The organism is Cupriavidus sp. GW821-FHT02F09 (assembly GCF_059421605.1).
Map to the genome: position 1 here is coordinate 1 of NZ_JBWKVH010000052.1, position 47,648 is coordinate 47,648.

The window sequence follows — 47,648 nt, forward strand, 5'->3', positions numbered from 1 at the left end:
CCACACCCGAAACGGCGCAGCACTTCGCACCGCGAACGGCAGATGTGGGAACGGGCACCGCACACGAGGTCAGGGGCTGCACGACGTAACCCATGGGTCATGCAAGTGCGATGAACTTCGAGCCGGTAGGATCGGCCAGCCAACACTCTGGGCCGTACGACGCAACCACAGCCCCACATAAGCCTGATTGCTCTGCCCCCGGCAGGGTCGGCTTTCTTCTCGTTAGTCTTCTTTGCCGACGCAAAGAAGAGTGACCGGCAGCCCCCGCAGGGGGATGTCGTATGGCTCTTGGGTCCAAAAACCAACGCCGCTCAAAGAAAACCCAGCCAAGGCAGCAAGAGCCATCGGTTCTGCCTGCCCTTGCGCACCCCCCTTTCACTTCCCCCTATAACTAGGAAAAAACAACTGCTCCCCCTCCACCTTGTAAGCAGCAATGGTGTCCTGCCCATCCTTAGAAGTCATCCACTCCACCAACTTCATCGCATCCACGTAATTGGTACCAGGATGCTTGGCCGGATTCACCGCCATCACGCCATACGGATTGAACATCCTGGGATCGCCCTCCAGCAGGATCGCCAATCCGGTCTTGGCGCGATACGCGCCATAAGTGGCCCGATCAGACAACGTATAGCCCGGCATCTGCGCGGCCATGGTCAGCACCTCGCCCATCCCTAGCCCGGCATTCACGTACCACGGCTGCCCCTTGGGCTCGATCCCCGCCTGCTTCCAGTAGTCCTTCTCCATCACGTCGGTCCCGGAGTTGTCCCCGCGCGAGATGAATTTGGTGCCGCCGGCGGCGATTTTCCTGAAGCCGGCCAGCACGTCCTTGCCACCTTTCAGCCTGGCCGGGTCGCTGACCGGGCCAACCACGATGAAATCGTTGTACATGACGTCCCGGCGGTTGACGCCGTAGCCCGCCGCCATGAATTCGTCTTCCATCTTGCGGGCGTGCACCAGCAGCACATCGACGTCGCCCATCTCGCCCATCTTCATCGCCTTGCCCGAGCCTACGGCGATCACTTTGACGGTGACGCCGCTTTTTTGCTCGAACCTGGGCAGCAGGAATTTCAGCAGGCCGGAGTTCTCCGTGCTGGTGGTCGTGGCCAGCTTGAGTTCGCCGGCGATGGCGCTGGTGGCGGTGGTGGCGCCGGCCACGCCAACCAGGCAAACCAGTCCGATAGCGCACGCGGCGCGGTTCGAAATATGGCGTAAAAGGCCTTGCTTGCTGACCGCTCGCATGGATTCTCCTTGTTTTATGTTTTCAGAAACACAATTGCCACAAACTCATGAGATCGGTGAGAATGCAGAAAAATACGTGGAAATCAGCGTCTTGCATTCTCGGTGAACCACATCTCTAAAGTAAATATGAAAAGCGTTTCATATGACATTTCGCTTTGACCTGTTCCCGGTTGTCGCCGCGGACGACAATCCTCGCTCCAACGGCAAGGTGTTCCAGCTGCTCAAGGCCGTGCGCGAGACGGGCTCCCTGCATCGCGCGGCGCGCGAGATCGGGTTGTCGTACCGGCACGCCTGGGGCGTGATGCGGTCTTGGGAGGAGATGCTTGGGCGCAGCATGCTCGACATGGAGCGCGGCCGGGGGGCGTCACTGACGCTGTTCGGTGAGCGCTTGCTGCGTGCGGAGGGGCGCTTGCGCGATTCGATCGACCCGGTCGTGCAGAAGGCCATGGTCGATTTCCTAGCGGACCTGGACGACGCGGCGCAGCCGCAGACCCGCATCCGCTTCTCCGGCAGCCATGATCCGGCCATGGAGGTCCTGGCGGGGGCGTTGCACGACGCGCCGGGCGGCCTGCAGCTCGATACTGTGTTCTGCGGCAGCGTGGAGGGCCTGATCTGCCTGCAGGAGCGGCAGTCCGAGCTGGCTGGTTTCTACGTCTCGCCGATCCAGAAGGCTGGCTCCGTGGCCCACGTGACGCTGCGCAAATGGCTGCGTCCGGCCTCCGTGCGCTTGATCCGGCTGGCCTGGCGCGAGCAGGGCCTGATCGTCGCGCGCGAGCTCGCGGGCGAGATCCACGACCTGCGCGACCTGGCCCGTACCCGCGCCCGCTTCGTCAACCGCCAGCGCAGTTCTGGCACGCGCATGCTGTTCGACCAGTTGCTGGCCACCGAGGGACTCTTCCCGGACCAGATCGTTGGCTACGAAACCCCCGAGTTCAGCAACGAGAAGGTGGCGCAAGCGGTGCATGACGGCCATGCCGAGGTGGGCTTCGGCCTGCGCATGAATGCCGAGGCCCATGGGCTGGCCTTTGTGCCGCTGACCCGCGAGGCCTACTACCTGGCGCTGCGCAAGAACGACCAGATCACGCCCTGGGCGCATGGCTTGCTTTCGCATTTGGCCGACCCGGCCTTCCGGCGCCGCATCGAAGCGCTTCCCGGCTATGCCATGGCCGAGCCCGATGGCATCCTGACGCCGCAGGAGGCACTCCCCTGGTACGGTCCCGACGGCAAGGAAGGCGGCTGACGCCGTCCACCGGGGAGGGGGGAACCCGGCTGTTTGAGCGCGCGCGTATTACACTGGTTGCATAGGCGGGGCTGCATGCCCGCCAGACAGACCCAGCAAGGAGCGCCATGCTAGAAACGGCCGCGTTGGCCGCGGGCTTGTCCTGGACCAGCGGATTCCGCCTTTACCTCGCCGTGTTCACGGCTGGCGCACTGGGCCGCCTGGGCTGGCTGCACCTGCCGCCCGGCCTGCAGGCGCTGGAATCGTGGTGGGTGATCGCGCTGGCCGCGGTGCTGGCCCTGGCCGAGTTCGTGGCCGACAAGGTGCCGGGCTTCGATTCCTTCTGGGACAGCATCCAGACCTTTATCCGCATTCCCGCCGGGGCGATCCTGGCCGCCGCCGCCTTCGGGCAGCTCGATCCGCAATGGATGGTCGCCGCCGGGCTGGTCGGGGGCACGCTGGCCGGCACCGCCCATGCCGCCAAGGCCGGCACCCGCGCCCTGATCAACGTCTCGCCGGAACCGTTTTCGAATTGGGCTGCCTCACTGAGCGAGGACGTTGCCGCCAGCAGCGGGCTGCTGCTGGCTTTTTTCCTGCCCGTGGTGTTCCTGGTGGTGCTGGCCGTGCTGCTGCTGGTGGCGGCGTGGCTGCTGCCCAAGCTGTGGCGCGGCTTGCGCCATTTGCGCGACGCGTTGGCCAAGCGTGCTCCGGCGGCCTCGCCGGCGGGGCGTCAGCCCCGGCGCTGAGTGGCGGGTTCGACCCTCGCTTTGCCCAATCCGGCCATAATCTGGCCCTGGTCCGGCGGATGCGCGCCGGGATCCTCCCGCTGGTGTCCTGTCGTCGCGCCAATCCTGGCCTGCGGCTGGCCCGGCTGGCCGCCACCATGCATGTGCACGGACAAGAGATTAGAGATTAGAGATAAGAGATCAATGTCTTCAGAACCCGCCTCCCAGCACGTTCCCGCAGCCGCCACCGCAGCCGCAGCCAGCGCGGCAACCACTACCGTCGCGGCATCGTGCGGCGCCCGCCCGACGCGCTTCTCGCCCTGGCGCCAGGCGTTGCGCATGGCGCGGCGCGATTGGCGCGCCGGCGAGCTGAGCCTGTTGCTGTTCGCGCTGGTGCTGGCCGTGGCGGCGCTCAGCAGCGTGGGCTTTCTGGCCGACCGCATGCGCCTGGGGCTAGAGCGCGACGCGCGCCAGATGATCGCCTCCGATGTGCTGATCGTGTCCGACCAGCCGTTCGATGCCGTCTTCGCCAGCCACGCCGCGCAAGCGGGCCTGGCTACCACGCAGACGGTCACCTTTCCGAGCATGGCGAGCGCGCGCGTGCCGGGCAAGGCCGCCACGACGCAAGGGCAAGGGGCGGCTAGCGGGGCTCAGGCCGATGCCCCTTCGCAACTGGCTGCGCTCAAGGCGGTCGCCCCCGGCTATCCGCTGCGCGGGCAGCTCAAGGTGGCGGCCGGGCCCGGGGCGCCGGAAGCCGCCGCCACCGGCATTCCCGCCGAGGGCACCGTCTGGGTGGACGAGGCCTTGCTGGACTCGCTCGGCGTTGCCATGGGCGACACCATCCAGCTGGGCAGCCGCGCCTTTCGCATCGACCGCATCCTCACGCAGGAACTGGATCGCGGCGCTGGTTTCATGAATTTCGCGCCGCGCGTGATGTTGCCGCTGTCTGACCTGGCCGCCACGGGGCTGGTGGGCTGGGGCAGCCGGGTCTCCTACCGCCTGCTGGTGGCCGGCCCCGATGCCGCCGCACAGGCCTACCAGAAGTGGGCCGAGGCCGAGATCGACAAGCGCGCGCTGCGCAACACCCGGGTCGAGTCGCTGGAATCCGGCCAGCCGCAGATGCGCGCCACGCTGGACCGCGCCGAGCGTTTCCTGTCGCTGGTGGCGGTGCTGTCGTCGATGATTGCCGCGGTGGCCATCGCCATGTCGGCGCGCCGCTATATGCAGCGCCACACCGATGCCTGCGCGGTCTACAAGTGCATGGGCCTGTCGCGCCGCGAGATCCTGCTGGCTTTCGGGCTGGAGTTCCTGCTGCTGGGCGTGGGCGGCGCCGTGGCCGGCGTGGCGCTCGGCTACCTGGCGCACTATGGCCTGCTGCTCTCGCTGGGTAACCTGCTGACTGTGACGCTGCCGCAGCCTTCCGTCCTGCCGGCCGTGGTTGGTGTGCTGGCGGGTGTCGTCCTGCTGGCGGGCTTTGCCTTGCCGCCGCTGCTGGCGCTGACCCGGGTGCCGCCGCTGCGCGTGCTGCGGCGTGACGTCGGCGCGCCGCCGGTCTCGACCTGGATCGCCTACGGGCTCGGCCTGGGCGCCTTCGTGGCGCTGCTGCTGGTGGCCGCGCGTGATCTCAAGCTGGGGCTGACCACCGCGGGCGGCTTTGTCGCCGCCGGCGTCGTGTTCGCGCTGCTGGCCCTGGGCCTGCTGAGCCTGCTGTCGCGGCTGATGCGCGGCCGGCGCCTGGCGCGCGGCAGCGTGGGCTGGCGCTTTGCGCTGGCGGTGCTGGAGCGCCGCCGCGGCGTGACGGTGCTGCAGACGGTGGCGCTGGCGGTGGGCCTGATGGCGCTGCTGCTGCTCGGCATGACCCGCAACGACCTGATCGCCTCCTGGCGCAACGCCACGCCGGCGGACGCGCCCAACCGCTTCGTCATCAATATCCAGCCGGACCAGCGCGCGCCGCTGACCGGCATGCTGCAGCACGCCGGCATCGCCGACCTGCTGTACCCGATGGTGCGCGGCCGCCTGACGCATATCGCCGGCCAGCAGGTACGCGCCGAGCGCTTTGCCGATGGCCGCGCCCGCAACCTGGTCGAGCGCGAGTTCAACCTGTCCTATACCGACGCGCTGCCGGCCGGCAACCGCGTGGTGGCGGGCAACTGGTTGGGCGCCGGGAAGGGCGGGGCCGGGGCCTCGGTGGAGGAGGGCATCGCCAAGACGCTGGGGATCCGGCTCGGGGACACCTTGCGCTTCGATGTGGCGGGGCAGTCGGTGGAGGCGCCGGTCACCTCGCTGCGCAAGCTGGACTGGGGCTCGATGCGGGTCAATTTCTTCGTCATCCTGCCGCCCTCTGCCATGCAAGGCTTGCCACAGACCTATATCACCGCCTTCCACCTGCCGCCCGCGCAAGCCGCGCTGGGCAACCGCATGGTGGCGGCCTTCCCGAACATCACGGTGGTCAACACCGACATGATCCTGCGCCAGATCCAGGACGTGCTCGACCAGGTCATAGCCGCCGTCGAGTTCCTGTTCGTGTTCACGCTCGCAGCCGGCGTCACCGTGCTCTATGCGGCGCTGTCCGGCGCGCGCGACGAGCGCAAGCGCGATGCCGGGCTGCTCAAGGCGCTGGGCGCATCCGCCGCGCTGGTGCGGCAGACCCAGTACGCGGAATTCCTGGTGGTGGGCGGGCTGGCGGGCCTGCTGGCCAGCCTGGGCGCGATCGCGGTGGGCTGGGGCTTGTCTCAGTTCGTGTTCGATTTCCCCTACCGCTTCAATGGCTGGATCGTGCCGGCCGGTGTGCTTTCTGGCATGCTGTGCGCTTTCGCGGGCGGCTGGCTGGGTTTGCGCGAGGTGCTGCGGCAGCCCGCGCTGGCTACGCTGCGTGATGCGTGATACCTGAAGCCTGAACCACTGAAGCCCGAACCATCCCTGAGTGTTTATGAGTACCGATTCCAAGCCTGAAAATGCGGCATCCACGGCATCCGATGCCGCCCCCGAAGTCACCGCCTATGAGCTGATCGGCGGCGAGGCGCGCGTGCGCGAACTGGTCGACCGTTTTTACGACCTGATGGATCTGGAGGACGAGTTCAAGGGGCTGCGCGCGCTGCATCCCGCCTCGCTCGACGGCTCGCGCGACAAGCTGTTCTGGTTCCTGTGCGGCTGGCTGGGCGGCCCCAACCACTTCATCGAGCGCTTTGGCCACCCGCGCCTGCGCGCGCGCCACATGCCGTTCGAGATCGGCACCAGCGAGCGCGACCAGTGGATGCGCTGCATGGCGCTGGCCATGCAGGACGTCGGCCTGCCCGAAGACCTGCAGCTGCGCCTGATGCAGGCCTTTTTCGGCACCGCCGACTGGATGCGCAATGTGCCGCGTTGATGGCCAAGGCCACCCGACCTGCCACGGATCCCGACACCATGGCTGACACGCATCCCAACCCCGCCACGGACCTGCCTGCCGACGCCCGGCGCGTGCTCGATTTCTGGTTCGGCGCGCCTGGCTCGCCGGCATGGAACACAACACGCTCGGTATGGTTCACCAAGTCCGCTGACTTCGACGCCACGGTCCATGCTGCCTTCCTGCCACTGTGGGAAGCCACGCACGCGGGCGCGAATGCGGGCTGGGCGCAAAGCCCCGAATCCGCTTGCGCACGCATCGTGCTGCTCGACCAGGTGCCGCGCAACGTCTTTCGCGACGACCCGCGCAGCTTCGCCTCCGATGCGCAGGCGCTGGCAACAGCCCGGCAGATGGTGGCGAGCGGCGCTGATCGTCTGCTGCCCACGGCATTCCACCGCATGTTCTGCTACATGCCGTTCGAGCATTCCGAAGCGCTTGCCGACCAGGACACGGCCGTGCAGTTGATGACGGCGCTGCGCGACCAAAGCCAGGGCAAGGTGGACGTGGTGGACTGGGCGCTCAAGCACCGCGCGGTGATCGAGCGTTTCGGGCGCTTCCCGCATCGCAACGCCATGCTGGGGCGCAGGGATACGGTGCAGGAGAGCGCCTTCCTGCGGGAACCCGGCTCGTCGTTCTGAGCGGGCCCCGCGTAGCGCAGCCGCTATCGCGGGGTGGTGGCGGTGTGGTGGCGGGGCTGGGGCGCAAGCCGATGTGGCTGGCCCTCGGCATCCGGGCCTCGGGCCTCGGGGCGCGTGGAGCACCATCAGGTCTGCTCGCGCTTCTCCTGCCACTTGTCCACCAGCAAGCGCGGCGCGTTGGCGAGCTTGTCGAGGATGCCTTCGGGCGTAGGCGCCACATGCAGCAGGTCGTTGTGGACCTGCTTCAGGAAGCCTTCGTCCACGGCGTGCTGCATGAAGCCCAGCATGCTGTCGTAGAAGCCTTCCACATTGAGCAGTCCCACCGGCTTGGCGTGATAGCCCAGCTGCAGCCAGGTGAAGGTCTCGAACAGTTCCTCGAAGGTGCCGACGCCGCCCGGCATGGCGATGAATGCATCGGCGCGATCGGCCATCATCTGCTTGCGCTCGTGCATGTTGCGCACCACGTGCAGCTCGGTCAGGCCGCGATGGCCGACTTCCTTTTGCATCAGCGCATCGGGAATGATGCCGATGGCGGTGCCGCCGTTGGCCAGCACGGCGTCGGCCACGGTGCCCATCAGCCCGACCTTGCCCCCGCCGTACACCAGCGCAAGGCCGCGCTCGGCCAGGGTCTTGCCCATGGCACGCGCCGCGGCGGCGTACTCGGGGCGATTGCCGGGGCTGGAGCCGCAATAGATGCAAACGGACTTCACTTTTTTTCCTTTTCTGTTTGCGCCGCCTTGGCGGCGGCGTATTCCTGGGCTTGCTTGTCGAACGCCTGGCGGGCCTTGCCGCGCAGGTAAGGGGCCAGGATCGAGAAGATATGGTAGCTGGCGCCGTGCAGGTAGCCGCGGATCAGCTCGGGGTCGTTGTACTGGCGCGGATGCTGCACGAACTGGAACGACAGCCAGTAGGTGGCGATCACCACGATATTGGTGCAGATGGCCTCGACCTGCTCGGGCGTGGCCTCCATCTCGCCGTCTTCCTGGAACTGCCGGCAGATCTCCATCGCAAAGCGCTTCTTCTGCTCGACGATGCGCTTGAAATTGGTCTCAAGCATGCGGTTGCGCGCCAGCAGGTCGTTGATGTCGCGGTACAGGAAGCGGTAGTTCCACAGGAACTCCGCCATGTACTGCAGGTAGCCCCAGCTTTCGTCCAGCGTGGCCTTGTGATCGTCGGGCAACTTCAAGCGGCGCTCCATCTCCTGCTCGAACAGCACGAAGATGGAGCTGATGATGTCGTCCTTGTTGCGGAAATGATAGTAGAGATTGCCGGGGCTGATCTCCATGGCTTCCGCAATGGTGGTGGTGGTGACGTTGGGCTCGCCCACCTCGTTGAACAGGCGGAGCGAGACGTCCAGGATGCGGTCCCGGGTGCGGCGGGGACCGGCTTGCTGTTTGGGTTCCATAGGCGACCGGGCGAGCGGCAATTCGGTAAGTTGAAGGCGATTATAAGCAATCGCCGTTTGCCGCAATGCCGCAAGCGCCTTTGGCCCCGTCCGCGCGCCGCCGTGCCGGGCCTGCGCCGTGCTTGCGCCGCTAGCCTGTCAGGCCGCCAGCGCGCGCAGCCAGTCCATCACGATCGGCCCGGCAATGGCCAGCCAGGTGCCGCCGCATAGCACCAGCGCCAGCATGACCGCTGCGCTGCCGAAGTCCTTGGCGCGCTTGGACAGGCTGTGCCGCTCCAGCGAGATCCGGTCGACCGCGGCTTCCACGCTGGAGTTGAGCAATTCCACGATCAGCACCAGCAGCAGGGTGCCCAGCAGCAGGATGCGCTCGACAATGCCGACCGGCAGCAGCAACGCGCAGGGCGTGAGGATCACCACCAGTGTCAGCTCCTGGCGAAACGCGCTTTCTTCCAGCACCGCGTAGCGCAGGCCGGACACCGAGTTGATGCCGGCATGCCAGGCCCGCGCCAGGCCGCGGTTGCCCTTGTGGGGGTTTTGCTCAATCGTGTAGTCGCTGTTCGGCGAGTCCGGGGGCGGTGCCGGGGCTGACGTGACGGTCTGTGGCGCCGGCGGGCGGTGCGGTTCGGACGGTGGGCGATGCGGAGTCGGCATGTTCGGAGGAGGGGCGGGCAGTGGTGCCGTTCGCGCCGTTGGGGGTCGCGCGTACGGCCGGCAGCGGCTGCAGGTGAGTCAGGAACTGCTCGGAGGCGGCGCGCCACGAGAACCGTTCGGCATGGGCGCGAGCGGTGGCGCGGTCGATGCGCAGCGCTTCCAGGCAAGCTTCACGCAAATCTTCGTGCATCACCCCGGCGTCGCTGTGGCCGAGCACATCGATTGGCCCGGTTACCGGATAGGCCGCCACCGGCAGCCCGCTGGCCAGGGCTTCGAGCAGCACCAGCCCGAACGTATCGGTGCGGCTGGGGAATACGAAGACGTCGGCCGAAGCATACACCTTGGCCAGCTCCGGCTGGGTCAGTACGCCCAGGTAGTTGGCCGCCGGATAGCGTGCGCGCAGCGACGCCAGCGCCGGGCCGTCGCCCACCACCCACTTGGAGCCGGGCAGGTCCAGCGCGAGGAAGGCCTCCACGTTTTTTTCCACGGCGACACGCCCTACGTAGAGAAAGATCGGGTGCGCTGTGTTGAGCACGTTAGCCTGCTGGGTGGTGAAGACATCGAGGTCGACGCCGCGGGTCCACAGCACGCCGTGGGTGATGCCAAAGCGATGCAGGTCTTGCAGCACCACCGGTGTCGGCGCCATCACGGCGCGCGCCGGGCCGTGGAACCAGCGCAGGAAGCGGTAGGTCCAGGCAAGCGGAATGCCGAAGCGCGCCTGCACGTACTCCGGAAAGCGCGTGTGGTAGGCGGTGGTGAATGGCAACTGCTCGCGGATCGCATAGCGGCGCGCAGCCAGCCCGAGCGGGCCTTCCGTGGCGATATGCAGCGCGTCCGGCGCAAAGGCGCGGATGCGCTCGCGGACCTTGGCGCCGGCGAACAGGGACAGCGCGATCTCCGGATAGGTCGGGCAGGGAATGGTGGTGAATTCCTGCGGCGTGATCAGTTCCACCGTGTGCCCCATCGCGATCAGCTCGCGGCGGGTGGACTTGAGCGTGCGCACCACGCCGTTGACCTGCGGCTCCCAGGCATCGGTGACGATCAGGATCTTCATAGCTGCTCCTTGCGGCCAGGCCGCGTGGGTGGCCGGCCTCGGCGAGGCCACGGCCATACCGTTGTACGGATGGCGGCGTGTGGGACGGGTGCCGCGCTCAAGTCTCGTCAGGCCGTGGCGACGGCGCGGCGCCCGGCCGTGGCCGGCGCGTCGAGCAGGGTGGTCCAGTAGACGATCTGCAATTCGCCGTCCTGCGTCTCCACCAGGGCGGAGAGGCTCTCTACCCAGTCGCCGTCGTTGCAGTAGAGCTGGCCGTCGACCTCGCGGATCTCCGCCTTGTGGATATGGCCGCAGATCACGCCATCGCAGCCGCGCCGGCGCGCCTCATCCACCATCGCCTGCTCGAACGAATTGATGTAGTTGACCGCGTTCTTGACCTGGTGCTTCAGGTATTGCGACAGCGACCAGTAGGGAAAGCCCAGGCGCGCGCGGATGCGGTTGAAGTGCCGGTTGATGGCCAGGATCAGGGTGTAGAGCGAGTCGCCCAGGTAAGCCAGCCAGCGCGCGTGCTGCACCACGCCGTCGAACAGGTCGCCGTGCACCACCCACAGGCGCTTGCCCGCGGCGGTGACGTGGACGGCATCTTCGCGCACCGTGATATCGCCGAAGGCCAGGCCGTCGAACTGGCGCGCCACCTCATCGTGGTTGCCCGGCACGTAGATTACCTCGGTGCCCTTGCGCGCCTTGCGCAGCAGCTTCTGCACCACATCGTTGTGGCTCTGCGGCCAGTACCAGCCGCGGCGCAACTGCCAGCCATCGATGATGTCGCCAACCAGGTAGAGCTGGTCCGATTCATTGTGCTTGAGGAAGTCGAGCAGGTAGTCGGCCTGGCAGCCGGCCGTGCCGAGGTGGATGTCGGACAGCCAGATGGCGCGGTAGTGGCGGGTGGGATGGGACGGATGCGGGGGCTGGGTGGTGGCTTCAGGGGGCGGGACGCTGGCCGGAGAGGTGGCGCAACGCCCGGGAGGCCGTTGCTGCAAGTCGCTGGCCGGTGGCATGAAGGCGGCCAGCGCGGCAGGCAATGACATGGGCCGCGGCAGGGATTGCGACTCGGCGGTGCGGCTGCGCAGCAGTTGCGTGGCCTTGGCCAGATGTCCGCGGGCAGAACGAAGAGCTTGAACCATGGCGGCCTCGGTAGCGACGATGGCTGCATTGGGCCAGTGGCGCGTGACGAAGCTGTTAAGGAAACATGAACGTCATATGACTGTCGTGGGGGAGGTGGTTATTGCGTGGCTATTGCGTGGCTTGCGTGGCTTGCGCGGCTGGCGGGGGCTTCCAGTTGCTGCCGCCGTCGTCTCATCAGGCCGCTGGCGCCACCGCTGACAACTGCGCCAGCGCCCGCAATACAGCCTGCGTGGCCACCGGATGTCGCAGCAGGCTGACATGCCCGACGCCGCTGAGCGCCACATGATGCGCGCCCTCCATCCAGGAGGTCCCCAGCGGCCCGGCAATCGAATCATGCCAACTGAAGATCGACACCAGGGCAGCGCGCTGGCGTGACGTTTCGCGCGCTGCCAGCGCGCGCAGCCAGGCGCTGGCGCAGCGCATCTGGCGGGAATTGAAGCCCCTGCCGTAGCGGGCCAGCACGCAGCCGTGATGCGGTGTGCCCAGCGTGACGATGCCGCGGCAGGGAGGCGGCTTGCCGCGGCCCGCCAGCGCGGCGCGCGCGGCCAGGCCGCCCATGCTATGGCAGAGCAGCAGCGGCGGCTGGCCGGTGGTGGCGGCGATACGCGCGATGGCGGCGCGCACTTCGAGGGCGTATTGGTCGATGTCGCCAAACACCGGGTCCAGATCGATCGCCTCGCAGTGGTAGCCGGCCGCCGCCAGGGCGGGCTGCATGTCGAGCCAGACGGCGTGGTTGCAGCCATAGCCGTGCACCAGCAGCAGCGGCGGGCACGAGCCCGGGGCTTTGGCCGGGCGCAAGCGGCGGTGCGAGCAGAAGGGCTGCAGCCAGTTGAACATCCGGAACACGGCGGCGTATTCGCGCAGGTAGCAGCCCAGCGCCTGCCATGGCGTCAACCGGGCTGGCCGCAAGGCCTGCAGGGCGGGTGGGATGGGGGGGCGCGTCGCCTCGGGCTCGCCCAGGCCGAACAGGGTAAAGACAAAGGCGCTGGCAACAGACAGCCCAAAGATCGCCAGCACCACGCCAATGCCGGCTAGCAGGCCGATGGCGAGGGGCCACCCATGCAGGGCGTTGAGTTCGGCAGCGCAGCCTAGTGCCACGGCGGCCTGCAATGCCACCGCGATGCGGCGCAAGGCGGCAGCCGACAGGTTCATGGCTTGGGCGGGCGCAGGTCGGCCAGGCGGGTGCGGGCCAGGCGGTCATGCAGGAACTGCCGCCTGGGGTCGAGCAGGGCCAGCATGACCCAAGCCAGCAGGCCAGCGCACAGCACGCCGACGAACGGGCCCTTGACCAGGCCGAGCACGTGCCCGAGCGCCGCTGAAGGCGGCAGCCAGAGCCATGCCAGCAGGTAGCGCAGCGCGGCCTGCGGCCAGCGCGGGGGCACGCCCGCGGCCGTCTCAACCCGCATGCGCCAGGTCTGCATGGCGAGCGTCTGTCCGTTGCGCTGCCAGAACCAGACGAAGTAGCAGCCCAGCACCAGGAAGCTCCAGCACTGCATCGTGAACGGGCCGTCCAGCCCGAGCTGCTGCAGCGCCGGGCGCGCCAGCAGATAGACCCCCGTCGAGGCGCTTAGCACGCCGAACAGCAATACGCCTTCGTACAGCATGCAGGCGATGCGGCGGCGGATCGTCGGTGCATCGGCCGGGCGCGAGGGACTGGCCGGCGCGCCCGATGCGGCCGGCTTGGCGTTGGGTTTGGGCGTGGTCACGGCGGGCATGGCGGGTATGGCGATAGGGCGGTAGGGCCGTCAGGCCGGAGGAGGGCAAGGCCGGGCAGCGAGGGCCGGGCAGCGAGGCTGCAAGCGAGCACGGCCGGGCCGGCGCAAGCGGCATTATGCCAAAGCGCGGGTGGGGCGGGTAGCTTGCGTGGGAGGGCGCGGGTGCGAGCCGGCCGCACAACCGCGTAGCGGTTCAGCGGCGCACCGGCTCGTCGGGCGTGGCGGTAGCGCTGGTGCTGCTGGCCGTGGCCTCGGTGGCCGCTTCGCGCGGCGTGTCCACGGTCGGCACCGGTGCGCCGGCAGCGGTGCCTGGCAGGGCAGCTTGGGACTCCGCCGCCGGCGTGCCGGCAGCGGGCGGGCGGGCGCGCGCGGCGGCCGATGTGGCGCCGGCGGGTGCCTTCTTTTCCAGGTGCAGCTGCCGCGTGGTCTCGGCTGGCAGGCGCTTGCCGGAGGGCAGGGCGCTGACCGCGCCGGGGCGGCGCGGCACTTTCTCGGCAGCCGCCAGGTTCTTTTTTTGCTCTTCCGGCAGTTGCTGGTACTTGTTCCAGGCCTCGGCCTTCTTCTGGGCGGGCAGCGAACGCGTGATCTGGTAGTTTTCGCGCGCCAGGCGACGCTGCTGAGGCGTCATCTTGACCCATTCGGTCATGCGGGTCTGAAGCCGCGCCTGTTCCGCGGGCGAGAATTTCTCGTATCGTTCCGCGATCTGCAGCCATTTGCGCCGGTTGAGCTCGGGGAAATTGTTCCACTCGCCTGCCAGCGGCGCGAGCACGCGCTGCTGGACGGCATTGAGCTCGTTCCAGTTCGGGTGCGCATTGGCGATGCTGGCCGCGGGTGCACCACCGGGGTGGCCGCCCTGAGCCTGGCAAGTGGCCGGAACCAGGGACCAGATCGTGACGGCGGCGGCCAGGCCGGCCAGCAGCAAGGCCGCCAGCCGCCGGCGCGGTGCGTCGGGGATGATGTCAGCGCCGGCCATGCCTACTGACCGCGCTTGAGGAACACGTGGAAGCCCTGATCCGCGTATGCCGTCGGTGGGAGGTCGTCGAGCAGCATCGCTGCGTCCACATCCGCCAGCTCATCGACGCGCTTTTGCTGCTGCCAGTGGTAGATGCCCGCCAGCCCGGCGGCCAGCGCCACCAGCGTCCATACCAGCCCAAGGCGGCGCAGCCAGGAACCTGCGCGGTGGAGTGCCGAGTCGTCCTCGTCGAAAGAGAGCGTGGGCATCCCAGCCGAGGCCAGCTGCGGCACGGCGACGGCGGCATGCGCTTTCTTGCGAGACAGCGCAATCCGCCGCGCGGCGGCAAGCCGATCGGTCACATTGTCCGGCAACGCATTCGCAGAGGCATCGAGTGCCGTGCGGATATCGTGTGCCAGGCGGCGTTCGTTGATTTCTTTTTCGTTTCTGGTGCTCATAGTCGGACCCCCCGCGCTCGCAATGCCTGCGCCAGTGTGTGCGTGGCACGGGAACAGTGCGTCTTGACGCTGCCTTCGGAGCATCCCATGACGGCAGCCGTTTCCGCGACGTCCATATCCTCCCAGTAACGCATCAGGAAGGCTTCGCGTTGACGTGTCGGCAGGCGCTGGATCTCCTGTTCGATGATGTGCATGGTCTGGGCGCGTTCCACCTTGTCGGCGCTGCTTTCCGCAGATTCGGAGCCGATTTCGGCCTCGAAAGTGTCGAGCAGGTCATTATCCTCGCCTTCGCGATCGTCGCGCAGGTTGGAAAACAGGGTGACCCAGGTATTGCGTACTTTCTGGCGGCGGAACCAGTCGTGAATTGTGTTCTGCAGTATGCGCTGGAACAGCGGTGCGAGCTCTGCGGCGCTCTTGTCGCCGTATTTTTCGGCGAGCTTGATCATCGCGTCCTGGACGATGTCCAGGGCGGCTTCGTCGTCGCGCACCGCAAACACGGCCTGTTTGAAGGCGCGCCGCTCGACGCTGGCGAGAAAGTCGGATAGTTCCTGATCGGTTGCCATGCAGGCGGGGTACAGACGGTGGGGCCTTGGCCGGTGGAAGTGCAGGGTAGGGCTTCTTGCACGTCCAAAATGGTGGGATGCTAGCAAATAACCCCCCCGGTGACCATCCTTGTTCTCTTTTGTGGTCATTCAGGCTCAGCGCGTGGCGGGGGAGTCTGAAGGATGGCGGGATGCCCCCTCGCGCAAAAAAGCCCGTAGACAAGCCCGAATCAATCCAGTATCGTCGCGGGTTCACACGACATCAGTGGTTGTCTCATTCGGCCGCTTATGAGGCGGTCTATCATGCAGACGCGCACCGCTTGAACCCGTGCCACAAGCCCGGCAGAGAGCATCCGAACAATTTTTTGCCGAAAATTGCAAAGGACTAAAATGAACATGCCCAGCGCGGAATTCCACGCAGACAGCAATTCATCCGCCGCACCCGAAATGATCGGGGCGGAGATTCTCGTTCACGCACTTGCCGAAGAAGGCGTCGAGTACGTCTGGGGCTACCCCGGCGGCGCAGTGCTGTATATCTACGACGAGTTTTACAAGCAAAAGAAGATCGAGCACATCCTGGTGCGCCACGAGCAGGCCGCGGTTCATGCCGCAGACGGCTATGCGCGTGCGACCGGCAAGGTGGGCTGCGCCCTGGTGACCTCTGGTCCCGGCGTCACCAATGCGGTGACGGGCATTGCCACGGCCTACCTGGACTCGATCCCGATGGTGATCATCACCGGTAACGTGCCGACGCACGCTATCGGCCAGGACGCTTTCCAGGAATGCGACACGGTCGGCATCACCCGCCCCATCGTCAAGCACAACTTCCTGGTCAAGGACGTCCGCGATCTCGCCGCGACCATCAAGAAGGCGTTCTATATTGCCGCAACCGGCCGTCCCGGCCCCGTTGTCGTCGATATTCCCAAGGACGTCTCGCGCAATGCCTGCAAGTACGAGTATCCCAAGTCGATCGACATGCGCTCGTACAACCCGGTGAACAAGGGCCATTCGGGCCAGATCCGCAAGGCGCTCGCGCTGTTGCAGGGCGCCGAACGGCCGTTCATCTATGCGGGTGGCGGTGTGGTGCTGGCCAATGCCAGCGAAGAGCTGCGCCAGCTTGCCGCGCTGACCGGCCATCCGGTCACCAACACGCTGATGGGCCTCGGCTCGTTCCCCGGCACCAGCAAGCAGTTCGTCGGCATGCTCGGCATGCACGGCACGTATGAAGCCAACATGGCCATGCAGAACTGCGACGTGCTGATCGCCATCGGGGCGCGTTTCGACGATCGCGTGATCGGCAATCCGGCGCACTTCACCTCGCAGCCGCGCAAGATCATCCATATCGACATCGATCCGTCTTCCATCTCGAAGCGGGTCAAGGTCGACATTCCCATCGTGGGCCACGTCAAGGATGTGCTGCAGGAGCTGATCTCCCAGCTGCAGGCCAGCGACGTCAAGCCCAAGCGCGAGGCCCTGGCCAAGTGGTGGGAACAGATCGAGCAATGGCGTTCGGTGGACTGCCTCAAGTACGACCGCAACTCCGAGATCATCAAGCCGCAGTACGTGGTGGAAAAGATCTGGGAACTGACGCACGGCGATGCCTTCGTCTGCTCGGACGTGGGCCAGCACCAGATGTGGGCCGCGCAGTTCTACAAGTTCAACGAACCGCGCCGCTGGATCAATTCCGGTGGCCTGGGCACGATGGGCGTGGGCCTGCCGTACGCGATGGGCATCAAGAAAGCCTTCCCCGAGAAGGAAGTGGTGACCATCACCGGCGAAGGCTCGATCCAGATGAACATCCAGGAACTGTCGACCTGCCTGCAGTACGACACCCCGGTGAAGATCTGCGCGCTCAACAACCGCTACCTCGGCATGGTGCGCCAGTGGCAGGAAATCGAGTACGACAACCGCTACTCGCATTCCTACATGGACGCGCTGCCCGACTTCGTCAAGCTGGCCGAGGCCTATGGCCATATCGGCATGCGCATCGAAAAGACGGCTGACGTCGAGCCCGCCCTGCGCGAAGCCTTCCGCCTGAAAGACCGTACCGTGTTCCTCGATTTCCAGACCGACCCGACTGAAAACGTGTGGCCGATGGTCCAGGCCGGCAAGGGCATCTCCGAGATGCTGCTCGGCGCGGAGGACCTGTAATGCGACATATCATTTCGGTCCTGCTGGAAAATGAACCGGGCGCGCTGTCGCGCGTGGTGGGCCTGTTCTCGGCGCGCGGCTACAACATCGAGACGCTGACGGTGGCCCCCACCGAAGACGCCTCGCTGTCGCGCATGACGATCGTCACCAGCGGTTCGGACGACATCATCGAGCAGATCACCAAGCACCTGAACCGCCTGGTGGAAGTGGTCAAGGTGGTGGACCTGACCGAGGGCGCGCACATCGAGCGCGAGCTGATGCTGGTCAAGGTGCGCGCGGTCGGCAAGGAGCGCGAGGAAATGAAGCGCACCGCCGACATCTTCCGCGGCCGCATCATCGACGTCACCGAGAAGACCTACACCATCGAGCTGACCGGCAACGGCGGCAAGCTGGATGCCTTCCTGGACGCCATCGACCGCGCCGCCATCCTCGAGACCGTCCGTACCGGCGGCTCGGGCATTGGCCGCGGCGAGCGCATCCTGAAGGTCTGAGCCTGATTGCAGTATCCAAGGGCGGCGCCGGTGCCGGCATTAGCCGGGCGGTGGCCGCCAACCCGACACACGAAAACGAAAGACTGAAGGAACCATCATGAAAGTGTTTTACGACAAGGACGCCGACCTCTCCCTGATCAAGGGCAAGAACGTCACCATCATCGGCTACGGCTCGCAAGGCCACGCCCACGCGCAAAACCTGAACGACTCCGGCGTCAAGGTCACCGTTGGCCTGCGCAAGAGCGGCGCATCGTGGAACAAGGCAGTCAATGCCGGCCTGCAGGTCAAGGAAGTGGCTGACGCCGTCAAGGACGCCGACGTGGTCATGATCCTGCTGCCGGACGAGCAGATCGCCGACGTGTACAAGAACGAAGTGCACGACAACATCAAGCAAGGCGCCGCACTGGCCTTCGCCCACGGCTTCAACGTGCACTACGGTGCCGTGATCCCGCGCGCCGACCTCGACGTCATCATGATCGCCCCGAAGGCGCCGGGCCACACCGTGCGCTCGACCTACGCCCAAGGCGGCGGCGTGCCCCACCTGATCGCCGTGCACCAGGACAAGTCCGGCGCCGCCCGTGACATCGCCCTGTCGTACGCTACCGCCAACGGCGGCGGCCGCGCCGGCATCATCGAAACCAACTTCCGCGAAGAAACCGAAACCGACCTGTTCGGCGAGCAAGCCGTGCTGTGCGGCGGTACCGTCGAGCTGATCAAGGCTGGCTTCGAAACGCTGGTGGAAGCTGGCTACGCGCCGGAAATGGCTTACTTCGAATGCCTGCACGAACTCAAGCTGATCGTCGACCTGATCTATGAAGGCGGCATCGCCAACATGAACTACTCGATCTCCAACAACGCCGAATACGGCGAATACGTCACCGGCCCGCGCGTCGTGACCGAGGAGACCAAGAAGGCCATGAAGCAATGCCTGACCGACATCCAGACCGGCGAGTACGCCAAGAGCTTCCTGCTCGAGAACAAGGCCGGCGCCCCGACCCTGATCTCGCGCCGCCGCCTGACCGCTGAGCACCAGATCGAAGAAGTGGGTGCCAAGCTGCGCGCGATGATGCCCTGGATCGCAAAGAACAAGCTGGTCGACCAGTCGAAGAACTAAGCTGTACTACAGCCCGACGGCCCGCCGCTACTGACGGCGCGGGCCGCAGCCGTTCAGTCATCCGCACATTTCCCCCTCTCGAGGGGTTATTCAGGCGGGGACTGAACGGCTTTTTGTTATCCTTGTCAGACTTTATCCACCAAGTAAGCATTGCATGAACTATCCTCATCCGCTGATTGCCCGTGAAGGCTGGCCGTTCCTGGCTGGCGCCTTTGTCATCTCGCTGCTGGTGCAGGTCAGCGCCGGCTTCTGGTGGGCCTTGCCGCTGTGGATCATTACACTGTTCGTGCTGCAGTTTTTCCGTGATCCGCCGCGGTCCATTCCCGCCCAGCCGAACGCCGTCCTGGCGCCCGCCGATGGCCGCATCGTGGTGGTCGAGAAGACCATGGACCCGTACGCGGGCCGCGAGGCGCTGAAGATCAGCGTCTTCATGAACGTGTTCAACGTACACTCCAACCGGGTGTCCGTGGACGGCAAGGTCGAGAAGGTCGAGTATTTCCCCGGCAAGTTCGTCAACGCCGACCTCGACAAGGCTTCGCTCGAGAACGAACGCAACGCCGTGGTCATCCGCCGTGCCGCAGACGGCAAGGTGGTGACCTTGGTACAGGTGGCCGGCCTGGTGGCCCGCCGCATCCTCTGCTATACCCGCGTCGGCGAGACGCTGTCGCGCGGCCAGCGCTATGGCTTCATCCGCTTTGGCTCGCGCGTCGACGTCTACCTGCCGGTGGATGCGCGCCCGCGCGTGACCATTGGCGAGAAGGTGTCGGCCTCGTCGACCATCCTGGCTGAGCTGGATTAATCCGGCGACGCCGGAACAGATCAGACCCACTGGAGAACAGGCATGGGTGCTTTCAACCGACGCAATAAGCGCGTTACCAATAGCAACGTGACCAACTTGCGTCCTTTCCGCCACAACCAGCTGCGTGGCAACGAGTCCGACAATTTCGACGACGAGGCCGGGGACGATCACGACATCGAGTACGTGCGCCCGCGCCGTCGCGGCATTTACCTGCTGCCCAACGCGTTCACCACCGCGGCGCTGTTCGCCGGCTTCTTTGCCATCGTGCAGGCCATGAACATGCGCTTTGACAGCGCGGCCATCGCCATCTTCGCCGCGATGGTGCTGGACGGCATGGATGGGCGCGTCGCACGCATCACCAATACGCAGAGCGCGTTTGGCGAGCAATACGATTCGTTGTCGGACATGACCTCGTTCGGTGTGGCGCCGGCGCTGGTGATGTATGAGTGGATCCTGCACGACCTGGGCAAGTGGGGCTGGATTGCCGCCTTTGTCTATTGCACCTGTGCCGCGCTGCGCCTGGCGCGCTTCAATGCCAACATCGGCGTGGTCGACAAGCGCTTCTTCCAGGGGTTGCCCAGCCCGGCGGCGGCGGCGCTGGTGGCAGGCTTTGTCTGGCTGGTGATCGACAACAAGCTGCCGGTCAAGGACCTGTGGATGCCGTGGGTGGCGTTCGGAATCACGCTGTACGCCGGGCTGTCGATGGTCTCCAATGCGCCGTTCTATAGCGGCAAGGCGCTCGACGTGCGCTATCGCGTGCCCTTCGGCATGATGGTGCTGGTGCTGGTCTTGTTCGTGGTGGTCTCGACGGATCCGCCGGTGGCGTTGTTCGGCCTGTTCGTGGCCTACGCCATCTCCGGCTACCTGCTGTGGGGCTGGCATGCGCTGCACGGCAAGCCGGCCGAAATCCGCAAGGTGCGGGACGGCGGGAACGATCGTTCCTGATCGCAGGTTGGTAAAAAGGCGCTACGGCGCCTTTTTTTACATTTGTTTTCCAGGCTGTCGCATTGCCGCGGCGTTTGCCGTGGTTCACTGTAGCCTCGGTTGTACTGTAGTCCCCCTTGTTGTCCACTTATCACTGGAGGTTCTCATGGGCATGCTCGACTTCATCAAGGAAGCAGGAGAGAAACTGTTTGGCGGCAGCGCAGCGCAAGCCGCGCCCGCGGCGGCTCCGGCCGATGCGCCGGCGGCGGATGCCGATGCCGATGCGGCCAACCGCGCCGCCGGCGATGCCATCGAAGGCTACATCAAGCAGATGAACCTCGACGCCACCGGGCTGATGGTGCAGGTGGACGGCTCGCAGGGGCTGGTGACGGTGTTCGGCGTGGCGCCGGACCAGGCCACCCGCGAGAAGATCATCCTGTGCTGCGGCAATGTGCAAGGTGTGGACAAGGTCGACGACAAGATGTCGGTCAATGTCGACTCCACCGAATCGACCTGGCACACCGTGGTCAAGGGCGACACCCTGTGGGCGATCTCCCAGGCGGCCTACGGCAACGGCGCGCTGTACACCGCGATTTTCGAGGCCAACGAGCCGATGTTGACGAATCCGGACAAGATCTACCCCGGCCAGAAGCTGCGCATCCCGCCCAAGGCCTGACGCCCGCCGTCCAGGGGGCATGGCGCCCCCTGGCCCGTTTTTCGGCTATCGGCCTGATGCTGGCCTGATTGAGGCATCCATATTGCACACACCCGGCTTCTCGGCTATAGTCGCTCACATGATTTCGCGCCAAGCCCTACTCGCCCGCACCATTCTAGGTGGCCTACTAGGCCGTCAGGTCGGGACGCGTTCGCGCTGAGGGAAGCCAAGCCCCTCGCGTAAAGTCACACAGGATTTATAAACGCCCCGGCCTGCATCACTGCACGCCGGGGCGTTTTGCATTCAGCACGAACACAGCAGTACAGCAAAACGAACGGCGAATGCCGAGGCATCCACTCGATTCGCCAAATACAAAAGTCAGCCCAGGAGCCCCAACCATGTCCGACAAACTCATTATTTTCGACACCACCTTGCGCGACGGCGAACAGTCGCCCGGCGCCTCCATGACCCGCGAGGAAAAGATCCGCATCGCGCGCCAGCTGGAGCGCCTGAAGGTCGACGTGATCGAAGCGGGCTTTGCCGCCAGCTCCAACGGCGACTTCGAAGCGATCCGCTCCATCGCCCAGGTCGTCAAGGATTCGACCATCTGCTCGCTGGCCCGCGCCAACGATCGCGATATCGCCCGCGCCGCGGAGGCGCTCAAGCCGGCCAACTCCTTCCGCATCCATACCTTCATCGCCACCTCGGCGCTGCATATGGAAAAGAAGCTGCGCATGACGCCGGACCAGGTTTTCGAGCAAGCCATCCAGGCGGTGCGCTTTGCCCGCCAGTTCACCGACGATATCGAATTCTCGCCCGAAGATGGCAGCCGCTCGGACATGGATTTCCTGTGCCGCGTGCTGGAAGGCGTGATCAAGGAAGGCGCTACCACCATCAACCTGCCGGACACGGTGGGCTATGCCGTGCCGGAAGGCTACGCGGGCCTGATTCGCTCGGTGCGCGAACGCATCCCCAATTCCGACAAGGCCATCTGGTCCGTGCACTGCCACAACGACCTCGGCATGGCCGTGGCCAATTCGCTGGCGGCGGTCAAGCTCGGCGGTGCGCGCCAGGTCGAGTGCACCATCAACGGCCTCGGTGAGCGTGCCGGCAATACCAGCCTGGAAGAAGTCGTGATGGCGGTCAAGACGCGCCGCGACTACTTCGACATGGACGTCGGCGTGGATACCACGCAGATCGTGCCGGCTTCCAAGCTGGTGTCGCAGATCACCGGCTTCGTGGTGCAGCCCAACAAGGCCGTGGTGGGCGCCAACGCCTTCGCACATGCTTCGGGCATCCACCAGGATGGCGTGCTGAAGGCGCGCGATACCTACGAGATCATGCGCGCGGAAGACGTGGGCTGGACCGCCAACAAGATCGTGCTGGGCAAGCTCTCGGGCCGCAACGCCTTCAAGCAACGCCTGCAGGAACTCGGCATCGAGCTGGAGAGCGAGGGTGAGGTCAATGCCGCGTTCACCCGCTTCAAGGAACTGGCCGACCAGAAGTCCGAGATCTTCGACGAAGACATCATGGCCATCGTTTCCGACGAGGCGCACGACGTCAACGAGCACTTCCGCTTTATCTCGCTGTCGCAGCACTCCGAGACCGGCGAGCGCCCGCATGCGCGCGTGGTGTTCAATATGGACGGCAATGAGGTGACGGGCGAAGGCGAGGGCAATGGCCCGGTCGATGCCACGCTCCACGCCATCGAAGGCAAGGTCGCCAGCGGCGCCGAGCTGGTGCTGTATTCGGTCAATGCCATCACTGCCGGCACGCAGGCACAGGGCGAAGTCACGGTGCGGTTGTCCAAGGGCGGGCGCATCGTCAACGGCGTGGGCACCGATCCCGATATCGTGGCCGCCTCGGCCAAGGCCTACCTGGCCGCGCTGAATAAACTGCACGACAAGGCCGTGCAGAAGATCAACCCGCAGATCTGATCCCGATCTGACCGGTAAGCCCGCGGCCTACCCGGCCGCGGGGCTTGAATCGGCCCGCCGCATTCCCATGAGGATGATGGCGGGCTTTTTGCATTTTCCCGCTCTCAGCGGCGTCGGCCGGGCCCATCCGCGAGCGGGTCTGGCGTGATCTGGGTCTGGCGCAGCACGCCGCCGTCGTCGAAATAGAAATTGAACATCGATGGCCAGTTGTCTTCATGCTTGAAGCGGTAGGACCACACTTCGCGCTTCATCAGCGGGTAGTACTGCTTGGGCTCGCGCGGCTTGCCAAAGTGTTGCTCCACGTCCAGCTTGGTCCACACATCGACTTTCGCCTTGTAGAGCTCGTTGGTCTGCAGCATCTGCCGGAACATGGTCAGATGGCCGCTGCTGTCGAAGTCTGCTGCGTAGGATTGTTGCCCGAAGGGTTGCTTGGAGTAGATCCAGCGCTGTGTGCCGTCGGCTAGCTGGTAGGTATCGGTTGGCATGCCGAACTGGGCTTGTACGGCGGCTTCTGGCGCGCCCACCATGTCCTGGCCGGCTTTGACCGGTTGCAGCACCGAGCAGGCCGGCAGGACGGCTGCCGCTGCTGCTAGCACGAGCCACTGGGCGGCACGGCGCGACGATGAGGCGTTCATGGCAGTCCTCTTATTAAAATTCGTGACGATATGGACTAAGAGTGTAGCGGCGCGCAAAAGTTGTGTGCGCCTCATGTGGCACGTGCCGGCTTTTTGAGGGTAAGCGCCGCCATGGCGCCGCCATCCTCGCCCAAATTCCCGTTTTGCCGCGAATGCGATCCGATTTGCCTAGGCTGGGCCACTGGCTTACCATGCAGCGCTTTGGCGGGAGATCACTCGATGTGGGCTAAACGATGGCTGGCGGGCTGTTTGCTGGCGGTGGCGGCGAGCGCCGGCGCGCAGGAGCCGATCCGTCTCGGCATGATCGAAGGGTTGTCCGGCCCCTTTGCCAACGCGGGCGACGCGGTGGTGCGCAACCTGCGGATCGCCATCGACCGCGTCAATGCGCGCGGTGGCGTCAAGACCGCGGAAGGCGCGCGGCCCCTCGAGCTGGTTACCTTCGATAGCAAGGGCAATGTCGACGAGAGCCTGATCCAGTTGCGCGGGCTGGTGGACAAGCGGATTCCCTTTGTCCTGCAAGGCAACAGCTCAGCGGTGGCTGGCGCGCTGGTCAGCGCGATCAACCGCCATAACAGCCGGCAGCCCGATGCCCGCGTGCTCTTCCTGAATTACTCGGCGGTCGATCCCACACTGACTAATGAGGGGTGCAGCTTCTGGCACTTCCGCTTCGATGCCAGCGCCGACATGCGCATGCAGGCCCTGACCGAAGTCATCCGTGCCGATGCCGGCGTGCGGCGCGTCTACCTGATCGATCAGGACTACAGTTTCGGGCATCAGGTGTCGCGTTCGGCACGGGAGATGCTGGCGGCCAAACGGCCCGAGCTGCGCATCGTGGGCGATGAGTTCCACCCGATCGGCAAGATCAAGGACTTCGCCCCGTATATCGCCAAGATCAAGGCCAGCGGCGCGGATGCGGTGATCACGGGCAACTGGGGCAACGACCTTACCCTGATGATCAAGGCCGCGCGCGAGGGCGGGCTGAATGCCAAGTTCTACACCTTCTACGGCAACGGGCTGGGCGCGCCGGCGGCCATGGGAGACGCCGGGGTAGGGCGCGTGCTTGCGGTGGCGGAGTGGCACCCCAACGTGGGCGGCGCGGCTTCCGACGCATTCTACCAGGCGTTCCGCGCCCGTTACCCTGAGCCCAAGGACGACTACGTTCACCTGCGCATGCAGATGATGGTGGAGATGCTCGCCCGGGCCATCGAGCAGGCGGGTTCGACCGACGCCGTCAAGGTGGCGCGTGCGCTGGAGGGCATGCGCTACGTCAACAACTTCCATGATGCGACGATCCGCGCCGACGACCACCAGGTGCTGCAGCCGCTCTACGTGTCGGTGATGGAGAAGCAGGGTGGCGATGTGCGCTTTGACAATGAGGGGTCGGGATATGGCTTTCGCACGGTGAGGAAGCTAAAGTCGGCGCAGACCATGTTGCCCACGACCTGCAAGATGGAACGGTTCTAGCGGTTCCAGGCCTGCGTTGCCGCAAACGCCATCGCTAGCCCGTTTTCCGTTATAATCGCCCGCTGTCATAGTCAGCCGGTTGTCAAAAACCGGTCCGGCGAGACAGTTGCCTGTATGTAGGACACGCACAAGGCACGACGCATGCGGCACATTTCGTGCTGTAGCGTTCGCAAGTGAAAAGGAAATCACCATGGCAGAAGCCCAAATCAGCAGCAAAACCGAAGTCATCAAGCAGTTCGCACGTGCCGCCAACGACACGGGTAGCCCCGAAGTCCAGGTCGCTTTGCTGACCACCCGCATCAACGAACTGACCCCCCACTTCAAGGCCAACATGAAGGATCACCACAGCCGCCGCGGTCTGCTGCGCATGGTGAGCCGTCGTCGTCGCCTGCTGGACTACCTCAAGGCCAACGATGCCGACCGTTATCGTTCGCTGATCGAGAAGCTCGGCCTGCGTAAGTAAGCAGCCAGGATCGTCCGGATGGCAGCACGAATGGATGCACTGCACGCCTTCGCGTGAGCCACTAATGCCTGCGTCAGCCTCGCTGATGCAGGCATTTTGTTTTTGCGGATGAAATGCCGCAGGTCCGGCCCTTGTTCGGTCGCTGTCCTGTCGATGTCCAGCATTGCTGCAAGTGATTTTTGCTCTACTTGATGGTGCCATGGCCCCGGGGGCTGGCACACGTTGCGCCAAGACGTGCAACGGAGTAAGTTACTGTGTTCTTTAGCTTTTTTTAGCTTTTTTACTGTTAATCCATACCGGAGTCGGGCAAGGAAGCGGGGCTTTGTGTCATTCCAGCGCGGTATCTGCCCAGGCAGATGCCACGTACCAGCTACCAGCTATCAGGTATCGCGCTGGAATGGCATAGCACTTCCCTGTGACTGAGGCCGACGCTGATCCGGCAGTTCGCCCGCGGCTGCTAACGCGGGCGTTGCACAAGCGTGCAAGCACGAACAAAAGGAACGCTCATGACCATGTTCAACAAGATCGTCAAGGAATTCCAGTGGGGCCAGCACAAGGTGCGCCTGGAAACCGGCGAGGTTGCCCGCCAGGCTGGCGGTGCCGTGATCGTCGACATTGAGGACACCGTGGTGCTCGCCACCGTTGTCGCTGCCAAGTCGCCCAAGGCCGGCCAGGATTTCTTCCCGCTGACCGTCGACTACATCGAGAAGACCTACGCTGCCGGCAAGATCCCCGGTGGCTTCTTCAAGCGTGAAGGCCGTCCGTCGGAAAACGAGACGCTGACCTCGCGCCTGATCGACCGCCCGCTGCGCCCGCTGTTCCCGGAAGGCTTCTACAACGAAGTGCAAGTGGTCATCCACGTGCTGTCGCTGAATCCGGAAGTCCCGGCTGACATCCCCGCCCTGATCGGCGCCTCGGCTGCCCTGGCAGTGTCGGGCATTCCGTTCAGCGGCCCGGTCGGCGCAGCGCGCGTTGGCTACAAGGACGGCCAGTACCTGCTGAACCCGACCCGTTCGCAGATCGCCGCTTCGGAACTGGACCTGGTGGTTGCCGGTACCGAGCGCGCTGTGCTGATGGTGGAGTCGGAAGCCCGCCAACTGTCGGAAGAGGTGATGCTGGGCGCCGTGGTCTACGGCCACGAGCAGATGCAGACGGCCATCAATGCCATCCATGACCTGGTGCGCGACGGCGGCAAGCCGGAGTGGGACTGGACCGCGGCACCGAAGAACGAAGCGCTGATCGCCAAGGTCGGCGAGATTGCCCTGCCGCTGCTGCAGGACGTCTACCAGCTGCGCCAGAAGTCGGCTCGCAGCCAAAAGCTCAAGGAAGTCTACGCCACTGTTGCGGCCAAGCTGGCCGAAGCCGGCGTGGAAGCCGACAAGGTCGAAGTGGGCAACGTGCTGTTCGACATCGAAGCCAAGATTGTGCGCAGCCAGGTGCTGTCGGGCGAGCCGCGCATCGATGGCCGCGACACCCGCACCGTGCGCCCGATCGAGATCCGCTCGTCGGTGCTGCCGCGCGCTCACGGCTCGGCCATCTTCACCCGTGGCGAAACCCAGGCGCTGGTGGTTGCCACGCTGGGCACCAAGGGCGATGAGCAGATCATCGACGCGCTCGCCGGCGAATACCGCGACCGCTTCATGCTCCACTACAACATGCCTCCGTTCGCCACCGGCGAAACCGGCCGCGTGGGCAGCCCCAAGCGCCGCGAAATCGGTCACGGCCGCCTGGCCAAGCGCGCGCTGATCCCGGTCCTGCCGAAGGATGACGAATTCGCCTACACCATCCGCCTGGTGTCCGAAATCACCGAATCCAACGGCTCGTCGTCGATGGCATCGGTGTGCGGTGGCTGCCTGGCACTGATGGACGCAGGCGTTCCGATCAAGGCGCACGTGGCCGGCGTGGCCATGGGCCTGATCCTGGAAGGCAACAAGTTCGCCGTGCTGACCGACATCCTGGGCGACGAGGACCACCTCGGCGACATGGACTTCAAGGTCGCGGGTACCGACACCGGCATCACCGCGCTGCAGATGGACATCAAGGTCCAGGGCATCACCAAGGAAATCATGCAGGTCGCGCTGGCGCAAGCCAAGGAAGGCCGCCTGCATATCCTGGGCAAGATGCAGGACGCGATGGGCCATGCGCGCACCGAGCTGTCGGAGCACGCACCGCGCATGATCACCATGAAGATTCATCCGGACAAGATCCGCGAAGTGATCGGCAAGGGCGGCTCGACCATCCAGGCCCTGACGAAGGAAACCGGCACCACCATCGACATCCAGGAAGACGGCACCATCACCATCGCCTCGACCTCGACCGAAGGCATGGCCGAAGCCAAGCGCCGCATCGAAGGCATCACCGCGGAAGCCGAAGTAGGCAAGATCTACGCCGGCACCGTGCTCAAGCTGTTGGACTTTGGCGCCATCGTCAACATCCTGCCGGGCAAGGATGGCCTGCTGCATATCTCCGAGATCGTCAACGAACGCGTCAAGGACATCAAGGACTGGCTCAAGGAAGGCCAACACGTGCGCGTCAAGCTGATCCAGGCTGACGAGAAGGGCCGCCTGCGCCTGTCCCTGAAGGCCGCGCTGGCCGAAGAGGGCGGCAGCATCAGCCCGATCGCCAACACCAGCGAGGCACCGGCTGCTCCGGCTGCTCCGGCTGCCCCGGCAGCGCCGACGACGCCTTCGGCTGATCAGCAGCAGCAGTAAGCGTTTTACGGTGCCGGTAGAACGACGGTACCCGTAGCAGAAAAAGCGGCTGGCGATGTCCAGCCGCTTTTTTGTTTACACTCCCGCCAGTCCCACCCCATGCGGCCCGGCTGTTCGGCCCGCTGCATGGCGGGTGCCCAGATTGATTCCCCCGCCCTGCGTGCGCGAGCCCGCCGCATGCGCGAGGTCCCTAACCGCAAGGAGCAGCAATGCAAGCCATCGAAATCCGCGAGTACGGCGCCCCCGAAGTCCTGCAACTGGCGCAACGCCCAGACCCGGTGCCCAAGGCCGGCGAGATCCTGATCCGCGTGGCCGCGGCCGGCATCAACCGTCCCGACGTATTCCAGCGTACCGGCAACTACCCGGTGCCACCCGGCGCGTCCGACCTGCCGGGGCTGGAAGTGGCCGGCGTGGTGGCCGGCGGTGACCTGGCGCACTCCGACAACCGCTTCGGCCTGAAGCTGGGCGATCGCGTGTGCGCGCTGGTGCAGGGCGGCGGTTACGCCGAGTTGTGCGTGGCCCCCGCGGCGCAATGCCTGCCGGTGCCGGCGGGCCTGTCGGATGTCGAGGCGGCCGCATTGCCGGAGACGTTCTTCACCGTGTGGAGTAACGTATTCGATCGCGGCTACCTGGGCCGCGGCCCGCTGGGCAAGGACGAGACCCTGCTGATCCAGGGCGGCTCGAGCGGCATCGGCACGACCGCCATCCAGATCGCCAAGGCCCTGGGCCACAAAGTCTTCGTCACCGCCGGCAGCGCCGACAAGTGCCGTGCCTGCGAGGAGCTGGGCGCCGACCGTGCCATCAACTACAAGACCGAGGACTTTGTCGCCGAAGTTAAGGCCCTGACCGGTGGCCGTGGCGCAGATGTCATCCTCGACATGGTGGCCGGCCCGTATCTGGCGCGCGAGCTGTCCTGCGTCGCGGACGATGGCCGCATTGTGATCATCGCGCTGCTGGGCGGCGCCAAGGCCGAGATCCCGCTGGGCGATATCCTGCGCCGCCGTATCACCGTGACGGGCTCCACGCTGCGTCCCCGCCCGGTGGCGTTCAAGGGCGAGATCGCGCAGGCGTTGCACCAGCACGTGTGGCCGCTGCTGGCCGCGGGCAAGATCAAGCCGGTGATCCACCAGACCTTCCCGGCCGCCCAGGCCGCCGATGCGCATCGGCTGATGGAGTCCAGCGAGCACATCGGCAAGATCGTCCTGACCTGGTAATGCTGCTGGTAGCGGGCTGATGGCCGAATGCGGCCGGGTGCGGCCGGCGCCTCGCGCCCCAGGCCGATTTCGGGGCCCTTCTGTGGCGTAGGGCCCTGGCCCGCGCTACAATAGCCGGTTTGATTGAGAGGGGCGCCCTGTGAGACAAAAGCTCGTTATCGGCAACTGGAAGATGCACGGCAGCCTGGCTGCCAATGTGACCTTGCTGGAAGCGATCAAGGCAGCGCCCGCAAGCGCGCGCCTGGCAGTATGCGCGCCGTTCCCGTATCTTGCGCAGTGCCAGGCGTTGCTGGCCGGGTCCGCGGTGGCCTGGGGCGCGCAGGACGTGTCCGCCGAGGCGCGCGGTGCCTTCACGGGCGAAGTCGCGGCCTCCATGCTGGCTGAGTTCGGTGTTTCGTATGCCCTGGTGGGGCATTCGGAGCGGCGCAGCTACCATGGCGAGACGGATGCCACGGTAGCGGCCAAGGCGGTGCGCGCGCTGGAGTTCGGCATTGTGCCAGTGGTGTGTGTGGGCGAGAGTCTGGCGCAGCGCGAGGCAGGCGAGACCGAGGCCGTGGTAGGCCGTCAGCTCGGCGCCGTGCTCGAGACCCTGTCGCTTGAGCAGCTCGGCCGCATCGTGCTGGCCTATGAGCCGGTGTGGGCGATCGGCACGGGCAAGACCGCAAGCAGCGAGCAGGCTCAGGCCGTGCACGCTTTCCTGCGCGCCCAGGTGGCGGCGCGCGACGCAGGCGTGGCCGCTCGCATGGCCATGTTGTACGGCGGCAGCGTGAAGCCGGACAATGCGGCAGAACTATTTTCCATGCCCGACATCGACGGGGGCCTTATCGGAGGCGCCTCGCTGAAGTCGGACGATTTCCTCGCGATCGGCAACGCCTGAATGCCGGCCGCTCATAGGGTCTGATCAGGCAAGCGAATCGAACCAAATGGCAATTTTCAAAACTTTGTTGGTAGTGGCGCAGGTACTGTCCGCGCTTGGCGTGATTGGCCTGGTGCTGCTGCAGCACGGCAAGGGCGCCGATGTCGGTGCGGCGTTCGGCTCGGGGGCCTCGGGCAGCCTGTTCGGCGCCACCGGCTCGGCCAACTTCCTGTCGCGTACCACCGCCGTGCTGGCGACGCTGTTCTTCATCTGCACGCTGAGCCTGACGCTGATGGGCAACTATCGGCCGGCAGCTTCGCTGGGCGTGATGGGCTCCGCGCCCGCGGTGGCACCGGCGGTGGCGGGGGCTTCGGCGCCTGCTGCTGCATCGGCTGCCGCGGCCTCGAATCCTTCTGCGCCTGCTGTACCGAAATAATCAACGAGCCTTGTGACTTATTCTTGAAGATTTTTGCTGTTGTGCATTGAACAAAACAAGAATCCTAGGTTAGAATACAAGGCTTGAAACGATCCCCCAGCGACGGGGCTCCAGCCAGGATAAGGTAGTATCCCAGCCAGAGTTCCGAAGGGTGTAAAAACCCAGGGCCCTGAAAAGCCCGGCGCGAGGCAATATTGTTTCTCCCCCAGCCGACGTGGTGAAATTGGTAGACACGCTATCTTGAGGGGGTAGTGGCGAAAGCTGTGCGAGTTCGAGTCTCGCCGTCGGCACCAAACAACTTGATCGGGGCATACATCCGGAGACCATCCCGGATGTATGCCCCGGCCAGTCCGCAAGGCGGCGTCGTAATTTCTACGGAATGGCGCTTGGGGTGGGCAACAGGACGCCGCTTACCGCTGGTGCTGTTGACAACATTCCAGATAAGGCTGGCCGTACCTTGAATCTCGAAGCCTACTTCCCCGTCCTCATCTTCATCATCTTCGGTGTCGTGCTCGGCATTGCACTGATGTCGATTGGCCGAATTCTCGGTCCAAACAAACCTGATCCCGCGAAGCTCTCTCCGTACGAGTGCGGCTTCGAAGCGTTCGAGGACGCGCGCATGAAGTTCGACGTGCGCTACTACCTCATCGCTATTCTTTTTATCCTGTTCGATCTCGAGACCGCCTTCCTGTTTCCCTGGGGTGTAGCCCTGCGGGATATCGGCTGGCCGGGTTTCTTCGCCATGGGCGTGTTTCTGCTGGAATTCATCGTGGGCTTCGTCTACATCTGGAAAAAGGGCGCGCTCGATTGGGAGTGATGTGATATGGCAATCGAAGGCGTTCTCAATGAAGGCTTCGTCACGACTACCGCTGACAAGCTGATCAACTGGACCCGCACCGGGTCGCTCTGGCCGATGACCTTTGGCCTGGCGTGCTGCGCTGTGGAAATGATGCATGCTGGCGCCGCGCGCTACGACATGGACCGCTTCGGCGTGATTTTCCGCCCGTCGCCGCGCCAGTCGGACGTGATGATCGTGGCCGGCACGCTGTGCAACAAGATGGCCCCCGCACTGCGCAAGGTCTATGACCAGATGGCAGAGCCGCGTTGGGTGATCTCGATGGGTTCCTGCGCGAATGGCGGTGGCTACTATCACTACTCGTATTCAGTGGTGCGTGGTTGCGATCGGATCGTGCCGGTGGATATCTACGTGCCTGGCTGCCCCCCGACGGCGGAAGCGCTGATCTACGGCATCATCCAGCTGCAGAACAAGATCCGTCGCACCAACACCATCGCGCGCAAGGGCTGACATGTCGAACCTCGATACTCTGAAGGCCGCGCTCGAAAAGGTACTGGGCAAGCGTATCCAGAAACTGGTGGAGGCGCTAGGCGAGATTACCCTTATCGTCAAGGCCGATGACTACCTGGAAAGCGCGCTGATGCTGCGCGACGATCCCTCACTGCATTTTGAGCAGCTGCTCGATGTGTGCGGCGTCGACTATTCCACCTATGGCGACGGCGCCTGGGACGGTCCCCGTTTCGCGGCCGTGACGCACCTGATCTCGATCAAGCATAACTGGCGCCTGCGCGTACGCGTGTTCGCGCCGGACGACGACGTGCCCGTGGTGCCCTCGCTGACCGACGTCTGGAACTCGGCGAACTGGTTCGAGCGCGAAGCGTTCGACTTCTACGGCATCGTGTTCGAAGGCCACAACGACCTGCGCCGCCTGCTGACCGACTACGGTTTCGTCGGCCACCCGTTCCGCAAGGATTTCCCGGTCTCGGGCTATGTCGAGATGCGCTACGACCCCGAGCAAAAGCGGGTGATCTATCAGCCCGTCACGATCGAGCCGCGCGAGGTCACGCCCCGCGTGATCCGCGAAGAGAATTACGGCGGCTTGCAGCACTGAGAACGCGCAATGGCAGACATCAAGAATTACACCCTTAACTTCGGCCCGCAGCACCCTGCGGCACACGGCGTGCTGCGCCTTGTGCTGGAGCTGGACGGCGAAGTCATCCAGCGCGCCGACCCCCATATCGGCCTGCTGCACCGTGCCACCGAAAAGCTGGCCGAGCAGAAGACCTGGATCCAGAGCGTGCCGTACATGGACCGCCTCGACTACGTGTCGATGATGGTCAACGAGCATGCCTACGTGATGGCCATCGAGAAGATGCTGGGTCTCGAGGTGCCAATCCGCGCGCAGTACATCCGCGTGATGTTCGACGAAATCACGCGCTTGCTGAACCACCTGATGTGGATCGGCTCGCACGCGCTCGACGTGGGCGCGATGGCGGTGTTCCTGTACGCCTTCCGCGAACGCGAAGACATGTTCGACATGTACGAGGCGGTGTCGGGCGCGCGCATGCACGCGGCCTACTACCGTCCGGGCGGCGTATACCGCGACCTGCCGGACACGATGCCGCAATACAAGGCGTCGAAGATCCACAACGAGCGCGCCATCAAGGCCATGAACGAAGCGCGTTCGGGCTCGTTGCTGGACTTCATCGAGGACTTCACCAACCGCTTCCCGAAGTACGTCGACGAATACGAAACGCTGCTGACGGACAACCGGATCTGGAAGCAGCGCCTGGTCGGCATCGGCGTGGTGAGCCCCGAACGTGCACTGCAGATGGGCTTTACCGGCCCGATGCTGCGCGGCTCCGGCATCGAGTGGGACCTGCGCAAGAAGCAGCCCTACGAAGTGTATGACCGCATGGACTTCCAGGTGCCGGTGGGCGTGGGCGGCGATTGCTACTCCCGCTACCTGGTGCGCGTGGAAGAAATGCGCCAGTCCAACAACATCATCAAGCAGTGCATCGACTGGCTGCGCCGCAATCCGGGCCCGGTGATGAGCGACAACCATAAGGTTGCGCCGCCGTCGCGCGTGGACATGAAGTCGAACATGGAAGAGCTGATCCACCACTTCAAGCTCTTCACCGAAGGCATTCACGTGCCCGAAGGCGAGACTTATGCGGCAGTGGAGCACCCGAAGGGCGAGTTCGGCATCTATGCCATCTCCGACGGTGCGAACAAGCCGTATCGCCTGAAGATCCGTGCCCCGGGCTTTGCCCATCTGGCCGCACTGGATGAAATGGCCAAGGGCCACATGATTGCGGATGCGGTAACGATCATCGGTACGCAAGACATCGTCTTCGGCGAAATCGACCGTTGACGAGCTAACAAGAGCCGCCGGCCCCGGACGACGATCCGGGCGCCCCTGGCACGGACCCACAGAAGATCGTGTCCGGTCACGGGAAACCCGCGGTGAGCCCGGCATGCCTTTGACATGCGGGCTGCAACGGCAGCGACGGCTGCAAACCTGCGGGATGCGCGCCATGTGGCGGCGCAGATCCGCAAATGACACGGCGTATTACAGCAACGACCATGCTATCAGCAGAAGCTCTCAAGGAAATCGATCGCGCGATCGCCAAGTATCCGGCTGACCAGAAGCAGTCGGCCGTGATGGCGGCGTTGGCCGTGGCGCAGGGCGAAGTGGGCTGGGTCTCCCCGGAAGTCATGCAGTTTGTTGCCAGCTACCTCGACATGCCGCCGGTATGGGTCGAGGAGGTTGCAACCTTCTACAACATGTACGACACCAAGCCGGTCGGCAAGTACAAGCTGACCGTCTGCACCAACCTGCCGTGCGCACTCTCCGGCGGCGAACGTGCCGGCGACTACCTCAAGCAAAAGCTGGGGATCGGCTACAACGAAACCACCCCGTGCGGCACCTTCACCCTCAAGGAAGGCGAGTGCATGGGTGCCTGCGGCGACGCACCGGTGATGATCGTCAACAATACCCGCATGTGCAGCCATATGAGCGACGCCAAGCTGGACGCGCTCGTCGACGAGCTCAAGGCCGCCGGCAGCACTGCAGCCAAGGGAGATAAGTAACATGACCTCTCTGCACGACCGCCATATCAAGCCGCTGATCCTGGCTGGCCTCGATGGCAGCAACTGGCACCTCGACGACTACGTCAAGCGCGGTGGCTACCAGCAGCTCAAGCGCATCCTGACCGAGAAGATCACGCCCGAGCAGGTGATCGCGGACGTCAAGGCCTCCGGCCTGCGCGGCCGTGGCGGCGCGGGCTTTCCCACCGGCCTGAAGTGGAGCTTCATGCCGCGTCAGTTCCCCGGCCAGAAATACCTGGTCTGCAACACCGACGAGGGCGAGCCCGGTACCTTCAAGGACCGCGACATCATCCGCTACAACCCGCATGCGCTGATCGAAGGCATGGCCATCGGTGCGTACGCGATGGGCATCACCGTGGGCTACAACTACATCCACGGCGAGATCTGGAACGAGTACAAGATTTTCGAGCAAGCCCTCGAAGAGGCACGTGCCGCCGGTTTCCTGGGTGACAACATCCTGGGCTCGGGCTTCGACTTCCAGCTGCACGCCCACCACGGCTACGGCGCTTACATCTGTGGCGAGGAAACCGCGCTGCTCGAATCGCTGGAAGGCAAGAAAGGCCAGCCGCGCTTCAAGCCGCCGTTCCCGGCCAGCTTCGGCCTGTACGGCAAGCCGACCACCATCAACAACACGGAAACGTTTGCCGCGGTGCCGTTCCTGTTGTCGATCGGGCCGGAAAACTACCTGAAGATGGGCAAGCCGAACAACGGCGGCTCCAAGATCTTCTCGATCTCCGGCGACGTCGAGCGCCCCGGCAACTACGAGATCCCGCTGGGCACGCCGTTCGCGACCCTGCTGGAACTCGCCGGCGGCATGCGCGGCGGCAAGCGGATCAAGGCAGTGATCCCGGGCGGCTCGTCCGCCCCGGTGGTGCCGGGCGACATGATGATGGCGTCCGACATGGACTATGACTCGATCGCCAAGGCCGGCTCGATGCTGGGCTCGGGCGCGGTGATCGTGATGGACGAGACGCGCTGCATGGTTCGCTCGCTGCTGCGTCTGTCGTATTTCTACTTTGAAGAATCGTGCGGCCAGTGCACGCCGTGCCGCGAAGGCACCGGCTGGCTCTATCGCATGGTGAATCGTATCGAACACGGAGAAGGGCGCCAGGAAGATCTGGACCTGCTCAATAACGTCGCTGAAAACATCATGGGCCGCACTATCTGCGCGCTTGGTGATGCGGCAGCGATGCCGGTCCGCGGCATGCTCAAGCACTACTGGAAAGAGTTCGAATATCACGTCGAACACAAGCAGTGCATGGTTCCGGCCTACTCTTAAGCGTGGCAGAACATGGTTGAACTCGAGATCGACGGCAAGAAGGTTGAGGTTGCTGAAGGCAGCCTGGTGATGGAAGCCGCCCGCCAGCTGGGCACCTACATCCCGCACTTCTGCTACCACCGTAAATTGTCCATCGCGGCGAACTGCCGCATGTGCCTGGTTGAGGTTGAGAAAGCGCCCAAGGCGCTGCCCGCCTGCGCCACGCCGGTCACCCCTGGCATGAAGGTCTTCACCAATTCGGAGAAGGCAGTCAAGGCCCAGAAGTCGGTGATGGAATTCCTGCTGATCAACCACCCGCTGGATTGCCCGATCTGCGATCAGGGCGGCGAGTGCCAGCTGCAGGATCTGGCCGTGGGCTACGGCGCATCGGAGTCGCGCTATAAGGAAGAAAAGCGCGTCGTATTCCACAAGAACGTGGGCCCGCTGATCTCCATGGAAGAGATGAGCCGCTGCATCCACTGCACCCGCTGCGTGCGCTTTGGCCAGGAAGTGGCCGGCGTGATGGAGCTGGGCATGCTGGGCCGTGGCGAGCACTCCGAGATCACGACCTTCGTTGGCCAGACCGTGGATTCGGAACTGTCCGGCAACATGATCGACCTCTGCCCGGTCGGCGCGCTGACCAGCAAGCCGTTCCGCTACTCGGCACGTACCTGGGAACTGGCACGCCGCAAATCGGTGTCGCCGCATGATGGCCTGGGCGCGAACCTGGTGGTGCAGACCAAGAACCAGCGCGTCATGCGCGTGCTGCCGCTGGACAACGAAGCCGTCAACGAATGCTGGCTGTCCGACAAGGACCGCTTCTCGTACGAAGGCCTCAACAGCCCCGACCGTCTCACCAAGCCGCTCGTCAAGCAGGGCGGCGAGTGGATGGAAACCGACTGGCAGACCGCGCTGGAATACGTGGCCAATGGCCTCGCGAGCATCAAGCGTGATCATGGCGCAGACCAGATCGCCGCGCTGGCCAGCCCGCACAGCACGCTGGAAGAACTCCACCTGCTGGGCAAGCTGGTGCGTGGCCTGGGCAGCGACAACGTCGACTTCCGCCAGCGCCAGACCGATTTCTCGGCCGCCATCAAGGGCGCGCCGTGGCTCGGCCTGCCGATCGCCGACGTCTCCACGCTGCAACGCGTGCTGGTGATCGGTTCCGCCCTGCGCAAGGATCATCCGCTGCTGGCCGCGCGTCTGCGCCAGGCTGGCAAGAAGGGAGCCCGCGTGGCCGTCCTCGGCGCCAGCGCCGAGGACCTGCTGATGCCGCTGGCCGCACGCATTGACGTGGCGCCATCCGGCTGGACCGCAGCCCTGGCCGGCGTGGCCCGTGCCGTTGCCGCCGCCAAGGGCGTGGCCGCTCCGGCGGGCACCGATGGCTTCGATGGCGACGACGAGGCCAAGCTGGTGGCCGATGCGCTGCTGTCGGGCGAGCGCCGCGCCGTGTTCCTCGGCAACGAGGCCGTGCGTCATCCGCAATTCGCCGCGCTGCATGCGCTGGCACAGTGGATCGCCACGGAAACCGGCGCCACGCTGGGCTTCCTGACCGAAGCCGCGAACACCGTCGGTGGCCATATCGCCGGCGCGCTGCCGCAAAATGGCGGCGCCAATGCGCAGGCCATGTTTGACACGCCGCGCCGTGCTTACGTGCTGTTGAACACGGAACCCGAGTTCGATGCCGCCAACCCGACCCAGGCGCTGGCTGCGCTGGCCCAGGCCGGCACCGTGGTGGTGCTGTCCGCGTTCCGCTCGGACGCCGCGCTGCAATATGCTGACGTGATCCTGCCGGTGACGCCGTTCACCGAAACCGCAGGCACGTTCGTGAACTGCGAAGGCCTGCCGCAAAGCTTCAACGGCGTCGTCCGCGCGCTGGGCGATTCGCGTCCGGGCTGGAAGGTGCTGCGCGTGCTGGGCAACCTGCTGGACGTGCCTGGCTTCGACTTCGAGACCGCCGAAAGCGTGCGCGACGAAGTGCTGGCCAAGCCGGTCGCACCGCAACTGAACAACGGCACCGACGCGGCCATCCGCGTCACCGCCCAGGCGGCCGGTGGAATCGAACGCATCGCCGATGTGCCGATCTACCACGCCGACCCGATCGTGCGCCGTGCCGATTCGCTGCAACTGTCCGCAGCCGCGCGCCGCGCCATGCAAGCCGGACTGTCGGCAGACCTGTTCGCCTCGCTGGGCGTGCAGGCTGGCGACCCGGTGCGCGTGACGCAAGGGCAGGGCAGCGTGGTGCTGCCAGCCGCCCTCGAAGCCGCGTTGCCTGCCGGCACCGTGCGCGTGTCCGCCGGCACCGTTGCCGCGACCACGCTAGGCGCACCGTTCGGCACCGTCACCGTAGAGAAAGCCATCGACCTGGCCGCCACCGCGAAGGGCGCGGCCGAGCCGGCGGCCACGGCATAAGAAGAGCGAGAAAGAAACATGATCGATTGGATTACCTCGCAAGGACAGAATCTCTTCGGCGGCGCATGGACGCCGCTGTGGATCCTGATTCGCGCCGTGGTCATTGTGGTGCCGCTGCTGTTGTGCGTGGCCTACCTGATCCTGTGGGAGCGCAAGCTGATTGGCTGGATGCACGTGCGTATCGGCCCGAACCGGGTCGGGCCGCTGGGCCTGCTGCAGCCGATCGCCGACGTGCTCAAGCTGCTGCTCAAGGAAGTGATGATGCCCACGCAGGTCAGCCGGGGCATGTACCTGGTTGCCCCGCTGATGGTGCTGATGCCCGCCGTGGCGATCTGGGCGGTGATTCCGTTCCAGGCCGAAGTGGTGATGGCCAACGTCAACGCCGGCCTGCTCTACGTGATGGCGATCAGCTCGGTTGGCGTCTACGGCGTGATCCTGGCCGGTTGGGCCTCCAACTCCAAGTACGCCTTCATCGGCGCCATGCGCGCCGCGGCGCAGATGGTCTCGTATGAAATCGCCATGGGCTTTGCCCTGGTGACCGTGCTGATGGTGTCTGGCAGCCTGAACCTGTCGGCCATCGTCAACTCGCAGAACACCGGCTATTTCGCCAACATGGGGATCAACGTACTGTCGTGGAACTGGCTGCCGCTGCTGCCCATGTTCGGCGTGTACTTCATCTCCGGCGTGGCCGAAACCAACCGCCACCCGTTCGACGTGGTGGAAGGCGAGTCGGAAATCGTTGCCGGCCACATGATCGAGTACTCGGGCATGGGCTTCGCGCTGTTCTTCCTGGCTGAGTACATCAACATGATCGTCATCTCGACGATGACCGCGTTGATGTTCCTGGGAGGCTGGGCGCCGCCGTTCGAGAGCTTCATCACCAATGCGGTCCCGGGCTTCTTCTGGCTGGTGATCAAGGTATTTTTGCTGCTGTCGGTGTTTATCTGGATTCGTGCTTCGTTCCCGCGCTACCGCTATGACCAGATCATGCGCCTGGGCTGGAAGATCTTCATCCCGCTGACGGTGGGCTGGCTGGTCATCGTGGCGATCTGGATCCGGTCGCCCTGGAATATCTGGCATTGAACGGCCAAAGCAGGGGCGCAGCCACAACAGGCGGCACCCTGCGGAATCATTAGGAAGCAATCGTCATGCTGCTCGCCATCAAGGACTTCTTCAACAGCCTGCTCCTGAAGGAACTCTTCAAGGGCATGGCTCTGACCGGGCGTTATCTCTTCGCCCGCAAGATCACGGTCCAGTTCCCCGAAGAGAAAACGCCGATGTCGCCGCGTTTTCGCGGCCTGCACGCGCTGCGCCGCTACCCCAACGGGGAAGAGCGCTGCATCGCCTGCAAGCTGTGCGAAGCGGTTTGCCCGGCTGTGGCCATCACCATCGAGTCCGATGCCCGCGCCGACGGCACCCGCCGCACCACGCGCTATGACATCGACCTGACCAAGTGCATTTTCTGCGGCTTCTGCGAAGAAGCCTGCCCGGTCGACGCCATCGTCGAGACGCATATCCTCGAGTACCACGGCGAGAAGCGCGGCGACCTGTACTTCACCAAGGACATGCTGCTGGCAGTGGGCGACCGCTACGAGCCGCAGATCGCCGCGGCCAAGGCTGCGGACGCCAAGTACCGCTGATAAGCGCATTACAGGGCGTGCCCGCCGAACCTGGCGGGCGTTGCCAATGCATTGTGAATCGGGCCCCGTGTGGGGCTAACGAAAAGGATGCCGCAAGGGCAGGCCACCAGGGGTGGCTTGTGCCGGAAGGCTCGACGAGGACCATGGAACTCACGACCACCATCTTCTATGTCTTTGCGCTGGTGCTGGTGCTCTCCGCACTGAAAGTCATCACCGCGAAGAACCCGGTGCACTCCGCACTGTTCCTCGTGCTGTCGTTTTTTACGGCAGCCGCGATCTGGATGCTGCTGAAGGCCGAATTCCTCGCCATCCTGCTGGTGCTGGTGTACGTGGGCGCCGTGATGGTGCTGTTCCTGTTCGTGGTGATGATGATCGATATCGACATCGAGCACCTGCGACGGGACTTCTGGACCTACGTGCCGCTGGCCTCGGTGATCGGTGCGCTGATCATCGGCGAGATGGCCACCGTGCTGGTGCGTAACTTCATCGGCACCACGGTGCCGCTGAACAACGTGACGCAGGGCCCGGACTACTCCAACACGGCAGCGCTCGGCAAGCTGATCTACACCGACTACATCTACGCCTTTGAAGTGGCGGGCATCATCCTGCTGGTGGCGATCATCGCCGCTGTCGCGCTGACGCTGCGCCGCCGCAAGGACAACAAGTCGCAAGACGTGGGCGAGCAGTTGCGTACCCGCCGCCAGGACCGCGTGCGCCTGGTCTCGATGCCCAGCGAAGCCCGTGCCGGCACCCAAGCCAGCCCGGATGCCGCGGCTGCCGCTAACAAGAACTAAAGCCCGGAGAAACGCTGTGCTCTCTCTCGCCCATTTCCTCGTGCTCGGTGCGATCCTGTTCGCCATCAGCATCGTTGGTATTTTCCTGAACCGCAAGAACGTGATCGTGCTGCTGATGGCGATCGAGTTGATGCTGCTTGCGGTCAATATGAACTTCGTCGCCTTCTCGCACTATCTGGGCGACCTGGCAGGACAGGTTTTCGTTTTCTTTATCCTCACGGTGGCTGCGGCCGAATCGGCAATCGGCCTTGCAATCCTGGTCGTGCTGTTCCGCAACCTGGACACGATCAACGTGGACGACATGGACACCCTCAAGGGTTGATCCGCGCCGCTACGTTATGAATCAAGACCGTTCTCCGACCGCACACCACTAAGCGTCCTATGGCAACCACGCTCGACCCCAACCTGCTACTGGCGATTCCGCTCGCACCGCTCGCCGGTGCAGCCATCGCCGGCCTGTTCGGCACCAAGTTCTTCAGCACGTTCTCCTCGGAGACACGCGCCGGCCGCACGCTGGCCCACACCGTGACGATTCTCGGTGTGGCGATTTCCTGCCTGCTGTCGATCATCGTGCTGATGGACGTCATGAACGGCGCGAGCTTCAACGCCACCGTGTACGAGTGGATGAAGATCGGCGACCTGAAGATGGAAGTGGGCTTCCTGGTCGACTCGCTGACCGCGATGATGATGGTGGTGGTGACCTTCGTCTCGCTGATGGTGCACATCTACACCGTCGGCTACATGAGCGAAGATCCCGGCTACAACCGCTTTTTCGCCTACATCTCGCTGTTCACCTTCTCGATGCTGATGCTGGTGATGAGCAACAACTTCCTGCAGCTGTTCTTCGGCTGGGAAGCTGTGGGCCTGGTGTCGTACCTGCTGATCGGCTTCTGGTACACCCGCCCGACGGCCATCTTCGCCAACCTGAAGGCGTTCCTGGTCAACCGCGTGGGTGACTTCGGCTTCATTCTCGGCATCGGCCTGCTGCTGGCCTACAGCGGCAGCATGAACTACACCGAAGTCTTCGCCGCGCGCGACCAGCTCGCCACGGTGATCTTCCCAGGCACCGACTGGCTGATGATCACGGTCGCCTGCATCTGCCTGTTCATCGGCGCCATGGGCAAGTCGGCGCAGTTCCCGCTGCACGTGTGGCTGCCTGACTCGATGGAAGGCCCGACCCCGATCTCCGCGCTGATTCACGCCGCCACCATGGTGACGGCCGGCATCTTCATGGTCGCGCGCATGTCGCCGCTGTTCGAGCTGTCGGACACCGCGCTGTCGTTCGTGCTGGTGATCGGCGCCATTACCGCGCTGTTCATGGGCTTCCTGGGCATCATCCAGAACGACATCAAGCGCGTGGTGGCTTACTCCACGCTGTCGCAGCTGGGCTACATGACCGTCGCCCTGGGCGCCTCGGCATACTCGGTGGCCGTGTTCCACCTGATGACCCACGCATTCTTCAAGGCACTGCTGTTCCTTGCCGCGGGCTCAGTCATCATCGGCATGCACCACGATCAGGACATCCGCAACATGGGCGGCCTGCGCAAGTACATGCCGATTACGTGGATCACCTCGCTGGTGGGCTCGCTGGCCCTGATCGGCACGCCGTTCTTTGCTGGTTTCTACTCCAAGGACTCGATTATCGAGGCCGTGGCCGAGTCGCATATCCCGGGCTCGGGCTTTGCTTACTTCGCGGTGCTGGCCGGCGTGTTCGTCACGGCGTTCTACTCGTTCCGCATGTACTTCCTGGTGTTCCACGGCGAAGAGCGTTTCGGCAAGGAAGACCACCACGCGCATCACGCGGGCAACCATGACGATGAGGAGGCAACGGCCGACCATCATCACGGCCTGGCCCCGGGCGAGAAGCCGCACGAGTCGCCGTGGGTCGTCACGCTGCCGCTGGTGCTGCTGGCCATCCCGTCGGTGGTGATCGGCGCGATCGCGATCGGCCCGATGCTGTTCGGCGACTTCTTCAAGAATGGCGTGGCCTTCAAGAACGTGATCTACGTAGGCGAGAACCACCACGCGATGGCGGAGCTGACCGAAGCCTTCCACGGCTGGGTGGCGATGGGCCTGCATTCGCTGACCACGCCGGTGCTGTGGCTGGCCATCTCGGGCGTGGTGCTGTCCTGGTTCTTCTACATGAAGCGCCCGGACATCCCGGCTGCCATCAAGCAACGTTTTTCGGGCCTGTACACGCTGCTCGACAACAAGTACTACATGGACGCGATCAACCAGGCCGTGTTTGCCCGCGGGGCCCGTCTGCTTGGCACCGGCCTGTGGAAGGGCGGTGACCAGGGGCTGATCGATGGCCTGGTGGTCAACGGTGCCGCGCGTGTGGTCGGCTGGTTCGCTTCGGTGAGCCGCTACCTGCAGTCCGGCTATATCTACCATTACGCATTCGCCATGATCCTGGGCATGCTGGTACTGCTGACGATGACGGTGTTCGGCACCTCGTTCGCCACAGTGGGCACCAAGTAAGGAAAACAAGAAAATGGTTCTGTCTTTCGCTATCTGGCTGCCGATCTTTTTTGGCCTGCTGATACTAGCCTCGGGTTCCGACCGCAGTCGCTGCTACGTGCGCTGGATGTCGCTGTTCGGCTCCATCGTCAGCTTCATCGTCACGCTGCCGCTGGTGTTTCACTTCGACCGCTCCACGGCGGCCATGCAGTTCGTCGAGAAGTCGAACTGGATCGAGCGCTTCAACATCAACTACCACCTGGGTGTCGACGGCATCTCGATGTGGTTCGTGGTGCTGACCGCCTTCATCACTGTGATCGTGGTGATCTCCGCCTGGGAAGTGATCACCGAGCGCGTGGCCGAGTACATGGCCTCGTTCCTGATTTTGTCGGGCCTGATGGTCGGCGTGTTTTGCGCGCTCAACGGCATGCTGTTCTACGTGTTCTTCGAAGCCACGCTGATCCCGATGTACATCATCATCGGTGTCTGGGGCGGCCCGAACCGTGTGTACGCGGCTTTCAAGTTCTTCCTGTACACGCTGCTCGGCTCGCTGCTGACGCTGGTTGCGCTGCTGTACCTGTACAGCAAGACCGGTACTTTCGAGATCCTCGAATGGCACCAGGCCAAGCTGTCGATGAACGAGCAGATCGCGCTGTTTGTCGCCTTCTTCCTGGCCTTCGCGGTCAAGGTGCCGATGTGGCCCGTCCATACCTGGCTGCCTGACGCCCACGTCGAGGCGCCGACCGGCGGCTCGGTGGTGCTGGCTGCCATCATGCTGAAGCTGGGCGCCTACGGTTTCCTGCGTTTCTCGTTGCCGATCGCGCCAGACGCCAGCCATAGCATGGCCGCTTTCATCATCACCATCTCGCTGATCGCGGTGATCTACATTGGCCTGGTCGCGCTGGTGCAGGCCGACATGAAGAAGCTGGTGGCGTACTCGTCGATCGCCCACATGGGCTTCGTCACGCTGGGCTTCTTCATCTTCAACGAGATCGGCATCGAGGGCGGCATCATCCAGATGATCTCCCACGGCTTTATCTCGGGCGCCATGTTCCTTTGCATCGGCGTGCTGTATGACCGGGTGCACTCGCGCCAGATCGCCGATTACGGCGGTGTGGTGAACACCATGCCGAAGTTCGCGGCGCTGTCGGTGTTCTTCGCCATGGCTAACTGCGGCCTGCCGGCTACCTCGGGTTTCGTCGGTGAATTCATGGTCATCCTGGGCGCGGTCAAGTTCAACTTCTGGATCGGCCTGCTGGCAGCCACGGCACTGATCCTGGGCGCCGCCTATTCGCTGTGGATGGTCAAGCGCGTGATCTTTGGCGACGTGGTGCACAAGCACGTAGCCGAGCTGGTCGACCTGAACAAGCGCGAGTTCCTGATGCTCGGCCTGCTGGCGATCATGACCCTGTATATGGGCCTGTATCCGAAACCCTTCACCGATGTGATGCACGCTTCCGTGGTGAACCTGCTGTCGCACGTGGCGCAGTCGAAGCTGTAATCGGGGAGAGAAACAAACATGCAACCGTCCTCGACATTGGCACCTGTGGCGCCAATCATTTTCCTGGCGATCGCGATCGCCGCGGTCAACTGGATCGACCTTGCCCGTGGCAAGAACCGCACCAGCGTGGCCTATCCGCTGTCGCTGCTGACCACGCTGGTGCTGACCGTGTGGTTCGGCATCAACGGCGTCGCCGGCGAGACCCACTACGCATTCGCCAACCTGGTGGTCGTGGACCCGATGGCTAACCTGCTGTCGGCTTTCGCTTCCGCGGCGCTGTTCGTCACGCTGGTCTACACCCGTAGCTACCTGGCCGACCGCGACATGTTCAGCGGCGAGTTCTACATGCTCGCGCTGTTTACGCTCGGCGGCCAGATCGTGATGATCACCGGTAACAACTTCCTGACCCTGTACCTGGGCCTGGAGCTGCTGTCGCTGGCATCCTATGCGCTGGTGGCCTTGCGCCGCGACAACCGCGTGACCTCCGAATCCGCCATCAAGTACTTCGTGCTGGGCGCACTGGCTTCGGGCTTCCTGCTGTATGGCATGTCCATGCTGTACGGCGCCACCGGCTCGCTGAACCTCGCGGAAGTGTTCCGCGTGGTGGAATCGGGCCGCGTCAACACCACCATGCTGGCCTTCGGCGTGGTCTTCATCGTGGCCGGCATTGCGTTCAAGATGGGCGCCGCACCGTTCCACATGTGGATCCCGGACATCTACCAGGGCTCGCCGACCGCGGTGACGCTGCTGATCGCTGGCGCGCCCAAGCTGGCTGCGTTCGCCATGGCGCTGCGCCTGCTGGTGGAAGGCCTGCTGCCGCTGGCGGTGGACTGGCAAGTCATGCTGATGGTGCTGGCCGTGGCGTCTCTCGCCATCGGCAACCTGACCGCCATCGTGCAGACCAACCTGAAGCGGATGCTGGCTTACTCCACCATCTCGCACATGGGCTTCCTGCTGCTGGGCCTGCTGTCCGGCGTGGCCGACGGCAAGGCCGACGGCGCCGCCAGCGCCTACGGTTCGTCGATGTTCTATGCCGTGACCTACGTGCTGACCACGCTGGGCACCTTCGGCATCGTGCTGCTGCGCGCCGGCAAGGATTTCGAAGCCGAGACCCTGGACGACCTCAAGGGCCTGTCGCGCAAGAACCCCTGGTACGCGCTGCTGATGCTGGTGATGATGTTCTCGCTGGCCGGCATCCCGCCGACCATGGGCTTCTACGCCAAGCTGGCGGTGCTCGAAGCCGTGGTCAAGAGCGGCATGACCTGGCTGGCCGTGGTGGCCGTGCTGTTCTCGCTGATCGGCGCGTTCTACTACCTGCGCATCGTCAAGCTGATGTACTTCGATGCGCCGGCTGACGAGCGCAAGCTGGAATCCAGCTTCGGGCTGCGTTCGATGCTGACGCTGAACGGCGCGGTCATCATTGCCCTGGGCCTGTTCCCCGCGGCGCTGATGAACCTGTGCTACCAGGCGATCCGCGCCACGCTGGCGTCCTGATGCACCACGGCGGCGTAGCGATATGAGTTCATCTGCGGCGGGCTGGTTTGTCATCTTGCTGGCATTGGTCTGTGCCAACCTGCCGTTCATCAACCAGCGGCTGTTCGCGCTGATTCCGCTGCGCTTCGCCAGGAAGCCGCTGTGGATGAGGCTGGCTGAGTTGATCACCTGGTATGTGGTGGCAGGCCTGGCGGGCTTCGCCGTGGAGGCGGGGCTGGGCAACGCCTTCCCGCAGGGCTGGCAGTTCTACGCCATTACCGCCTGCATGATGCTGGTGTTCGCCTTCCCGGGCTTCACCTGGCAGTACCTCGTCAAACATCGCGCGGCTTGACAGCCGGGTAGCGAAGGCGCCCGGGCCGGCCGCGTCCGGACCCGGAGCTTTCATGAGCGACAAGATTGACACGCTGGACGCTAGCGAGATCGCCGCTGGCGGCGATCAAGGCCTGAAGGAAGTGTGCGTGGCGTCCGCCACGCTGCACACAGGCAAATTCCTCACTCTCAAGCAAGATATCGTCAAGCTGCCCGACGGCAAGCATGCCGGGCGGGAATACGTGCTGCATCCGGGCGCGGTGATGATGATCCCGCTGTTCGACGATGGCACCGTGCTGCTGGAGCGGCAGTACCGCTATCCGGTTGGCGAAGTGATGCTGGAGTTTCCTGCCGGCAAGCTGGATCCCCAGGAAGGCGCGCAGCGCTGCGGCGAGCGCGAGCTGCGGGAGGAAACCGGCTACAGCGCGCGGCGTTGGGATTACCTCACGCGCATCCATCCCGTCATTTCTTATTCCACCGAGTTTATCGATATCTTCCTGGCGCGGGATCTGACCGCCGGGCCGGCGCAGCTCGATGAAGGCGAATTCCTCGAGACGTTCATCGTGCCGGCGGGGCAGGTGATCGATTGGGTGCGCTCGGGGCGGATTACCGATGTGAAGACGATTATTGGGGCGTTTTGGCTGGAGAAGGTGGTGTCGGGGGTTTGGGGGGCGGGGGAGCAGGTGTTACCGGGATAAAGGGGGGTGTGGGGAAGGGCAGAACCGTTGGCGCTTGTTCGCGCTTCGGATTTGATTTTTCGGTGTTGGTTTTTGGACCCAAAAGCCGTACGACATCGGTCTTTGGGGTTGGTCGCTGCTTGTTTGAGCGGCGATGGCGTTTGCACCCAAAAGCCATACGACATCCCCCTGCGGGGGCTGCCGGTCACTCTTCTTTGCGTCGGCAAAGAAGACTAAC

Annotated in this window: 46 protein-coding genes and 1 tRNA gene; 35 read left to right on the forward strand and 12 right to left on the reverse strand. The window is 64.4% G+C overall.

The features are described from left to right. Positions 1-375 precede the first annotated feature (375 nt). A complete protein-coding gene (locus AC07XB_RS33930; protein WP_492376642.1) occupies positions 376-1,239 on the reverse strand; it encodes an ABC transporter substrate-binding protein in 864 nt (287 codons plus the stop codon). Positions 1,240-1,381: 142 nt separating this feature from the next. Between AC07XB_RS33930 and AC07XB_RS33935 the strand changes: the two genes are divergently transcribed. From AC07XB_RS33935 to AC07XB_RS33955, 5 genes are all read left to right on the forward strand, one after another. Next, positions 1,382-2,479 carry a substrate-binding domain-containing protein gene (locus AC07XB_RS33935; RefSeq protein ID WP_492814532.1) on the forward strand — a complete coding sequence of 366 codons (1,098 nt, stop codon included), beginning with the start codon at positions 1,382-1,384 and terminating at the stop codon, positions 2,477-2,479. A gap of 107 nt (positions 2,480-2,586) precedes the next feature. Then, complete coding sequence (locus AC07XB_RS33940) at positions 2,587-3,204, forward strand: DUF4126 domain-containing protein (RefSeq protein ID WP_174426515.1); 618 nt, start codon at positions 2,587-2,589, stop codon at positions 3,202-3,204. Positions 3,205-3,387: 183 nt separating this feature from the next. Continuing rightward, positions 3,388-6,066, forward strand: a complete 2,679-nt coding sequence (locus AC07XB_RS33945) for an ABC transporter permease (protein ID WP_492829619.1) — start codon at positions 3,388-3,390, stop codon at positions 6,064-6,066. Positions 6,067-6,112: 46 nt separating this feature from the next. Continuing rightward, on the forward strand, positions 6,113-6,550 hold the full coding sequence (locus tag AC07XB_RS33950; RefSeq protein WP_255503167.1) for a group II truncated hemoglobin: 438 nt from the start codon (positions 6,113-6,115) through the stop codon (positions 6,548-6,550). Positions 6,551-6,588: 38 nt separating this feature from the next. Next, positions 6,589-7,206 carry a DUF924 family protein gene (locus tag AC07XB_RS33955; protein ID WP_492376646.1) on the forward strand — a complete coding sequence of 206 codons (618 nt, stop codon included), beginning with the start codon at positions 6,589-6,591 and terminating at the stop codon, positions 7,204-7,206. A gap of 125 nt (positions 7,207-7,331) precedes the next feature. Here AC07XB_RS33955 and AC07XB_RS33960 read toward each other — a convergent pair whose 3' ends face one another. From AC07XB_RS33960 to AC07XB_RS34005, 10 genes are all read right to left on the reverse strand, one after another. Continuing rightward, positions 7,332-7,916: an LOG family protein gene (locus tag AC07XB_RS33960; protein ID WP_150983726.1), complete on the reverse strand. Its 585-nt coding sequence runs from the start codon at positions 7,914-7,916 to the stop codon at positions 7,332-7,334. Beyond that, positions 7,913-8,611 carry a TetR/AcrR family transcriptional regulator gene (locus tag AC07XB_RS33965; RefSeq protein ID WP_492376647.1) on the reverse strand — a complete coding sequence of 233 codons (699 nt, stop codon included), beginning with the start codon at positions 8,609-8,611 and terminating at the stop codon, positions 7,913-7,915. Before AC07XB_RS33965 ends, AC07XB_RS33960 begins: the two co-directional genes overlap by 4 nt. 138 nt (positions 8,612-8,749) lie before the next feature. Then, positions 8,750-9,262, reverse strand: coding sequence for a diacylglycerol kinase (locus tag AC07XB_RS33970; protein WP_183032806.1), 513 nt, complete (start codon positions 9,260-9,262; stop codon positions 8,750-8,752). Next, the gene (locus AC07XB_RS33975; RefSeq protein ID WP_492829622.1) at positions 9,150-10,316 is read right to left on the reverse strand and encodes a glycosyltransferase family 4 protein; all 1,167 of its coding nucleotides are present in this window, start codon (positions 10,314-10,316) and stop codon (positions 9,150-9,152) included. Before AC07XB_RS33975 ends, AC07XB_RS33970 begins: the two co-directional genes overlap by 113 nt. Positions 10,317-10,423: 107 nt before the next feature. Continuing rightward, positions 10,424-11,440, reverse strand: coding sequence for a metallophosphoesterase (locus tag AC07XB_RS33980; RefSeq protein WP_492387119.1), 1,017 nt, complete (start codon positions 11,438-11,440; stop codon positions 10,424-10,426). 175 nt (positions 11,441-11,615) lie between these two features. After that, entirely contained in the window at positions 11,616-12,593 is a 978-nt protein-coding gene (locus AC07XB_RS33985) for an esterase/lipase family protein (protein ID WP_492387120.1), read from the reverse strand. Then, the gene (locus AC07XB_RS33990; protein WP_492829624.1) at positions 12,590-13,156 is read right to left on the reverse strand and encodes an RDD family protein; all 567 of its coding nucleotides are present in this window, start codon (positions 13,154-13,156) and stop codon (positions 12,590-12,592) included. Before AC07XB_RS33990 ends, AC07XB_RS33985 begins: the two co-directional genes overlap by 4 nt. 193 nt (positions 13,157-13,349) lie before the next feature. Next, on the reverse strand, positions 13,350-14,129 hold the full coding sequence (locus AC07XB_RS33995) for a DUF3106 domain-containing protein (protein WP_492375510.1): 780 nt from the start codon (positions 14,127-14,129) through the stop codon (positions 13,350-13,352). Between the two features lie 2 nt (positions 14,130-14,131). Continuing rightward, entirely contained in the window at positions 14,132-14,566 is a 435-nt protein-coding gene (locus AC07XB_RS34000) for a DUF3619 family protein (RefSeq protein WP_441640624.1), read from the reverse strand. Then, entirely contained in the window at positions 14,563-15,129 is a 567-nt protein-coding gene (locus tag AC07XB_RS34005) for an RNA polymerase sigma factor (RefSeq protein WP_006156852.1), read from the reverse strand. The genes AC07XB_RS34000 and AC07XB_RS34005 overlap by 4 nt, the downstream gene beginning before the upstream one ends. Positions 15,130-15,498: 369 nt before the next feature. On the opposite strand from AC07XB_RS34005, the gene AC07XB_RS34010 reads away from it, so the two are divergent. The 7 genes from AC07XB_RS34010 to AC07XB_RS34040 all read left to right on the forward strand — a co-directional run bounded on the left by AC07XB_RS34010 (position 15,499) and on the right by AC07XB_RS34040 (position 23,179). After that, positions 15,499-17,259, forward strand: a complete 1,761-nt coding sequence (locus AC07XB_RS34010) for an acetolactate synthase 3 catalytic subunit (RefSeq protein ID WP_150983735.1) — start codon at positions 15,499-15,501, stop codon at positions 17,257-17,259. Then, positions 17,259-17,750: an acetolactate synthase small subunit gene (ilvN, locus tag AC07XB_RS34015; protein WP_006156850.1), complete on the forward strand. Its 492-nt coding sequence runs from the start codon at positions 17,259-17,261 to the stop codon at positions 17,748-17,750. The genes AC07XB_RS34010 and ilvN overlap by 1 nt, the downstream gene beginning before the upstream one ends. 97 nt (positions 17,751-17,847) lie before the next feature. Beyond that, complete coding sequence (ilvC, locus tag AC07XB_RS34020) at positions 17,848-18,864, forward strand: ketol-acid reductoisomerase (protein WP_043344720.1); 1,017 nt, start codon at positions 17,848-17,850, stop codon at positions 18,862-18,864. Positions 18,865-19,018: 154 nt separating this feature from the next. Then, complete coding sequence (locus tag AC07XB_RS34025; RefSeq protein WP_416048001.1) at positions 19,019-19,663, forward strand: phosphatidylserine decarboxylase; 645 nt, start codon at positions 19,019-19,021, stop codon at positions 19,661-19,663. A gap of 42 nt (positions 19,664-19,705) precedes the next feature. Further along, the gene (pssA, locus tag AC07XB_RS34030; protein WP_492375509.1) at positions 19,706-20,608 is read left to right on the forward strand and encodes a CDP-diacylglycerol--serine O-phosphatidyltransferase; all 903 of its coding nucleotides are present in this window, start codon (positions 19,706-19,708) and stop codon (positions 20,606-20,608) included. Positions 20,609-20,753: 145 nt separating this feature from the next. Further along, a complete protein-coding gene (lysM, locus tag AC07XB_RS34035) occupies positions 20,754-21,263 on the forward strand; it encodes a peptidoglycan-binding protein LysM (RefSeq protein WP_492375508.1) in 510 nt (169 codons plus the stop codon). Between the two features lie 377 nt (positions 21,264-21,640). Continuing rightward, on the forward strand, positions 21,641-23,179 hold the full coding sequence (locus AC07XB_RS34040; protein WP_150983739.1) for a 2-isopropylmalate synthase: 1,539 nt from the start codon (positions 21,641-21,643) through the stop codon (positions 23,177-23,179). A 104-nt stretch (positions 23,180-23,283) separates the two neighbouring features. Here AC07XB_RS34040 and AC07XB_RS34045 read toward each other — a convergent pair whose 3' ends face one another. Next, entirely contained in the window at positions 23,284-23,814 is a 531-nt protein-coding gene (locus tag AC07XB_RS34045; protein WP_492829627.1) for a hypothetical protein, read from the reverse strand. 219 nt (positions 23,815-24,033) lie between these two features. Between AC07XB_RS34045 and AC07XB_RS34050 the strand changes: the two genes are divergently transcribed. The 23 genes from AC07XB_RS34050 to AC07XB_RS34160 all read left to right on the forward strand — a co-directional run bounded on the left by AC07XB_RS34050 (position 24,034) and on the right by AC07XB_RS34160 (position 47,431). Further along, entirely contained in the window at positions 24,034-25,278 is a 1,245-nt protein-coding gene (locus tag AC07XB_RS34050) for a branched-chain amino acid ABC transporter substrate-binding protein (RefSeq protein ID WP_492814548.1), read from the forward strand. 190 nt (positions 25,279-25,468) lie between these two features. Then, entirely contained in the window at positions 25,469-25,741 is a 273-nt protein-coding gene (gene rpsO / locus AC07XB_RS34055) for a 30S ribosomal protein S15 (RefSeq protein WP_006156843.1), read from the forward strand. Positions 25,742-26,247: 506 nt separating this feature from the next. Next, complete coding sequence (gene pnp, locus AC07XB_RS34060) at positions 26,248-28,452, forward strand: polyribonucleotide nucleotidyltransferase (RefSeq protein ID WP_043344729.1); 2,205 nt, start codon at positions 26,248-26,250, stop codon at positions 28,450-28,452. 209 nt (positions 28,453-28,661) lie between these two features. Further along, a complete protein-coding gene (locus AC07XB_RS34065; protein ID WP_492375505.1) occupies positions 28,662-29,666 on the forward strand; it encodes an NAD(P)H-quinone oxidoreductase in 1,005 nt (334 codons plus the stop codon). A 139-nt stretch (positions 29,667-29,805) separates the two neighbouring features. Then, positions 29,806-30,543: a triose-phosphate isomerase gene (gene tpiA, locus AC07XB_RS34070; protein ID WP_492829630.1), complete on the forward strand. Its 738-nt coding sequence runs from the start codon at positions 29,806-29,808 to the stop codon at positions 30,541-30,543. Positions 30,544-30,589: 46 nt separating this feature from the next. Continuing rightward, positions 30,590-30,958 (forward strand): preprotein translocase subunit SecG, encoded by a 369-nt coding sequence (gene secG, locus AC07XB_RS34075; RefSeq protein WP_150983745.1) that lies wholly within the window; start codon positions 30,590-30,592, stop codon positions 30,956-30,958. A 208-nt stretch (positions 30,959-31,166) separates the two neighbouring features. Continuing rightward, a tRNA-Leu gene (locus AC07XB_RS34080) sits at positions 31,167-31,251 on the forward strand. A gap of 164 nt (positions 31,252-31,415) precedes the next feature. Next, entirely contained in the window at positions 31,416-31,775 is a 360-nt protein-coding gene (locus AC07XB_RS34085) for an NADH-quinone oxidoreductase subunit A (RefSeq protein ID WP_006156838.1), read from the forward strand. Positions 31,776-31,781: 6 nt separating this feature from the next. Further along, on the forward strand, positions 31,782-32,264 hold the full coding sequence (locus AC07XB_RS34090) for a NuoB/complex I 20 kDa subunit family protein (RefSeq protein ID WP_006156837.1): 483 nt from the start codon (positions 31,782-31,784) through the stop codon (positions 32,262-32,264). Between the two features lies 1 nt (position 32,265). Further along, positions 32,266-32,865 carry an NADH-quinone oxidoreductase subunit C gene (locus AC07XB_RS34095; RefSeq protein ID WP_174426495.1) on the forward strand — a complete coding sequence of 200 codons (600 nt, stop codon included), beginning with the start codon at positions 32,266-32,268 and terminating at the stop codon, positions 32,863-32,865. Positions 32,866-32,874: 9 nt separating this feature from the next. Then, a complete protein-coding gene (locus AC07XB_RS34100) occupies positions 32,875-34,128 on the forward strand; it encodes an NADH-quinone oxidoreductase subunit D (RefSeq protein WP_006156835.1) in 1,254 nt (417 codons plus the stop codon). 212 nt (positions 34,129-34,340) lie between these two features. Beyond that, on the forward strand, positions 34,341-34,847 hold the full coding sequence (nuoE, locus tag AC07XB_RS34105; protein WP_006156834.1) for an NADH-quinone oxidoreductase subunit NuoE: 507 nt from the start codon (positions 34,341-34,343) through the stop codon (positions 34,845-34,847). Between the two features lies 1 nt (position 34,848). Next, positions 34,849-36,144: an NADH-quinone oxidoreductase subunit NuoF gene (nuoF, locus tag AC07XB_RS34110; protein ID WP_043344740.1), complete on the forward strand. Its 1,296-nt coding sequence runs from the start codon at positions 34,849-34,851 to the stop codon at positions 36,142-36,144. Between the two features lie 12 nt (positions 36,145-36,156). After that, positions 36,157-38,535: an NADH-quinone oxidoreductase subunit NuoG gene (gene nuoG, locus AC07XB_RS34115; protein ID WP_492829632.1), complete on the forward strand. Its 2,379-nt coding sequence runs from the start codon at positions 36,157-36,159 to the stop codon at positions 38,533-38,535. Between the two features lie 18 nt (positions 38,536-38,553). Further along, positions 38,554-39,618: an NADH-quinone oxidoreductase subunit NuoH gene (nuoH, locus tag AC07XB_RS34120; RefSeq protein ID WP_043344744.1), complete on the forward strand. Its 1,065-nt coding sequence runs from the start codon at positions 38,554-38,556 to the stop codon at positions 39,616-39,618. Between the two features lie 65 nt (positions 39,619-39,683). Beyond that, on the forward strand, positions 39,684-40,175 hold the full coding sequence (gene nuoI, locus AC07XB_RS34125; RefSeq protein WP_267606001.1) for an NADH-quinone oxidoreductase subunit NuoI: 492 nt from the start codon (positions 39,684-39,686) through the stop codon (positions 40,173-40,175). Positions 40,176-40,318: 143 nt separating this feature from the next. Beyond that, the gene (locus AC07XB_RS34130; protein WP_492375502.1) at positions 40,319-40,969 is read left to right on the forward strand and encodes an NADH-quinone oxidoreductase subunit J; all 651 of its coding nucleotides are present in this window, start codon (positions 40,319-40,321) and stop codon (positions 40,967-40,969) included. Positions 40,970-40,985: 16 nt separating this feature from the next. Further along, entirely contained in the window at positions 40,986-41,291 is a 306-nt protein-coding gene (gene nuoK / locus AC07XB_RS34135) for an NADH-quinone oxidoreductase subunit NuoK (RefSeq protein ID WP_006156828.1), read from the forward strand. Between the two features lie 59 nt (positions 41,292-41,350). Next, the gene (gene nuoL / locus AC07XB_RS34140; RefSeq protein ID WP_492375501.1) at positions 41,351-43,450 is read left to right on the forward strand and encodes an NADH-quinone oxidoreductase subunit L; all 2,100 of its coding nucleotides are present in this window, start codon (positions 41,351-41,353) and stop codon (positions 43,448-43,450) included. 13 nt (positions 43,451-43,463) lie between these two features. Continuing rightward, positions 43,464-44,930, forward strand: coding sequence for an NADH-quinone oxidoreductase subunit M (locus AC07XB_RS34145; RefSeq protein ID WP_492375500.1), 1,467 nt, complete (start codon positions 43,464-43,466; stop codon positions 44,928-44,930). An 18-nt stretch (positions 44,931-44,948) separates the two neighbouring features. After that, positions 44,949-46,424, forward strand: coding sequence for an NADH-quinone oxidoreductase subunit NuoN (gene nuoN, locus AC07XB_RS34150; protein WP_492375499.1), 1,476 nt, complete (start codon positions 44,949-44,951; stop codon positions 46,422-46,424). 22 nt (positions 46,425-46,446) lie between these two features. After that, entirely contained in the window at positions 46,447-46,755 is a 309-nt protein-coding gene (locus tag AC07XB_RS34155) for a DUF2818 family protein (RefSeq protein WP_492814564.1), read from the forward strand. Positions 46,756-46,807: 52 nt separating this feature from the next. Further along, positions 46,808-47,431, forward strand: a complete 624-nt coding sequence (locus AC07XB_RS34160; RefSeq protein WP_150983757.1) for an NUDIX domain-containing protein — start codon at positions 46,808-46,810, stop codon at positions 47,429-47,431. The last annotated feature ends 217 nt before the right edge of the window (positions 47,432-47,648 follow it).

Excerpts from the sequence above, each read along its gene's own strand:
- AC07XB_RS33985 (WP_492387120.1), bottom strand. The coding sequence starts at position 12,593 with ATGAACCTGTCGGCTGCCGCCTTGCGCCGCATCGCGGTGGCATTGCAG.
- lysM (WP_492375508.1), top strand. The coding sequence starts at position 20,754 with ATGGGCATGCTCGACTTCATCAAGGAAGCAGGAGAGAAACTGTTTGGC.
- AC07XB_RS33945 (WP_492829619.1), top strand. The coding sequence starts at position 3,388 with ATGTCTTCAGAACCCGCCTCCCAGCACGTTCCCGCAGCCGCCACCGCA.
- AC07XB_RS33950 (WP_255503167.1), top strand. The coding sequence starts at position 6,113 with ATGAGTACCGATTCCAAGCCTGAAAATGCGGCATCCACGGCATCCGAT.
- AC07XB_RS34145 (WP_492375500.1), top strand. The coding sequence starts at position 43,464 with ATGGTTCTGTCTTTCGCTATCTGGCTGCCGATCTTTTTTGGCCTGCTG.
- AC07XB_RS34100 (WP_006156835.1), top strand. The coding sequence starts at position 32,875 with ATGGCAGACATCAAGAATTACACCCTTAACTTCGGCCCGCAGCACCCT.
- AC07XB_RS34090 (WP_006156837.1), top strand. The coding sequence starts at position 31,782 with ATGGCAATCGAAGGCGTTCTCAATGAAGGCTTCGTCACGACTACCGCT.
- secG (WP_150983745.1), top strand. The coding sequence starts at position 30,590 with ATGGCAATTTTCAAAACTTTGTTGGTAGTGGCGCAGGTACTGTCCGCG.
- AC07XB_RS33955 (WP_492376646.1), top strand. The coding sequence starts at position 6,589 with ATGGCTGACACGCATCCCAACCCCGCCACGGACCTGCCTGCCGACGCC.
- AC07XB_RS34050 (WP_492814548.1), top strand. The coding sequence starts at position 24,034 with ATGTGGGCTAAACGATGGCTGGCGGGCTGTTTGCTGGCGGTGGCGGCG.
- rpsO (WP_006156843.1), top strand. The coding sequence starts at position 25,469 with ATGGCAGAAGCCCAAATCAGCAGCAAAACCGAAGTCATCAAGCAGTTC.
- pssA (WP_492375509.1), top strand. The coding sequence starts at position 19,706 with ATGGGTGCTTTCAACCGACGCAATAAGCGCGTTACCAATAGCAACGTG.
- AC07XB_RS34045 (WP_492829627.1), bottom strand. The coding sequence starts at position 23,814 with ATGAACGCCTCATCGTCGCGCCGTGCCGCCCAGTGGCTCGTGCTAGCA.
- nuoL (WP_492375501.1), top strand. The coding sequence starts at position 41,351 with ATGGCAACCACGCTCGACCCCAACCTGCTACTGGCGATTCCGCTCGCA.
- AC07XB_RS34130 (WP_492375502.1), top strand. The coding sequence starts at position 40,319 with ATGGAACTCACGACCACCATCTTCTATGTCTTTGCGCTGGTGCTGGTG.
- nuoE (WP_006156834.1), top strand. The coding sequence starts at position 34,341 with ATGCTATCAGCAGAAGCTCTCAAGGAAATCGATCGCGCGATCGCCAAG.
- AC07XB_RS34000 (WP_441640624.1), bottom strand. The coding sequence starts at position 14,566 with ATGAGCACCAGAAACGAAAAAGAAATCAACGAACGCCGCCTGGCACAC.
- AC07XB_RS33970 (WP_183032806.1), bottom strand. The coding sequence starts at position 9,262 with ATGCCGACTCCGCATCGCCCACCGTCCGAACCGCACCGCCCGCCGGCG.
- AC07XB_RS34025 (WP_416048001.1), top strand. The coding sequence starts at position 19,019 with ATGAACTATCCTCATCCGCTGATTGCCCGTGAAGGCTGGCCGTTCCTG.
- AC07XB_RS33940 (WP_174426515.1), top strand. The coding sequence starts at position 2,587 with ATGCTAGAAACGGCCGCGTTGGCCGCGGGCTTGTCCTGGACCAGCGGA.
- AC07XB_RS34005 (WP_006156852.1), bottom strand. The coding sequence starts at position 15,129 with ATGGCAACCGATCAGGAACTATCCGACTTTCTCGCCAGCGTCGAGCGG.
- AC07XB_RS33990 (WP_492829624.1), bottom strand. The coding sequence starts at position 13,156 with ATGCCCGCCGTGACCACGCCCAAACCCAACGCCAAGCCGGCCGCATCG.
- nuoI (WP_267606001.1), top strand. The coding sequence starts at position 39,684 with ATGCTGCTCGCCATCAAGGACTTCTTCAACAGCCTGCTCCTGAAGGAA.
- AC07XB_RS33975 (WP_492829622.1), bottom strand. The coding sequence starts at position 10,316 with ATGAAGATCCTGATCGTCACCGATGCCTGGGAGCCGCAGGTCAACGGC.
- nuoG (WP_492829632.1), top strand. The coding sequence starts at position 36,157 with ATGGTTGAACTCGAGATCGACGGCAAGAAGGTTGAGGTTGCTGAAGGC.
- nuoH (WP_043344744.1), top strand. The coding sequence starts at position 38,554 with ATGATCGATTGGATTACCTCGCAAGGACAGAATCTCTTCGGCGGCGCA.
- AC07XB_RS34010 (WP_150983735.1), top strand. The coding sequence starts at position 15,499 with ATGAACATGCCCAGCGCGGAATTCCACGCAGACAGCAATTCATCCGCC.
- AC07XB_RS33935 (WP_492814532.1), top strand. The coding sequence starts at position 1,382 with ATGACATTTCGCTTTGACCTGTTCCCGGTTGTCGCCGCGGACGACAAT.
- AC07XB_RS33930 (WP_492376642.1), bottom strand. The coding sequence starts at position 1,239 with ATGCGAGCGGTCAGCAAGCAAGGCCTTTTACGCCATATTTCGAACCGC.
- AC07XB_RS34160 (WP_150983757.1), top strand. The coding sequence starts at position 46,808 with ATGAGCGACAAGATTGACACGCTGGACGCTAGCGAGATCGCCGCTGGC.
- AC07XB_RS34155 (WP_492814564.1), top strand. The coding sequence starts at position 46,447 with ATGAGTTCATCTGCGGCGGGCTGGTTTGTCATCTTGCTGGCATTGGTC.
- ilvN (WP_006156850.1), top strand. The coding sequence starts at position 17,259 with ATGCGACATATCATTTCGGTCCTGCTGGAAAATGAACCGGGCGCGCTG.
- AC07XB_RS33965 (WP_492376647.1), bottom strand. The coding sequence starts at position 8,611 with ATGGAACCCAAACAGCAAGCCGGTCCCCGCCGCACCCGGGACCGCATC.
- AC07XB_RS34040 (WP_150983739.1), top strand. The coding sequence starts at position 21,641 with ATGTCCGACAAACTCATTATTTTCGACACCACCTTGCGCGACGGCGAA.
- nuoN (WP_492375499.1), top strand. The coding sequence starts at position 44,949 with ATGCAACCGTCCTCGACATTGGCACCTGTGGCGCCAATCATTTTCCTG.
- nuoF (WP_043344740.1), top strand. The coding sequence starts at position 34,849 with ATGACCTCTCTGCACGACCGCCATATCAAGCCGCTGATCCTGGCTGGC.
- ilvC (WP_043344720.1), top strand. The coding sequence starts at position 17,848 with ATGAAAGTGTTTTACGACAAGGACGCCGACCTCTCCCTGATCAAGGGC.
- AC07XB_RS34095 (WP_174426495.1), top strand. The coding sequence starts at position 32,266 with ATGTCGAACCTCGATACTCTGAAGGCCGCGCTCGAAAAGGTACTGGGC.
- pnp (WP_043344729.1), top strand. The coding sequence starts at position 26,248 with ATGACCATGTTCAACAAGATCGTCAAGGAATTCCAGTGGGGCCAGCAC.
- AC07XB_RS33980 (WP_492387119.1), bottom strand. The coding sequence starts at position 11,440 with ATGGTTCAAGCTCTTCGTTCTGCCCGCGGACATCTGGCCAAGGCCACG.
- AC07XB_RS34065 (WP_492375505.1), top strand. The coding sequence starts at position 28,662 with ATGCAAGCCATCGAAATCCGCGAGTACGGCGCCCCCGAAGTCCTGCAA.
- AC07XB_RS33995 (WP_492375510.1), bottom strand. The coding sequence starts at position 14,129 with ATGGCCGGCGCTGACATCATCCCCGACGCACCGCGCCGGCGGCTGGCG.